Origin of the sequence: Thermohalobacter berrensis, assembly GCF_003609645.1 — a bacterium.
GTDB classification, from domain to species: domain Bacteria; phylum Bacillota; class Clostridia; order Tissierellales; family Thermohalobacteraceae; genus Thermohalobacter; species Thermohalobacter berrensis.
The window spans coordinates 1-57,671 of sequence record NZ_MCIB01000002.1 but is presented as its reverse complement, the minus strand read 5'-3'; the positions used below and the strand labels follow the sequence as shown (position 1 = coordinate 57,671).

Genomic DNA, 57,671 nt, shown 5'->3' with positions numbered 1-57,671 from the left:
TTTTCCTTTAAAATATTTTTTCCTAAATCTACTACTTTATATCCATATGTTTTAAGAATTACACCTACCATATCCTTACCTATATCATGGATATCTCCCTTTACTGTTCCTAATACAATTGTACCCTTTTTACTCTGTTTTTTTGTTTTTCGCAACTCATCTTCTAAAATATTAAATATATCCTGTGCAATTTCTGATGAAAGCATAAGCTGAGGTAAATAGTACTCCCCTTTTTCAAATTTATCACCTACTATATTTAGTCCAGGTATTAATCCTTCATTTATTATACTTAAAGGCTCAGTCCCTTCTTGTAATAATGTTTTAGCATGCTCTATTGCATCATAAGACCCTTTTATGAGTAAATTTTTTACACTTTTAAACGAAGGTTTAAAATTTCTTTCTATTTCTACATATTCTTCATTTTCTTTGTTATTTAATTTTAAATATTTATAGTTATTATCTCTACCTGATAGTAATGATGCTGCCTTAAAAGTATCTATGATATTCTTTTCTAAAGGATTTATAAAAGCTAAATCTAAACCATTAGATATTGCCATTGCTAAAAAGGCTGAATTTAACTTATATCTTTTAGGCATTCCATGTGATACATTACTTATTCCTAAAATAGTCTTAACTTCTAATTTTTCTTTTATCATTCTCAAAGCTTTTAAAGTTTCCATAGGTGATGTATTATCAGTTCCCACAGTTAAAACAAGACAATCAATATATATGTCATCCTTTGAAATTCCATATTCTAAACATTTATTAACAATTTTTTGTGCAATAAGTAATCGTTCCTCAGCTTTTTTAGGGATTCCATTTTCATCTAAAGTTAAACCTATTACACCCGCACCATAACGCTTAACTAAAGGTAGTATTCGTTTTATTGATTTTTCTTCACCATTTACGGAGTTTACTAGTGCTTTTCCATGATAAGTTTTTAATGCTTTTTCAATTACTTCTGGGTTAATAGAATCTATTACAAGTGGAATATCAAAATTTTTCTGAAGTAAATTTATTACATTAACCATAGCAGATGATTCATCTATACTATGTATTCCTACATTTACATCTAATAGATGTGCTCCCGATTTTATCTGGAGTTCTGCTTCCCTCTGAATGATACCATAATTACCTGTTTTGAGACTTTCAGCTAATTTCTTTTTTCCACTTGGATTTATCCTTTCACCAATAATTTTCGGTGGTAAATCTTTTTTTATCCTTACGACCTTTCCTCTACTTGAAAGTAGTCCTTCTTCTTTTACCACTCTCTTTTTAGGACTATAATCCTTTAATCTATCCTTAAGTTTTTTAATAAAATCAGGAGTGCTACCACAACATGCTCCAAAAACATTTACCCCTAAATTTAAATATGGTTCTATATAAGTAATAAATTCATCTGAATTAAGTGAGTAGATTACCTTTTTATTTTTTAGAGAAGGCAATCCAGCATTTGGTTGAAAAATTATAGGTAACTCAGTAGTTTTAGCCAATTCTTTAACAGCTGGAAAAAGCTCTTTTGGCCCACCTGAACAATTAGCTCCAATGGCTTCTACACCTAGACTTTCTAAAACTACTGCTGCACTAGCAGGAGTTACTCCAGTTAATGTCCTTTCTCCTTCAAAAGTGAGACTGCATATAATAGGTATATCACATACATCTTTAGCTGCAATAACACCAGCTCTAAGCTCCCCTAGATCACTAAAGGTTTCAAAAATTATAAAATCAGGTCCTTCCTTTGCCAAGACTTTAATTTGTTCCTTAAATATTTCATAGGCATGATCAAAAGAAAGCTCTCCCATGGGTTCAACAAACTTTCCTGTTGGTCCAATTGATGCTGCAATCAAACAATTTTTCTCTTTAGCAGCTTCTTTTGCAATTTTAACTGCGTTTTTATTAATTTCTTTTAGTACTTTTTCTAATCCGTATTCAGCTAATTTTATTCTATTACCTCCAAATGTGTTAGTTGTAATAACATCTGCCCCAGCTTCTATGTATAACCTATGGATATCTTTAATAATTTCTGGCTTTTCTATATTTAGTTTTTCTGGACAATCTTCTGCTTTTAAACCTTCCTCTATTAACATAGTTCCCATAGCACCATCAAACACTAATCCATTATATAAAGCATCTTTAGTACTCACCCTTATCCCCCTTAATCTGTTGTTTTTAATGTATTGATATTCTAATTATAAAGTAAATTTGTTAACAAATAAACATGATATATTAATCCATTAATATAATTCCTAGCTTTTTATATACAGTATATCCTATTCTATCAGTAATAGGCATATTATTATCCCTTAATTTAGCATTTTTATATACTTGTTTAATGTTATTTAATAGTTTAATTTTAAACTGTTCGTCATTCAATTTCAATTTAATTCCTGCTTAACTTTGCTAATAGCCTTTAGATATAATTTTGATGCATCTTAATAAAAAAGCATTTCTAAGTTCAAGTTTTTTTACTTAAAAAACTAAAAATTTAACTTGAAATTTAAATAAAAAGTTCTATATAACGGATAAAAAATAAGGAGGAATTAATTATATGATAGGTAATTATTTTAGAATTATCTTTTTTTGTCTCTTTGTTTACACTGTTGCATACAATCTTTTAATGTTTTTTGTGGAAACACATATGACTAAAAGAATAAAGAAAATGATTAAAAGAATTTATTTTTCTTTTTGGTTAGTACCTACATGTATTTACATCTATATAATAAGTAATAGTATTTATGCACAACATTACTTTTTGAGAAATGTCTTAGCAAGTATATTGTTCCATGTTCTTTTATCGTATATGGGCTATAAGACTACTTTAGAATAATTATTAGTTAAATCAAGTATTAAAAAAATAATAAATAAACATTACCTCCATATTCTATATAATATGCAAAATGGGCAGTTTTTTACTGCCCATTTTTAAGATTAAATATTTGTATTTTTATATTATATGCTATTAAGTTTATTTTTTCTTTTATTATAACCTTGCCACAACAGTATTTTCATTAATACTACTTTTAGTTAAATCTTAAGAACTTTTAATATTAAATTAAGATAGTGAACTAAATATCTATAATAATCCACTAACTTCTGTTGTTTCATTTAGCCGTCTATTTGAATCATACTTCTTAGTAGCAACTCACATACTTCTTTTCCATTTAATAATGAAATATTTTTTTTCATTTGCCTCTTTAATTGCATTATCAGAAAATTTATCTGCTAGTGTCATAACACATCCATCAGCCTCTGGATTTTTATCCATAAATTTAGAAACTTGTTTTACCGCATATTCATCAGTTTCACCTTTATGTTTCTTAATCTGAACAAACAATTTGACTTCTCCACTCTCAAAAGGTGAAATATCATTTCTATTTCTTATACACTCTAGGTCTATGTCTCCACCTGTTTTGTCATATACGTTTCTTCTTTTAATCTCATACCCATTATCTTTTATTATTTTTTCACAAATTTTTTCAAAAGATAAAGCACTATTACTTGCATTTATCTTTCGTAAGTCCTCTTTTAATTTATTAACTAACTCATCTTTTTTGTTTAATAGATATTCATCTAACTCTGTCATTTTAAATTTTAAACTTGGATTTTTTCTTAAATTATCTATAATCTCATTAATATCTTTACTAAACTTATCTATTGGCAGTATAGGTAGTCTCATCCACTGTAATTTACCATACCAATTTACTAATTTCTCATTATATATCTCAACATTTCCCTCTAATCCATATACTTCTTTTATTTTAATTCTGTGATTTTGATGGGTTTTATCATTTTTAACATATTCATAGCAGTTAGGATAATCTTCATCAACTATTAAGAAAGTTACTTTTCTATCTTCTGGCAAATGAGGTACTACAATAATATCATTATCTTTAAATTCTCTAATTCTAGTTAAGTTAGTAGGTATTCTAGTACTATTCAACTTATAGTGTTCATAACACCTATTGACAAAATCTTCATCTTCCAAACTTAGATTATAATCTCCACCTCCCCAGCCTTGGGATAATGTTTTTTCAGTTTTAATTCTGTTAATAATATCTTCTCTACAACTTCTGTCAATCCTAAAGTTATAAATCATAAAAACTCCCCCTTGTAATATATGTATTTAATTATATTTCTGCTTAAGTTTATTATGAATTTAAGTATTTATAAGACAATATATATAATCTCTTACTTATATTTAAATATTATTATTTAATAAAACTTTTATTTTCTTAATCACTTCTAAATACTCTTGTACGTCCATAACATCTTCTAATTTAATATCCCCTCTACTTATCATTTCTGCTAACTTCATTATTCTCAACTCTTTTTGATCTGAAAATCCAAATTCTTTTATTACTTGCCAGCCATAAGACGTTATATAATCCTCTAATTCTCCTTTTTTCATAATATAAATATTATCTTCTTTTAATTTGTCAATAAAATTATATATTTTTTTTGTAAGTTTTTACGTTGCTTTAAAGTTTCATAATCTATTTTCTTCTTAAATCTAGGTTTAATATCTGACCATATCTCACATAATTGTTCATCATACTCTTTAGTATCACATATCTTTTCTACTAGATTGCAAAATTCTTTTGCATTATACTTTTTTAATTGTTTCTTTATTTTTTTGCTTTCTTTCCATTGATTATCAGGTGTAACAATTTTAAATAATTCACTTTTTATTTCATTAATGTCTAAATAAGTAACACAATTAATAAATTCTCTTAAATGTTCTAATCCTTCATAAAGCATATCAAAATCAGCAATAACATAATATTCAATTCCTAAGGCAGATATTAATTGCAAATAAGGTTTAAAAAAATATTTACCTCCAACTTTTGCTACTGTAATATTATTATTATCTAAATAACCAGACTTTCCAAAATATTCATCTACAATTAATGGTACAATATATTCTTCTCCACCTTCTACTAAAATAACTTTTTCAGCAAAAAATATTTCTGCATTTTTTGTAGATATTATATTTTGAATTTTATTAAATCCTTATTTTTTCAGAATGCAATGTAATACTCTTAGTTGTAGTTCTTCCGTTAACTTTTTTTACAAGAATAATATTTTCTAAGTTAGTATTTCTAATGAATTCACTTGAATGAGTCGTTATTATAACTTGGTTGCCGTTAATATGATTAAGGTTAACAAACTCATCAAACTTATACGATAATACTCTTCTTGCTTGAGGATGTAGATAAATTTCTGGTTCTTCTACTACAAGTAGTGACGAATTTTTATGAAACTTACTACAATAATATGAAAATAATGATATTATAAAAGCACTTTGTATACCAGTTCCTTTATCCTTTAATAATCCTAAAATTCCATCGTCAATAAAAACTTCTATCCCTTTATATATATCATCTTTAGTATTTTCTAATAATTGGAATGAAATATTACTAAAGTATATTGCTTCTCTAATCTTTTGTTGAATATCCATAATAGCATCATCAAAAATGTCATCAGTTATTTGTTTAATTTCATCAAGTTTTTTCTCTATAACTGCTTTCTTGTTAAAATCCGAATTTTCCCATATATGTTTAATTAGTTTCCCATACAACCTCCAATCACTAATTCTCAATTGATTATTTGCATCTCTAAAAGCCGGTAGAATTGCACTTGTTATTAAAGAATTCCTTAAGTCATTTGGAAATTTTGAACATCTATAATAGTTGTTATCATGTTTTAATAATATACTGTAAGTTATTGAATATTTTTTTGATAATAATCCATATTACGCTTTTGCTCATCATCTTTAACTGCACAAAAATAAATGTATAGTTCATCTGCATTATTAAACATATTAAACAACTGATTCTTATCCTTATAATACTCTCTGTTCTTAATATTCTGAAAATTTCCCATGAGAATTTCGTAACTCTTTGAGTTATTACCTTCAAAAAAAGATTCTAACGGATTTGAATTTTTAAAAGTTGCCAACCATAATCCATTAACATTTTGAAATATTGTTTTATTTATATCTTTTCCTTGTAATTTTGCTGCAACAAAAAATGCCTTCTCACTTACTACTTGTCCATCTTTTGAACATGAAAAAAAATCTTTTTCATTTATTTGCCTTGAATATACAGGATTTTTTTCACCTAAAACCAAATTTAATGCTTTAACTATATTACTTTTTCCTGCATTATTCTTTACAACCAATACGTTTTTACCTGATCTAAATGAAATTTTTAATTTCTTAATACTTCTAAAGTTTTTTATGTATAATTTCGAAACGAACATTCGATACCCTCTGTTATTGAAATATATAATACAAACTTTTACACTTTTATTATAAAATACTTTTCCTTGATTTTCCATATAACTTTTAAACATAACTAGAATTCTTTTTTCAATTTTATGTTTCAACCAAAAATTACTCTTTTTCAAAAGCAGTAATATTCTAATTGTAAAATTTATGCATTAACAAATAAGGCTAAAAAATTGGAAACAAAACTTTTTAGGCCATAATTTTATTAATTTTTATATACAAAAAACTAAATTTTTCTTGAAACTGAATATCAAAAATTTATATACTTCTAAAAAAATATTTTGGAGGTATGTTAAAGATGAAAAAAGGGATTTATATATCAATAAGGATTGTTATTATTTAAATGAGTTTAAAGGATATCTAGAAAATCTAGATAAAACAGAATTAACTATAAATACTTATATAGACAATATTGTTAATTTTATAAAGTGGTTTAATAAATCTAATACAGATTCCTTTCAACCCCAAATAATTACAACAATAGACCTCCGCGATTTTAGGTCCTATCTAATCAATATTAAAAATGCAAAAGCAAATACAGTAAATTTAAAGATTATGAGCCTAAAAAACTACTTTTCTTTTCTTTATTCTTATAATTATATAAAAAAAGATGTATCAAAGAATCTTTAAAAAATTAAAATTGAAAATCCTTCACAACCTAAATGGATAGATGAAAAGACATTTCGGAAACTAAAAAGGGAAATTTACAGGAGTGGTTATAAGCATCATATTTTGATAATTAAACTATTAAGACATGATCTTAGAGTTAGTGAAGTAATTTCTTTGAAAATTGATAATATAGTACTTCGTGAAAGAGGTTCTTATTTATTAATTTACGGTAAGCATGGCAAGTATAGAAAAGTTCCAATAAACCCAGATTGCAGAAATGCTATACAAGAATATTTGAAAAATAGAAAAATACCGAAGGGAATATCCGTGCTAAAGATATTCCCTTTCTAATTTGTTTATATTGTTTTATTATATTTATGATTAATCTAAAGTTGCTAATTTTTCTATATCAACTACTTTATTTATAGAAATAATACGATAAAATGATTTATAATAGTCTTTATCTATACCTAAATCCGTAGTTTTTAATATCATATTTTTAAATTCTTCAGGTGTATTAACTTTAAATAGTATTTTAACTTTTTCAAAGTGTCTAGCAGAAATCATCTTCTCAAATATTAAAGGTTTTCTATGATAACTATTATAAACACTACATCTAGGAACCCATATATCTTGCCTTATACTATCTTTACTATTATTTATCGTTATAAAAAATAATAAATAGTCTGTTTCAACAATATCTCTGAATTTTATATTGTGAATATTAGCCCTTTCTTTTATTAAATCTGCTGTTATAGATATTCTATTTAACTTTAATCTATTTTGCCTTATTTGTTCAAGTGATTCTACATAATTATTGAATTCTGATATATTGCCGTTAACTAATTCTCCATAATTGTTAATTTTATAAAAATATGTAGCATTAATGAAAAAAGATGCTTCTTCATACTTTTCTAATTTTAATAATATAGTTATAAAATACAGAAATAATTCATATATAAAAAACTTAAAATTATCAAATTGGAATTGATAATACGAACTCATATCTGGTGTTTTATATTGATATTTTATTATTTCTTCCCAAAACCTATGAAACTTATTGAGATCAATATGTTCTTTATATTTAAAAATTATATCTACTACTTTGATAAAATCGTTTCTTAACGGTATTAATTTATTTATATTATCTATTACTAGTTCATCAAATTCATTAATATTTGATGTATTATCAATATAGATTCTATATTCATCGAGAGATTCAATGATTTTATCTAAAAAATCAACAATTAACCCCTTTGTGAATTTCTTATTATTCAATATTGCATTTTCAATCTGTTTTACATAGTATTTAGTTTTAGAGTTATCAACTTCATCTTCTAAAATATATGGTGGAGGAGAACCCAGTTTGGGTTTTTTATACATGGGCTTCCCATATAAACTTCTTACTAATTTTTCATAACTCTCCTCATATTTATAGTGATCTGAAAAATCTAAGTAAATTCTTGTACTGAAAAAAGTAGGCAGAAAGGGTTGTCCATTTTCATCAAATTCTTTTATAATAGGTATAAATTTTTCTTGACCAGTATCTTCATACACTTCTTTTGATATTATTTGAGATTCCGTCCCTACTCCACCTTTTCTTTCATCTGCTTTTTCTTGATATACTTTGTCACAAATTACTAAGATTTTATCTACATCTTCTCTTTTTATAGATTTCTCCATAAATACATATTTATCTTGTCCTTCTTTTAAATTCCATTTATCAAGTATAACATCTATCCCATCGTTTACTAGTCTTTCAGCCAATTCCAACACCCAGTTTTCATGGTCTTGCGATGACCAACTATAAGATATAAACACTCTTGGAACTCTTGAGTTATCTTCCATATTATCCCCCTTTAGTTTTTACAAATCCATCCTTACCCCATAATCTCTAAGCCATTCTTTTCTAGTTTGATAATCAGGCATTATTGATGCTACTAAATCCCAAAATTCCTTTGAATGGTTTTTATAAACCATATGACACATTTCATGAACTACTATATAGTCGAGTACATGAGATGGAGCCATTACACATCTCCAATTAAATAATAATTCATTCTTTGATGTACAACTTGCCCATCTTTTCTGCTGCTCTTTTACCTTTATATCTAAAGGTTTTTCTTTAAAATAGTGCTGATAATACTTTACCCTTTCAGTTATCTTTTCTAACGCCTTTTTCCTATACCAATTTTCCATTGCAGCCTGTAGTATATCTTCTTGTCTAGTATTTGATTTTATATAAAATTTGCCTTGATATAGTTTAACTTCAGGTCTTTTTATATTTAAATCATCTATTATCTGAAGAGAATAATTTCGTCCCAAGTACATAAATGATTCTCCATTAACAAATTCTCTTTTGATTTTTCTATATTCCATATTCTTAAATTCAAATAGTTTTTGAACTATCCAAGAGCCTCTGCTTTTTACTTTTTTAATTATTACATCCTCTGGAGTATTAATAGGAGCCACTACGTTTATTGTATCCGGTGGCTCCATGCTTATTTCTATAGTCTTTCTGTTTCTATATTCTACATCAAATTCTATATTTCTTGTTCCAAAGTTAAATGATAGTTTCATCTCGTATCATCCTTAATCTAATACTGCATAATGTTTTTTGGCCAAATTAAGAAGTGGCTGTACTAACTGTTTTCTTATCTCTAACTTTAACTTTTTAAAATATTTTTTTGTAAGGGTTAAATAAATTTCCCTTTCTATATCAGAGGTCTTTGATGGATTTGTTGTCCAATCTATAACATAATTTTCTTTTACTATTTCGCTTACATCCTTAGCAATACTTTTCGATAATTCTATTATCTCATTTGATATATAATCTTCTCCTTCTTCTTTTACTATATTTGTATTATCACTATCATCTTTAAGATGTTTTTTAACTGTTTGAAAGAAAGCATATTCTTCCTTTGTAAGTCCTAATGCCTCTGCTTCCTCTATTTCTCCTTTTTGGATGTCATTTTCTATAAATTCTTTTAACTTATTTTTTCTCTCTATCCAGTTATTCTTGGTTTCATCTAATATCTTTTTGAGTTTTTCTAGCAACGAAGTATAATGAACAGGGTTTTCATCCATTCTAACATTTATTACATGTTTTATAGCATGTTCCATGCTTGATGCTACTGCTTCATCTGATTCTAATTTGTTTATTTTTATATTAAAATTTGAATCAAACAATGTAATAGGCTCAATCCATTGCTCTACACCTTTAGATTTTAGATGTTCTGATATTATTTTTTTAACCTTTCCTCCACACCCTGCTATATCTAATTTGTTTTGTGGTTCAAATCTGGCCTTTGCAGCTGCTCTTATATATGTAAGCCATCTCAGATCATTTATCATATTAGTTGGAACCCGTGAAGGTAATAATTGTTCCATTGTACTTGCAAATCTTTTGTACGCAAGTTCAAATTCTGCCCTTTTATCTTCAGGCTCTATTTTTCTAACTAGGCTGTCTAAATCATCTTTGTCTACACCTCTAAACATATTCATGACTGCTTCTCTATAAGAAAGCATCTGATTATATATTGAATCTAAGGATTCCATTGGCTGTCCTAGTTCTTCTTTATCAAATATTGCTAATGCTTCTTCTAGATGATTAGATATACCATAATAATCTACTACATAACCACACTTCTTACTATCTCCATATGTTCTATTTACCCTTGCAATTGCTTGTAGTAAATTATGTTCTTTCAGTGGTCTATCTAAATACATTACTTGCTCAATTGGTGCATCAAATCCCGTAAGAAGCATATCCTTTACAATAATAAAACAGAGTTTATCCTTATCTATTGGTTGCTTAAATCTTTTTATTATTTCATCCTGTTCTGCTTTTGTAGTGTGGTGTTCTTTTAAATATGGCTCATCATTAGGACTACCTGAAAATATAATTTTTACTTCTAATTTTTCTCCTATAATTTTTCCCATATATTTATTTAATGCGTTATAGTATTTTACACACGCATCCCTTGATACGCACACTACCTGTGCCTTAAATCCGTTAGGATAAATCTGCTCTTTATAATGGGTAAGAATATCCTTGGCTATATCTTCTATTCTTTCGTCTGCCTCAACTATTGTCCTTTTGTTAGCATACTTTTGCTTTATTGCTTCCTTCTCTTCATCACTTCTATCTCCGAAGGCTTCGTCAAATAATTCCTCTAATGTGTCTCCTTTAATTTGAAGTTCTGGTTTTCTACCTTCATATACTATTTTTACTGTTGCTCCATCTTCTACTGCTTGTTTTATGCCATATTTATCTATATATTTACCAAATGTTCTGACTGTGGATTTATCCTTTTTATCTATAGGTGTTCCTGTAAATCCTATAAAAGCAGCATTTGGCAGTGCATTCCTCATATTTTTTGCCATTGTCTTGTATTGACTTCTATGGGCTTCATCAGCAAGTACTATAACATTTGACTTTGTAGTTAAAACCGGAAACTCTTTTTCAAAATACAATCCTTTCTTTTGTTTTGAATCCTTTAATACTTCCTTATCTTCCTTTTCTCCTTGGAACTTATGAATTGTAGTCATTATAATTTGTGGTTGTGCAAGGGATAGTAATTCCTTTAATGAAGCCACACTATCTGCCCTAACTGGTGTAGTAATATTAGATAATGTTCTTACAAAAGTGTTGTAAATTTGTTTATCTAAGTCTATTCTATCAGTTACCACAACTATAGTAGCATCCATAAGTTCCTTAATTTTTCTTATTTTTCTTGCTAAAAATACCATTGTTAACGATTTGCCCGAACCTTGGGTATGCCATATAACTCCCCCACGACTTATTGAATCCTTACCTTTAATAAGTCTTTTTAAAGCCTTATTTACTGCTCTAAATTGCTGATATCTACAAACCTTTTTAACTCCACTTTCAAATAATATAAAATTTTGCATTATATCTACAAGATTCTCTTTTTCAAGTACGCCATGTAAAAATATATTTTGTCCATTATCCTCTACTCCATCTATATCCTTTATTTTAAAAGGATAAGGGTCTTTCCATTCCTGATAAAATTGATATGTAGAACTTATAGTACCTATGTAACCATGATATTTATTTAATATACCTGTAATAAAGTTTGTATAAAAGAGTCTTTCTGCACCTTCTACTATATTTCCACCTCTTGCATTCATGTATCTTTGGAGTTGATTAAAGGCTTCATATTTTCCCATATTTTCGTTTTTACTCTTTTCAAGAAATGGTGATTTACACTCTAAAACTACTACAGGTATCCCGTTAATAAATATAACTATATCAGGTATTATATTTTCATTTGGTCCATGTACTTTAAATTGTCTAGTAACTAAAAATTCATTATTATCTATATTATGCCAGTCAATAAACTTAATTGTGTAATATTTCTTTTTACCACTACCATCTAAGTCTTGTTCTAATGAGTAAGATAAATTTACAATAGCGTCATATATTTTCTCATTTATGTCATACAAATTAACCCCTAAATTTTCTGGTCTAGTAAGATATCTTATAGCCTTGTTTATATTAGTATCATTCATCCATGGATTAAGTCTTTTGAGTGCCTTTTCTAGCCTTTTCTTTAATATAACCTCTGTCATTGAATCTCTTTCACCATATTCAGGGGTTAAAAACTGTCCATGGACAAATTGATAATCTAATTTATCCCGTAGGTATTCAATTGCTGGTATTTCAACAAGGGTTTCCTCATTCCCTAGATAAGACATGTTACCCCCCCCTACTTTTGATATCACTAGTTTAAACTATTTAACTATCTTTAATACCAGTAATCATTATAATAACTCTCAATTTCAGACTTTAGTTCTATCTCATATTGGAGAATTTCATCTACATCAGGTAATCGTGATAAAAGTTCTAACATAATCTGGGTAAAAAACTTTAAAGAATCAAGTAATTCTTCCCAAGTTCCTACATATCTCTCCTTAAATGAATGTACACAGTTTCTATTTTCTCTAATAAAATCCATTTTTGCTTTTATCCTATCTGCATCATCATCTGGCCACAAGTTATTTGAATAATAAAAATTAATCAAACTTCCTAAAATTAACTCTGCTAAATGTTTAGTCTGTTGTTTATCTTTTAAATAGTTCTTAATATCTTTCTTAAATGTGTTCTTTTGTTTCTGACTTATAATTTCTTTCTCTCTTAACTCATTTAATGTTCTTAATAGATTCTCTTTAGTTTCTTGGAGTTTAAAATTCTCCCATTTTCCCCATCCTGAATTTTCATAATCCCTTAAATAGATTCCCAGAAATATTTGTAATAATGATTCAAGAGCAGACCCCAACGAAATCCACATTTGCATAAGTCTTGCTTTATTTTCTAATGTATCATTAAATCCAAACAATTCACCAAGGTCTTCAAAATTAGGATCCTTTAACTTAGCCTCATTTATCGGGATATTTAATGAATAAGTAATGGCTAAAAATTGATTTAAACTTTGTTCAGATAATAATTCCTGAATTTCTTCATCTCCTGAAACGTAACTAACCTTCTTTATTTCATTTACAAATCTATTGGAAATTTCATCAATATACTTTAGAGTTTCTGTGAAATTAGCATCTCGAAAAGCCAAAGCATATCTCACTATACTTTCACCCTTTTTTTACCTGTTAATAATTGTTGCATAAGTCCTTTTTTAAGGTTTTGAAGTTTTTCTTTTTTTATTTCATACTCCTCTATTTGGTTATCTACTTCTGAAAGAATAGTGGCTATTTTTTGTTGTTCTTTAGGTGAGGGTAATGGTATTTTTACCAATTTTAAATTTTTTCTTGTTATATGTTTCATTGTTGATCCATGTGATAATTCAAGCAAAATTTCAATTTGTCTAGATAATTGATAATATAAATATTTTTTATCTACATTTTCGCTTGGAATAACTTTATAAATATGTTGATTTAGATATGCTTTCTCTTCTTTCCATATATGCAATCCTATAGAACCTGACCATGCGAATAATAAATCACCTTTATTTACATGATATTTTTTATCTACTTCTAGATTATAGTAGTTATATGTTGCATTTTTATCATTTAAATTTTGAATTCTTATTATAGGAATACCTTCATCTCTCCATTCAGAAGGTTTAAATGCTTTTCCGTTTATATATTCTCCTGTATCAAATAGGGGTATTACCTCCCACTCCTTCGGTATCTCTCCTATTTCCGTCTTCTTAAATTCTGTATGCCCAATACCTTTAGTCAGAAGTTTTTGCATAAGTCCTTTTTTAAGTTCCTTAGTTTTTTCGATTAATACATCTGTTTGTTCAATTTGTTCATCCACTGTTGAAAGAATAGATGCTATTTTTTGTTGTTCTTTAAGTGGGGGAATAGGGATACTTATCTTCATAAACTGAGTTTTTGATAAATTGAATCTTGTAGAGCCTTGTGCCAATCTTGAGACTATTTTTCTTATTTTGCCTCCTCTAAATAAGTATCTTGCAAATTCAGGTAACAATATACTAAAATCATTTAATCTAAATCCAAAACAAAAACTATTCAAATATAATTCATCTATTTCATCTAAAATAACAGAACTCATACCTACTTCCTCTGGTGTTTCAGATGACGTTGTAAAAAATATATCACCGTACTTAACTTTATTCTGATTTTCATCGTCTTTAATAACAACATAATCTAAATAATTAATATCTATTTTTGAATTATCAAATATATTTTTATATGGTATAAATGGCTTTCCTCTACCAAAATCATCTTTGTTTTTTCCAGATAACCCATTATAAGTTGAACCTATTTCACCTATTTCCTTAACCTCCCACTCCTTCGGTATCTCTCCTATTTCTGTCTTTTTATATTTATTTTGATTATTATTTATTAATTGTTCATTGTTAATTGTTCCCAACTGCTTCACCTCTCTTTATACCACTTTCATAATTAACCATATTAGAATCGAGTTTATACAATAATATATTAATTTTCCTCCTACTCTTCCAAACCAAATGCCATTATATCTACCCCATGAAAAAACGAAACCAACAATTCTATATGTAACTATAGACACAGGAATACCTATAATTGCTGACTTAAAAACATCCAATTGCCATGCCATTTTAAATATCTCAACAAAAACTTTTAACAGAGATTTATAAAATAATTCATTTGTAAGAACATTATCCATGTTACCTTGTATTCCCCTTATTATTTTTGTTTTTTAATACCAATCATTTAACCTAATACAAATTTCTAATTCATCATCTGTTTCTTAAAACTTATTTACATACTTATTTTAAATTTCATCAAATCCTAATTCCTTTAAATACTCATTTAATCTATCTTCTGTTTTCTTAGACTTTTCTTTTAATTCTTTTATTTCCTTAATAACTTCTGGTATATCTATTTCTGGTTCTGGTTCAGTTGTATCTACATATCTACTTATATTTAAGTTATAATCATTTTCTTTTATTTCATCTAAACTTACTACTCTAGCATATTTATCCACATCTTTGAACTCATCAAAAGTCTTAGTTATCTTTTCTATATCTTCTTCTCTAAGTTTATTTTTGTTTCCGTCCTTTATGAAGCCTTTACTTGCATCTATAAATAGTATTTTTTCTTTTCTCTCTGCTGGTTTATTTTTATTTACTATAAGTAATGCTGCTGGAATTCCTGTACCATAGAATATATTTGCAGGAAGTCCTATTACTGCTTCAATTAAATCATCCTTTAATATTCCTTTTCTTATCTTTCCTTCTGCTCCACCTCTAAATAATACTCCATGTGGAACTACTGTACCCATTTTTCCTTTATCGTTTAAACTTGCTATCATGTGGCATACAAATGCCATATCACCATAACTTTTTGGTGGTACTCCATATGGGAATCTATTATATGGATCTGCCTGTGCTTCTTCTTTACCCCAGTTTTTCAACGAAAATGGTGGATTTGCAAGAACTATATCAAAGGTTTTTAATACTCCACCTTCTACATGCATAGGATATCTTATAGTATCGCCCTTTTGTATATCTGCTCCCCTTGCATCATGGAAAAGCATATTCATTTTACAAATAGCCCACGTAGAAAGATTTATTTCTTGACCGAACAGTGAAACATTTTTAGGGTTACCACCATGTTTTTCTATGTAATGAGTTGAGTGTATTAGCATACCCCCACTTCCTACAGTTGGGTCATATATTCTGTCTCCTTCTTGTGGTTTTAGGATATTTACAAGAACTTTAACTACTTCCTCTGGAGTGTAGAATTCTCCACCTTTTTTACCACCTTCATCAGCAAATTTTTTTATTAGATATTCATATGCATTACCAAGTACATCTTTATTTTCAAGATTATCATTTGAAAGATTTATACTATCAAACAACAATAAAAGTTGAGATAACTTTTTATCTGGCACCCTTTCCTTATCGTTGTAATTTGCAGTCGTAAGTACACCTATAAGTTCAGAATTTTTAGGTTCATCTTCTATTGCTTTAAACGCCTTGTCCAATTCAGGCCCAATATTTAGATTTAAATTTCTTAAATTTTCCCATCTTGCCCTTTTTGGAACAAAGAAACTCTCATATATAGAAGATTCTTCAAGAATTATATTTACTTCTTCTTCAGCCATACCCTGTGATAAAAATTCTTCTTTTTTCTTTTGTCTTTCAACTTCAAATTGATCATTCATCCTCTTTAAAAATAATAAACCAAATATATAATCTTTATATTCGGCAGCACTTAATTCTCCTCTAAGTATGTCTGCTGCCTTCCATAAAGTTGATTCTAGTTTTTGTAGTGTTAATTTAGACATATAATTCACCCTCCGATATTAAAATAACTTGCTTTAATAGTTTTGTTGACTATAAAAATTATATCATACCTTTGTAATTATATTCCAGTATACAAGCCATTTTGTTACTGTCAAGTAATAATTAGCAGTTTTCCTATTTAATTTTACCTAACTAATATTTACTATTTTTTAGTTTTGTTTATATTTTTAACGTGCATTAGGGCAAAATTATTTAAACATTGTATTCTTTTTATTTTGTCTATTCCTTATCCCCCTTAATCTGTTGTTTTTAATGTATTGATATTCTAATTATAAAGTAAATTTGTTAACAAATAAACATGATATATTAATCCATTAATATAATTCCTAGCTTTTTATATACAGTATATCCTATTCTATCAGTAATAGGCATATTATTCTCCTTTAAAAATCTTATTAAAGCAGCCTTCATACCATTACCATATATCCCATCTAAAGCCCCATAATAATATTCTTTTTCTTTAAGGACCCTTTGTACCTCTCTAACATCTGCTCCTCTATCACCTGGTCTTAAAGTTCTAAATCCATGGCCAAAGGGACCATAGGATCCTTTTATTAGAACTACGGGAGTATTATATTTTACTAAGCTATATAACTCTTCAACGTCTTTATTTCTCATTCTAATACATCCATGGGAAGCATTATATCCTATAGAACCTGGTTTATTAGTACCATGTATGCCATATTTACCCCATGGTACGTTAATCCTCATCCACCTTGAACCAAATCCTCCACCCCATTTAGCCTTCTCAATTATCTTGTAACTTCCTATAGGTGAAGGACTACTGGGCCTTCCTGTAGCAACTACATATCTTTTTATTAGTTTGTTTTTTTTCATATCAATAAGGTAAAGATATTTTCTATCAATATCAATTAATATACCCAAGTTATAATCTTTATTTTCCTTTAGTTTTTCCTCTTCCCATTTTTCATACTGAGAAGTAACAAACTTTATTCCCTTTCTTTCAACTTTTTGATTTTTTAAATATAGTGTTATCTTGTTTCCAACTATAATAACTATAAGTATACAGATAAAACTAAAAAGTATTAAGGTAAATCTTCTCAATTTTACCACTCCTCATCTAATAAATTATATGGAACTAATAATTTAAATAAAACTTGTACTAAGCAAAAAAATTAATTTCAAAAATTTGTAATTAACTGTTTAAATAAAATAAAAGCTGAAAAGCTTATAATATAAGGGATAATTTTTTAATATTTGAACATTTTTGTATAAAAAATGATATAATTAATATGTCAAGTTTATTGTATTTTTGTTGAATCATCGTAAAGGGGGCTGAATAAAATCGATAACAAAAACTATTTTCACCTAATTCCGATAATCTTTATTTCCTTTATATTATTTAAAATAATTAACCATCCAAATATAGTAGACGTACTCATCAGTGTATTAAGTCCCTTTTTTTGGGCTGTTTTAGTTTCATATCTTTTAAATCCCGTAATGGTTTATTTAGAAAAACAGTTTAATTTTAAAAGATTTTGGAGTATTCTTACTGTATATACCTTTTTACTTGGATTATTAGTTTTAATTATTGCAATAATAACTCCAAGAATAGTAGAAAGTGCTGGTAATATCTTAAGTGATATACCAAATTATGTGGTTACAACCCAAAAATGGTTAGCTTATCAAATAGAAAGATTAGAGTTTTTAGGTAAATATAATATAGCAATATATTTAGAGGAAACAATAAATAGCATTAAAATTGAAGAAATTACTAATACTTTAAACCCATTACTTAATCAAACTATAATACAAGCAATTAACATTACATCAGGTATTGTAAGCTTAATTTTAGGTATAGTCATTTCAGTTTATGTACTTAAAGATAAAGAAAAATTTATTTATCAAATAAAAAAACTTGCTTATGCTCTTTTTAGCAATAAAAGGGCAACTAGAATAATAAGATTTGGAAAAGAATTTAATATTGTCTTTTCTGAATATTTAATTGGAAAAATGATAGATTCTCTAATAATTGGAATAATATGTCTTATTGGTACCCTTATTATAAGAGTTCCTTATCCACTGCTTATAAGTACAATTGTTGGTGTAACAAATATGATCCCATATTTCGGTCCGTTTATAGGAATGATTCCAGCAGTCCTAATTACACTTTTTTATAATCCCATAAAGGCTCTATGGATGTTTATATTTATCCTTGGTCTACAACAATTTGATGGCTTATATCTAGGACCTAAAATCCTTGGAACCAAATTAGGATTAAGCCCATTTTGGGTAATTACTGCAATAATTGTAGGTGGTAAATTATTTGGAATTTTAGGTATGCTTTTAGCTGCACCTATAGGAGCAATAATAAAACTAACCCTTGAAAGATATATAGATAATAAATTAAAAAATAAAAACATTAAAATATAAAGAAAACCGGTCATATGACCGGTTTTCTTTATTAAAATTTATTCTTTTTGGTATACATCCCCTAATATTTTAATAGTAATAAAATAAGTAATATATAGGATAAGCCTAGATAGTAAAGGGGGAAGCTTTTTGAACAATGGAAAAAATGTTATAGATACTAACATTTTTTTAATAGTATTTATTTTCATAACAGTAATTTTTTATAGTTTTCAAGCTTCATATCTAATTGAACAAAACAAAAAACTAATGGAAATAACCAGTGAAGCTATTAAACTTCATAATGAAAAAATTAATACAAATGAAATCAATAATGATATTAAAGAGTTAAAGACTTTAACTGAAAATCTGGCTAAATTTAATAAAGATATAGTATTAGAAATTCAGTCTATTAAAGACGAAAATAAAAGAATATTAGAAAAAACAGAAAGGTTGAATAAGGTTTTTTTCGAAAAAAAGAACGAATGAATAATTTCCCTGATAAAAAAACTATATATTTAACCTTTGATGATGGCCCTAGCAAAAACACTATTAAAATCTTAGATATACTTAAGAAATATAAAGTAAAGGCAACTTTTTTTGTATGTGGTAATACAACAGAATTTGGCAAAAAAGTTTATAAAAGAATTGTAAATGAAGGACATGCAATAGGAAATCATACCTTTAGTCATAACTATAAAGTAATATATTCTTCAGAGGAAGCTTTCCTAAAGGACTTAAAAAAACTAGAAAATTTTCTTTTTTCCGTTGCAGGTGTAAAACCAAAAATTATTAGATTTCCAGGTGGTTCTAATACTAGTATAGGAAAAAAGTATGGTGGTATCAAATTAACAGAAAGGTTAACTACAAAGGTCTTATTAGATGGTTACCAATATTTTGACTGGAATGTATCATCAAGGGATGCAACTAAAGTTACTCAAGATAAAGAGATTATAATTAATTCAGTATTACAAGATGTAAAAGATGGTGGCAATATAGTTTTATTTCATGATAGTTGGCCCAAAACTACTACAGTTGAAGCATTACCTACTATTATTGAAGAATTATTAAAAAGAGGATATAGGTTTGATATACTTACAAAAGACTCATTTTATGTACATTTTTTATAAATAAAAGTTGAGGCATTACGAATCCAAAAACAACGGTTAAAAAAGCAGTTATTAGTTGCTAGCTCTTGGTTCTTAGCGAAACCAAAAGCAACAACTGTATTTTGCTAACTCATTTTTAATTTTACATTTTGAATTTTAAATTTATTACGTTCTTTACTCCCGTTAAACACGGGGACAGGTCTTAGTTTCACTTCGTTCAATGATAGGTCTGTCCCCCCGTTTCACTAACTACTAACAAATTCAACTTTCCATTCTCAATTGTACTTCTAATTGTCAACTGTAAATTGTTAATTGTCTTTTCCAGTTAAGATGTCTAATATTGTTTCATAATCTGTTCCCTTTTTTATCTTATAGGTACCATATATAAAGTTTCTCCCATCTCCTCTTTTTCTTACTAATGCAATAAATTCTTCTTTATTTGTTATAAGACCTCTTTCATACAGTTTATTTATTATTATCTCACTTTTTTCACCTTTTTTAATTTTTATTTCTATTAATTCATTTTCCTTATCTTTTATATCTTTATTTTGTTCCGTTTGATTTTTGATTTCCTTATTTTCAATTTCATTTTCCTCTTTATTTTCTTCTTCATCTTTATTTTCATTTTCTACTTCTTTATCATTGGATTTTTCATTATGATCATTATTATCTTCTTCATCAATAGTTATAAATTCATTTGGATCAATCATACCCAATTCACGTGCTTTTTCTCTTATTTCCTCTTCTGTATATTCCCTTTTAGCTACCATTGAATTTGCAACTTTTATTATTCCTGTTGTAAAAAGTGTAATTCCTACAGCTAATAAAAATACAATAAATAGAAATCTCTTACCTCTTTTCATTTTATCACTCATCCTTATCTTGTGATTTTAATGTATTTTCAAAATATATACTTCTACTTGGAAAAGCTACAGATACTTTTTCATCTTCTAAAATATCCATTATTTTAAAGTTTATATCTTGCTTTATACTTAAATATTCCTCCCAGTCTGCTGTTTTGGTAAAATAATATACCAAAATATCTAAACTACTATCATTAAATTCATCAAATTTAACTAATATTTTTTCTTTATCCACATCTGGATGTTCAATTAGCATTTTTTCTATTTTTTCTACACATTTTTGCAGTTTTTCCCTAGTAGTACTATAGGTTACTCCAAGTTTAAAATCAACTCTTCTTATTCCTCTTCTTGAATGATTAGTTATAGGCTCATTGGCCAAATGTGAATTAGGTACTGTTATTAATGCTTTAGAAAATGTCCTTATCCTTGTACTTCTAAAGTTTATATCTTCTACTACACCTTCAATTTTGGAACATGAAATCCAATCGCCTATATCAAATGGCTTATCCATAATAATAACAATTCCTCCAAAAATATTAGCTACACTATCCTTTGCTGCCATTGCAATAGCTAATCCACCAATACCTAATCCAGCTATAAAACCACTTACATCATAATCAAATTCCTGAGCAACTATTCCTATAGCTAATGCTATAGTAAGAAACCTTAAAATTTTTGATAAAAAGGGTTTAATAATCTTATTCGTTTTTAAATTAAACTTTTCTCCCATTCTTTCAAAAATAATTGAGTATGTACCCTCTAAATTATATAATCCCCATGCAACTAAAACAATTATTGATGACCTAAAAAACTTACTTAGAAAATTATTAAATATAATACCTAAATTTAAATATCTAAGGGATAAATACAAGCCAAATATTGCAATAAAGGTTCTAGTAGGATTCTCAAAGGCCTTTAAAACATTATCATCTACTTCAGATTTGGTTTTTGAAGTAAACTTAGCTGCTAATTTAAAAATATATCTAACTACAACTTTTCTTAAAAGTAAAAAAACAAAAAATATACCAATTGCTATTCCTATTCGTCTTATAGAAATACCTAAATAGGCTAAACTTAATTCAGGAAGTCTATTTATTATTTCTTCCATTTATTTTCACCTCTTTAAAATATATAAATATAGGGTTCTTTATAAAATTCTACAATATTCTTATAAAACCTTCAAAGTTCTTAATAAAAAAGTCTCCTATTAAAAATAGAAGATTCTCAAGGTTGACTTTTTTTGAAATACATAACGAAAATTATATTTTATCTACAATTTTTATTTGATTATAATTTTCTATATGTTATAAAAAAATAAGTGGATTATCCTATAATTAGGATATCCCACTTATTTATTTTCATTAAGAGCATTTTCTTTTAATTTAGTAATATGCTTTTCCAAAACCTCTTTAGCTTTTTTTGGATTTCTTTCTTCAAAGGCTTTTAAGATTTCTTTATGTTCATTTAAAGCCTCTTCTAGTCTTCCTTCAGTATTTAATGATTTTTTCCTTACACCTTTCATATACCTTTGAAATCCTTTTAAAATATATTCTAGGTATCTACTTTTTGAAGCTTTATAAATTAACTCATGAAACTCAGTATTTAATTCTAAAATCTTTTCAACATCTTTTTTATAGTAAGTATAAAATTCCATAAGCTCATATATTTCTTTAAGTTCCTTAAAATCTTCGTTTGTCATTCTTTCAACTGCCCATTGGGCTGCTATTCCTTCAATAGCAAGTCTAATAGTCAATATATCACTTATATCCTGTTCTGAAATTCCCTTTACTATAACTCCCTTATTGGGAATATTTTCCACAAGGCCTTCAAGTTCTAATTGTTTTAAACCTTCTCTTACAGGAGTCCTACTAACTCCTAGTTCCTTTGCAAGTTTTATTTCTACTAATTTATCCCCTTGTTTATACTTTCCATCTAAGATACTATCCCTTAAAAAATTGAATATCTTTGTAGATAATGAAATTGTATCCTTATTTCCAGTAAATAAACTGCCCATAAAGTCTCCTCTCCAAATTAAAATATATTAATTATCATCATAGTAATTTTAATACATACAATCACCAAAGTCAATCTATTTTATTCCCCAAGAGCTTTACATATAGCCTCTGTCATTTCTTCTGTAGTGGCATTTCCTCCTAAATCTTTAGTTATAGCCTCGCCTTTCTTTATGACCTTCCAAACAGCTTTTCTTACTTTAGTAGCCCATTCTTTTTCACCTATATAGTCAAGCATCATTGAGGCTGATAATATACAAGCTGTAGGATTTGAAATATTTTTTCCTGCTATATCTGGAGCACTTCCATGAACTGCTTCAAATATACCTATATCATCTCCTATATTTGCTCCTGGGACTAATCCTAATCCTCCTACTAATCCTGCCGATAAATCCGATAAAATATCTCCATAAAGATTTGGCATTACTAAAACATCATATTTTTCTGGATACATAACTAGTTGCATTGACATATTATCAACAATTTTTTCTTCATAGTCAATATCAGGATACTTTTGAGCAATTTTTCTAGCACATTCTAAAAATAATCCATCAGATATCTTCATTATATTTGCTTTATGGACAGCAGTTACTTTTTTCCTTCCATTTTTCTGGGCATATTTAAAGGCAAATTCTACTATTTTAGTTGAAGCCTTTTCAGTTATTACTTTTATTGCTTCAGTTACTCCATCTGTTAATTTATGCTCAATTCCAGCATACAATCCTTCTGTATTTTCCCTTATTACAACTAAGTCTACATTCTTAAAAGGAGTCTTAAGACCTGGGATAGATTTTACTGGTCTTACATTGGCATAAGTTTTATATTTCTGTCTAAGTCTAACATTTATACTTCTAAATCCCTTTCCAACAGGAGTAGTAATAGGACCTTTTAAGACTATTTTATTTCTTGAAATACTATCTAATAGTTTTTCTGGAATAAATTCTCCAGTTCCTTTATAGATATCAGAACCTGCATTAATTATTTCCCAATCTATATTAACATCTGTACTATCAATTACCTTTTTTGCAGCATAGGATACTTCTGGACCTATTCCATCCCCTGGTATAAGAGTTACTTTTACCATTTTTTAACCCCCTAATCTACTCTTAACATAGTTTAAATATCCACCTTTTATTAGTATGTCTATATCTCTCTTAGAACCTACAAATCTAACCTTAAAAGTCTTACCCTTAGTTTTATTTAAAACTGTTATATTTTTCCCTTCTACTAATAATTGACATAAATTATCTATTTGTAATTCATCTTCAAAATCTACTAATTCATAGTCATTATTATCTATAAACTCTAAAGGAAGTATCCCTGCATTTATAAGATTTGCCTTGTGTATTCTAGCAAAGGATTTGGCTATTACAGCTTTAATACCAAGATATAATGGAACTAATGCTGCATGTTCTCTACTAGAACCCTGTCCGTAATTCTCTCCTCCTATGATAAAACCACCATTGTTTTTTTCACATCTTTTCCAGAAATCACTATCTACTGTAGAAAAACAGAATTTAGAAAGATATGGTATATTAGATCTGTAGGGTAAAAGCTTTGCATTAGAAGGCATTATATGGTCTGTAGTAATATTATCATCTACTTTTAGAAGTATTTTTCCCTCTATAGTATCCTTCAACTTACTATTTAATGGGAAAGGTTTTATATTTGGTCCCATTTTTACCTCTACTTTATCCCTATCTTTCGGTGGATAAATAAATAAGTTATCATTTAGGTCAAACTTTTCTGGAACATTTATCTTTACATCATCTCCTAAATTCCTTGGGTTTGTTAAGTATCCTTTAATTGCTGAAGCTGCTGCAGTTTCTGGACTTACCAAGTATACCTTTGCACTTTTTGTACCACTTCTACCATAGAAATTCCTGTTAAAGGTTCTTACAGAAATACCATCAGTTTTTGGTGCTTGCCCCATACCTATACAAGGGCCACAACTACATTCTAGTATCCTTGCACCTGCTTCAATCATATGAGCTAAAGCTCCATTATCAGCTAACATTTTAAGTATTCTGCTAGAACCAGGTGAAATACATAAGCTTACATCAGGATGAACTTTTTTTCCTTTTAGTATAGATGCAACCTTCATTAAATCTGTATAAGAAGAATTAGTACAGCTTCCAATGGCTACTTGGTCTATTTTAAGATCCTTAATATTTTCAACTGACTCAACATTATCAGGGCTATGGGGTTTTGCTACTTGAGGTGTTATCTCTGATAAATCTATATCTATAACCTCATCATATTTAGCATCATCATCAGCCTTTAATTCCATCCAGTCTTCTTCTCTTCCCTGAGATTTCAAGTATCTATAAGTTTCTTCGTCACTAGGAAATACCGATGTAGTAGCTCCTAACTCTGCCCCCATATTTGTTATTGTAGCTCTATCTGTAACAGATAAATATTTTAGCCCATCTCCTGAGTATTCAATTATTTTTCCGACTCCACCTTTTACACTCAACTTTTTAAGAATATATAAAATTATATCTTTTGCCGATACCCAAGGATTTAACTTTCCTTTTAGATTAATATTCACAACCTTTGGAACCTTTAGCCAATATTTCCCTGAAGCCATAGCAACAGCCACATCAAGCCCACCTGCTCCTATAGCTAGCATTCCAAGTCCACCATTAGTTGGAGTATGACTATCTGAGCCTAAAAGTGTCCCTCCAGGTTTACCGAAATTTTCTAAATGTAATTGATGGCATATTCCATTTCCTGATTTAGAAAATATTATTCCATATTTTGCTGCAACACTTTTAATAAATTCATGGTCATCTGCATTTTCAAATCCAGCCTGTAATGTATTATGATCAATATATGCAACTGACAAATCAGTCTTAATTGAATCAATTCCCATAGCTTCAAGCTGCAAGTATACCATTGTTCCCGTTGAATCTTGTGTTAAAGTCTGATCTACTTTTATACCAATTTCTTCTCCTTCTTTAAGCTCACCTTCAACTAAATGTTCTTCAAGAATTTTATAAGTAATACTCTTACCCATTGTACTCCCCCTTTTATGCTTCCTTCATATCTAGGCCGTTTTCTATTAAGTAATCCTCATAAATGCTTATAAGTTCTCTATCTGATAATGCCCTTTTTAGTGAAACAGAAGTGGCTCTAACCTTACTCAATATTTTAGAAGCAGTATAATTATCAACTGTAATTCCTATTTGAGATAATCTATTTTTTATTGCTGCAGTTCCTGAATGTTTACCAATAACAATTCTTCTTTGTAAGCCAACTTCTTCTGGACTGAAAATTTCATATGTCTTAGGATTTTTTAAAGCACCATCAGCGTGTATTCCTGATTCATGTGAGAATATACTATCACCAACAACAGTCTTCCAAGGATATAATGGTCTATCTGATGCTCTAGCAACATATTCACATAGATTTTTTATTTCTGAAAGATTGTATTTATTTTGAAACTTTAAAGAACATTTAAGAGCCATTATAATTTCCTCTAATGAAGCATTCCCTGCCCTTTCTCCAAGGCCATTTACAGTAACTCCTACAAAATTTGCCCCAGCCATAACACCAGCTATAGCATTGGCTGTAGCCATTCCCAAATCATTATGGGTATGCATTTCAACATCTATATCTATATTATCTTTAATCATTTTTATAGCATTAAAGGTATCTATTGGATTTAAAGTTCCTACTGTATCACAAAATCTAATTCTATCAGCACCCGCATCTTTAGCCTTTTCTACAAATTTAAGTAAAAATTCTCTATCACTTCTAGAAGCATCCTCTGCATTTACTGATACATAAAGTCCATTTTCCTTAGCAAACTGCACAGATTCTATCATCTTTCTTAGAACATCTGCTCTAGATGATTTTAGTTTATATTTAATGTGTATGTCAGATGTGGATATAGAAATTGCAACAGCATCTACTCCACAATCAACTGACTCTTTTATATCCTTTATAACAGCCCTATTCCATGCCATGATACTAGCATTAAGATTACTATCTACAATCTTTTTTATAACTTCTTTTTCATCTCCACCCATAACTGGAATTCCTACTTCTATTTGGTCTACTCCCACTTTATCTAGTAACTTAGCTATATAAACTTTTTCTTCATTTGCAAAAACAACACCTGCTGTTTGCTCTCCATCCCTTAGTGTTGTATCAACTAGTCTGATCTTTCTTTTCACATGAACTCCCCCTTTTATATAATTGTATCGCTGTATACAATTATACATTATTGCAAGATAGGTGTCAATATATTTCATATGTTTTAATTTTTATTTTTGCAAATTCAATAGACTTATCCTAGTTATTTTCTTAGTTATAGTGTTTTTGTTTAAGTTTTAAAATTTTAGGTTTTTGAAGTTTTTTATTGTTTGTTTTTCATTTTTATAAATAGTATTCATAGTACATAATTATACATGAAAATTTACTATAGTCCCTTTAATATTTTTATAAAAAAGTCTTTTATTAAAAATACAAGAATCTCAAGGTTTATTTTTTGAAACACATAACGGAAATTATATTTTATCCACAATTTTTATTTGATTAAAATTTCCTCTGTGTTATAAAAAAACCTGATGGATTTATAAATCCATCAGGTTTCATTAAATAATCTATTTCTAAACTTACTTTAAATCAATAAGTAAGTCCTTTTTAACTAATAATATTTTTACTAACCACATAAAAACTACACAAAATAAAATAGTCATAATAGTTATATAGCTCCACTTACTTAATACAAGTCCTAAAGACATGCCTACTGCTGGGGGATGTTCTGTATTAGTTATAGTCATAAGTAATATAGTAATTCCAACAGCTATTGACCCTAAAAAAATATATATTACTCTAATAGACATATCTTTTAGCAAAGAAGCCATCTCCAATGATAATAAATGAAATATTATTCCTATTATTATACCAACAATATATCCTCCAATTACATTCCTAGATTGGGATGTGTAACTACTGGGTATAGTAAAGACAATAAATGTAGTAGCCCCTAAACTAGCAATTATAGTCCCCTGTGTAAAAAGATTAAATATTAATAATGTTAAAAGTATTGTAAAGGTAGCTAAACTACATTGTAATATATATCTTTTTAAATTTGGTTTAGCCTTTTTATCAAATAGCTGGATAATTACACAACCCTTCTACATTATTTTGGAAAACCTTTACTTTTAAAATATATCATATATTTTTATGTTTTTAAAGATAAAAATTTAACATAATTTAATACTTGATAACAATTGAATTTAAGTAGTTTTATATTATTTATTCTTCAATTTAGCTAACTCTACTGCTAATTTAGCCCCTAATTTAGCATTATTATATACAAGTTGTATATTAGATTTTAGACTTTGTCCAGATGTAATATCTTTAATTTTAGAAAGTAAAAATGGGGTAATCTCTTTTCCCTTTATACCTATTTTCTCAGCTTCATTAATAGAATCATTTATAGCCCTATTTATCAAGCCATAGTCCATTTCAAATTCTTCCGGTATTGGATTGCCTATTACTAAACCACCTTTTAAATTTAAGTCCCATTTTGCTTTTATTGCTTTAGCTAATTCTTTTGGTGAATCTACCATGTAATCTACTTTATATCCACTTTTCCTTGTGTAAAATGCAGGAAACTCTTCTGTTTTATAGCCAACTACCGGTACTCCATGAGTTTCTAAATATTCTAAGGTAAGGCCAATATCAAGAATTGACTTTGCCCCTGCACATACAACTGCAACATTTGTCTTAGCAAGTTCCTGAAGATCTGCTGAAATATCAAAGGTCTCCTGTGCCCTTCTATGTACTCCACCAATTCCACCTGTTACAAAAATCTTAATACCCGCTAATGCAGAAATTATCATGGTTGATGCTACTGTAGTAGCTCCATCAAGACCTTTAGCCAGTATAAATGGTATATCTCTCCTACTAGTTTTTACTACACCTTCTGTTTGCCCTAAATACTCTATTTCAGCCTTTGTTAAGCCTACCTTTAGTTTACCCTTTATTATACCAATAGTTGCAGGAATAGCACCATTTTCCCTTACTATATTTTCAACATTTAATGCTGTTTTAACATTCTCAGGATAAGGCATTCCATGTGATATAATTGTTGACTCTAAAGCAACAATAGGCTTCCCCATAGATATAGCCTCTTGTACTTCTGGTTTAATATCTAAATATTTTTCTAACATAACTTCAACTCCTTTAGTTTTCTTTTAACACTTTCAACAGACATATTAGGATTTATAGTGTTTTCATGCTTTAGTGCTACTATTGCAGATGACATAGCAAATTTAACTGTGTATTCTAGAGGATAGTTATTTAAGTAGCTAAAAATCAGTCCTGCCACAAAGGCATCCCCTGCACCTGTAGAATTTACTACTCTAATATTAGGTGGTTTTAACATTCCACTATTTTTACCATCACTATAATATACACCTTCTCTTCCAAGGGTTATGAAAACCCTTTTAACTCCTTTATTTAAAAAGTATTCTGCTGCATTTTCTAAATCTCTTTTATTATTTATTTCTATACCTGTTAGAACCTCTGCCTCCATTTTATTTGGTTTTATTGTATGAAAATATCCAATAATATCTCTTACCTTTTCACACTTTGATGTTGAAACAGTATCGATAAAAAAGATCTTATCTTTGAAATTAGTTACTATAAACTCTATAACTTCCTTAGGTAAATTTGTATCCAGAATTATAATTTTTGAATTTTTTATTGCATATGATTTCTCTTTAATAAAATCAGTAGTTATATTGTCAAATATATCCATATCTGATATGGCAACCTTCATATTTCTATTTTCATCTAAAATTGATAAATAGGTAGAGGTTGAAAATCCCCTTAATATAAGGGAATGTTCTACATTTATACCTGATAGCTTACACTCATCTATAATCTTATTACCATATATATCATCACCTACTGCTGTTATAAGCTTTGTATGTACTCCTAATTTAGTAGTATTTTCAGCAATATTCCTTCCTACCCCACCTAGTGAAAGTTTAACCTCTCCTGGGTTTGAGTCCTCAATAATTAGTTTATTTTTAGGAAATCCTTGTATATCTATATTTGCTCCACCGATTACTGTTACATAATCCTTTTCTTTTACAATATATCCTTTTCCAGCTATATATCCCTTTTTTATTAGGTTTGTAATATGGACTGCTACTGAAGACCTAGCAATTCCTAAAGCATCTGCTATTTCTTTTTGAGAAATCATAGGATCTTTTTTTATTAGCTCAAATATTTCCTTTTCTCTATTAGTCATAGTATCACCAAACTTTTGCTTATTTTTTCAACTTATGTTTATGATAACACATTTCAGTTTATTCGTAAAGATGTAAATGTTATTTTTTTACAATATTTGGTTTCTACTAGTCCTTTTTTAGTATTTCTATACTATGACAAATATACTTATCTTAAAAAAGAAAGCCGACAGATATAAAATCTATCAGCTTTATATTAATTAATTACTTTCTGTCTTAAATTTATTTACAATATTACGAAGGTCTTTAGAAAGCTCTCTTAAATCTCCTGCATAATTTGATACTTCCTCTATTGATGCTGCCTGTTCTTCTGTTGAAGCCGATACTTCCTGGGTAGATGCAGAAGTTTCTTCAGCTATAGCAGAAAGATTCTCAATCATTGCTATTATTTTATTTTTCTTGTCTGACATTTTGATATTAGAGTCTGTTACCTGTTGAACTTTATCAATCAATTCATTTATTGAATTTGAAATCTCTGAAAAAATATTTTCTGTATCTTCCACTGCTTTATTCTGTTCTTCTACAGCTTTTTTTGTTTCTTCCATTGAATTTACAGCGATTTCATGATAATCAATACAGTTATTTCTCATATATTCTTAAATATTATATCATTTACTATTATTTTCAATTATGATATTTCTCACATTATAATTTCTATATCATTGTACAGATTTTTCCCGTTTTTTTTCATAGTTTATAGATACTATTCCTAAGGAGACTAAAATTAGTGATATTAATATAAAATTAGTCAACTTTTCATCTGGTAAAAAAATAGATGACAGTAATGAGCCAGATACAGGTATCATAAATTTATATATAGTAATCTCACCTGCTTTATTATACTTAAGTAATGAATACCATAATGCAAAGGCTGTAGCAGATAAAAATGAAGCATATATAAGTAATAGCCAAGCCTTAGGTGTAAAAGCTAAAAGTTTGCCTTCTGTTCCTATTAAACCTATAAGTAGTAAAATAACTGACCCTATAAACATTTGTAATCCTGTAACAGTAAATGGATGTACCTTTCTTGATAAGTTTTTAGCCAAAATAGTACCAAAGCTACTCACTAATGCGCTAAATAACAAAAACCCTTCACCAAATAACGAAAAACTAAAATCTAAACCTTGTCTTTCCCAATTAATTAATATAACCCCTCCAAAACCAGAAATAAGTCCTATTATCTTTTTTAGATCCATTTTATCATCATGATAGACTATGTGTGCTAATACTACCACAAAAAAAGAACCACTGGCTGTTAAAACAGCTCCTTTTATACCTGTTGTATTAGATAAACCATTATAAAAAAAGAAATACTGTAAAGTCGTTTGAAGTATTCCTAATAAGAAAAGCTGTAATAAAATATTTTTATTAATTTTTTTCGATTCTTGTATGTAGAAGGAAGTCATAAAAATAAGTAAAACTGATGCAATAAAAAATCTCATTCCCGCAAATAAAACTTTAGCATATATATTTTCCGGTGAAATATTTAGTTCAGTATAGCTTATTTTTAGTACTGGAAAGGCACTGCCCCATAAAATTGAACAGAATAAAGCTGTCAATATACTGTACTTTTTTACTGTAAATACTTTTCTTAGTTCCATAATAATCTCCTTCTATTCTTTATTAATTCATTCTAGATTTTAGCATGATTCTTAGTTTCATACAACACAAAAATAAAAATATAATATATATTGTCGATTGAAAGATTATTTCCAGGGAAATTGAAAAAAATTATTTTAATTTCAAAATTGTAAATGTTGAATTTTAATGAAGTTTGATAGTTAATGTATTATGTACAATAAAAAAGCTAATGGATTAAAACCATCAGCTTTTTAAATCAATTTACTATATTTATTTTATAACCACATTCTTTACACTTTTCTCCTTCTAAGTCTACTACTTTACCTTCAGTCGTTCTGTCAACTATTAATGCTTTACAATTTGGGCAATAAGTATTTCTATCTACCCCCCAAACGTTCCCTATATATACATAGTCTAGATATTTCTTAGCTATATCTTTTGCCTTAACTATTGTTTCAATTTTTGTGGCTTCATTTTTAAGTTTATATGAAGGATAATATCTTGTAAGATGAAGTGGTATTTCTTTATCAATACTAGAAATCCATTTAAACAGCTTTTCTAGGTTTTCTAAATCATCATTTTCATCCTGAACAATTAAAGTGGTAATCTCAACTAAAACTGATTTGTTTGCAATCTCTACTGTTCTTAATACAGGTTCTAATTCTCCTCCACATAATTCTTTATAATATTTATTGCTAAATGACTTAACATCAATATTCATAGCATCAATATAAGGAAGAAGTTTTTTTAAAGGTTCTTCCTGAATATACCCATTAGTAACAAGTACATTTTTTAAGTTGTTTTTCTTGGCTTCATTTGCTGTCTCTAATACAAATTCATACCAAATAGATGGTTCATTATATGTATAAGCTATCCCTATTGAATTATTTCTATTTGCAAGTGTTATTAAATCCTTTGGTTTAGCCCATTGGGCAGGTGGAGTTTCATGGGCTATCTGCCAATTTTGGCAGAAACTACACTTTAAATTACAGCCAAAACTTCCTATAGAAAAAATATTTTTCCCCGGATAAAAATGATAAAGAGGTTTCTTTTCTATAGGATCATAGGCATATGATGTAATTTGTCCATAGTTTAATGTATATAACTTTCCATTATCGTTTTTTCTTACTCTACATATACCAATATTACCTTCTCTTATATTACATCCATGTGGACAAAGATAACACTTGACCCTATTATTTTCTAACTTTTCATAAAAAAATGCTTCTTTTTTTAATTTCATGATAACTCCCCTTTTTATCCACGTTATCCACATTATCCACAACCCATAGTGGATAACTTTTTGTTAATTTTTTAGTGTCTATAATTGTCTAATTTAAGGGGTTTGTTCTTCTTTTTCCACACTTTGTTGATTTATAAATTAAAATTGTCCACCCTTATTCAACAACTTATCCACATCTTAAGATATACTTTGCTTATTAATATATCAGTAATGTCTTTCTACTTCAAATCTTTCCATAATGTATCCCTCAGAAGGACTTATTCCTGCTTTTTGCAATGCTATTGCAACCTGTTGCTCTGGAGTATCTACTCCCTCAATATTTGGTAATAATAAACCTGATCTATGACCACTTCTTACTATAACTCCATATTTGGATACATCAAGCTGATCTATAGAATTTATTGGTTCTGGTTCCTTTAAGATATCTACTGAATAAATTAAATCATCTAATTCATCTTCATCAACAGGATAAAACCTTGGATCTTCAATACCTGCTTTAATAGCATTTTTTACAATTTCCTTTGCAATATTATCTTCTGTAGGAGCTATTGTACCAATACATCCTCTCAGTTTTCCATTCTTTTTAATTGATACAAATACCCCAGCTTTATTATTTATAAGTTTTTCACTTATATTTTTTGGTATATCTATTATTTTTTTATTTTTAACATAATATTCTAGGCTTTCCCTAGCTAGTTGTACAAATTCATCTTCCATTTTTCTAACTGAAGCTATCATTTCATCTTTATTTTTAATTATTTTATCTAGCCTTTTATGTTTATCAGATTTATCTAGTATATCAAATACACATACACAATATCCTACTCCAAAGGGACCTTCGTAAGAAAGTACCTCTGATAATGTCTTATAACCATCTAAAACTCCACACATCATCATAATAGAACGAAGTCCACATTCTCCTGCAGCTTCAGCTAGTTTTAAATCTAATTTCATTATTTCTTCAATATCGCCCTTTTCTAAAAGTTTAACAAGTTCTTCATCAAATTCCTTTCCTCTTATATTATATCCTGCCGGTGCACCTTTAGTAAGTTTATGAGATAAATCTCCACTTGCTATAAAAACTACATTCTCATCACTATTTTCCACAGCCTCTTTTATTGACATTCCAAATTTATATATTTCAACTGGAGAAAGTAATCCATAGGTTATATGAATTAATTTAAAATTCTTGTACTCGTTATTTATGAAATAGAGAGGAACTAAAGCTCCATGATCTAAATTTAAATCTAGATTATAATCATTAGCAAACTCCTCATCAACAGCTGCAGTAACAATATCCTTCTTAGAAGCCCTAGAAATTATATCTTTTACTAATGTTAAGTTATTCTTGAAGCTTAATTTAATATTGCCTGCACCAAATTTTTCAAAGCTCCCCTCTAAATTCTCTATATTAGATATACTTATAGCATCCCTAAAAAGTGGTCCATGAGGAGTTACCAAAACTATTGTAGTTGGTTTTTTCTTGCTAATATCCTCTGCTACTTGCTTAATAGTTCTTATAGTATTTGCTGTTTTAGCCTCTTCACCCTTACCTATATCAGGTACTATTATGGGAGGATGAGGTAGTAAATATGTGCCTAATATTTTTCCCATGGTATCCCTCCTGTTATTATTCTTCTATAGTAATGATACCCTTAATTTAGTTTAAATTATTCATTTTGTATAGATTCTTCTTATGTAGATTTTTTTACTTTAGTTATAGTTATTAATTTCAGCTAATGTTTCATCTTCTTCTATTTCTTTGAAATATCTAACTAAACCTATATAAATTGCCCATGCAACCTTTTCTTGATACTTAGGTTCATTTAATAGCTTTTCTTCCCTTGGATTGGATAAAAAACCACATTCTATTAAAACTGTTGGTGCTTTAACTTCTCTTAATAGATATATACTATCCCTAGCTTGTGGAACCCTTTTATTATTTTTATCTAGTATATTTCTTAATTCTTCTTGAATTATAGTAGCTAATTTTTTACTCTTTTCACAACCCTTTTTATAAAAGGTCTGTGCCCCATAATATTTAGATTGTCTAAAACTATTTAGATGTATAGTCAAAAAGATGTCAGGATTACTAGAGTTAACTAGTATTTTTCTATTCCTTAAATCCTCATTTTTCTTCTGTCTATATGTCTTTGATTTATCAGTATATAATCCTTCATCTTCTTCCCTTGTTAATATAACCTTACCTCCACTTTGTTCAATTAGTCTCCTTAACCTTAAAGCAATCTCTAAATTAATATCATCCTCATTTTTTCCTATGTTACCTACTGCTCCTGGGTCTACGCCACCATGTCCTGGATCAATAGCTATAACCTTATCAGTTATAGGTAAAAAAGCAGCTGGTACTACTTCTTGATTATTATTGTAAAAAAATATTACACTTATTAATATAAAGGGTATCAAAATAAGCACTTTTTTCCTAATAATTATAATTTTCATATAATCCCCCCAAAATACCTTACATACTATAATATTTTTAATAAGTATATTTTTATTACAATAATGAGAATTTAACGGTATATTAAGGTTAATTTGTATATAAAAAATCGAGGGAAGCTCCCTTCCCTCGATTTTTTAGTAATTACCTATCCATTTTCTATATTTATTATTTAATTCATCAATATTTATACCTAACACCTTAGGAATTACTTTGTGGAATCGTTTTATAGATATACCGTCAACTTCTGCTGCTGTCCCTTCTGCATACTCAAACTTTCCTAGTTCTCTAATAATCTCTAGTAAACTATCCTTACCATACTCATTACAAATGAAACCTACAATAATTCCAGAAGATAGATAATATTTCCTTATGTTTTCTTGATTAGTCATATTTTCTAAATTTAATTTCTCTAGTTCTTTTATATCCCAAAAATTTTCTTTTTTAATATTTCTAAAAGTGTTTATATCATTGTTTTGAAATTCAGTGAAATAAACTGCTAAACCTTCCCCAAACCAATAGGGCATGTTATTTTTTGATTCAGCTATGGTTATTTTGTGAACCAATTCATGGGCAACAATATTTCTATATACATCACTGGAGTCATATATCATAGTTTTAATCGATTCAGGGTATTCATACCATCCAGCAAATTGCCAGGCAAAGGATAGTTTTACTGACTGTCTAAGTAATTCTTTATCCTCATAAAGCTTTATAACAGTCCTATCATCTGGCTTAACACCTAATCTATCTGTTATTATCTTATAAGCCCTTTCTGCCCCTTCAGCAGCTAATTTTGCGTATTTAATATTACCCTGTGGATAATTAATTACAAAATTCTTTGTTTGTATAGTTTCAAAATTTAAGTCAGAATCTACCCACTTATCTCCTTTTTTAATATATTTTACTGTATACATCAAGCTATATATTTTATCCTTAAATCTATATGTTTGCTTTAATTTAGCCAGTTTTTTATTATCACTTATTTTATTAATATTTATTATTTTAATTTTAAAATTTTTAATATTATTATTCTGAAGGTCTCTAAACCAGCTTTTCTTTTCTGCTATGTATTCTGGTTTACTTTTATCAAGTGTACTAATGTAGAGGGCTAAGTCTCCTGTTTTTATGGCTTTAATTTGAGTATTAATAAGTGTTTTAATACTATCAGCTTTCTCTTTTTGACCGCATGCAGAAAGTAGTAGTAAAACAACAATAATAAGTAAAAATCTTTTCTTTACTCTCATTTATATTTATCCTCCATATTTTTTCATATTATAATTTTATTTTTACTACTACTTTATTATACTATTTAAATTTAAGATAATTACAAAGCTATAAATTTTTCTTAATTTTAGTTATTTCTATATATTTCCATTTGTGAAAAAGAGAACCGTCCCTGTTTTCATTCGCCAAGAATTTGTTAACAATCTTTGGTATAAAATAAAAAAACACTGGACAAATGTCCAGTGTTTTTTTTATCTCTTTGAGAATTGTGGTGCACGTCTTGCTTTCTTTAAACCGTACTTCTTTCTTTCTTTCATTCTTGGGTCTCTTGTTAACATTCCTGCTTTCTTTAGTACTGGTCTTAGTTCTTTATCAGCTTTTAATAGTGCTCTTGCTATACCATGTCTTATTGCTCCTGCTTGGCCAGTAAATCCTCCACCATTAACATTAACTAGAACATCATACTTTCCTAAAGTATCTGTAATTACTAGTGGTTCTTTAGCTATATTTTTTAAAGTTTCATAGTTGAAATAATCATCTATATTTCTTTTATTTATAGTAATGTTCCCTTCACCTGGAACTAATCTAACTCTTGCAACAGATTTTTTTCTTCTACCTGTTCCATAATATTGTACTTTAGCCACTTACAGTCCTCCTCTCCTGAACTCTATATTTCATATACTTCAGGCTTTTGAGCTTGATGATTATGTTCTGTACCTCTATATACTCTTAATTTCTTAAGCATTTTTCTTCCTAAACTATTTTTAGGAAGCATGCCTCTTACTGCTGCAAATACAGCTTTTTCAGGATCTTCCTTCATTAACTTCTTATATGGTATTTCTCTTAATCCTCCTGGATGTCCAGTATGATATCTGTACATTTTTTGGTCTAATTTTCTTCCTGTTAAAACTACTTTTTCAGCATTTAACACTATTACAAAATCTCCTGTATCTACATGTGGCGTATAAGTAGGCTTGTGTTTACCTCTTAATATTTTAGCAACTTCACTAGCAAGTCTACCTAATGTTTTTCCTTCTGCATCTATTATATACCATTTTCTCTCAATTTCATTTGGTTTTGCTATAAAGCTCTTCACCCTTTTTCCCTCCCTACTTCTAGGTGTTTGCTATTGACGATTTATATATTAAAATCCGGGGCTAGTGGATTTTAATTGTCTTAACACTCCTTTTATTGTAATACAAGGCGCCTAGTGTGTCAAGATGTTTCCCTATAAAATACTCTTTCTAAATAAAGACCTTGTGGTGGTGCTGTATGTCCTGCTTTACTTCTATTTTGGGAATTAATTATTTCAGATATATCATCCACAGGTATTTTATCTGTTCCAACTTCTATTAATGTTCCTGTTATTATTCTAACCATATTATATAAGAAACCATTACCCTTTATTCTTATTTCTATAATATTTTCAGGTCTTTCTTCAATAGAAAGACTATGTATTGTCCTTACTGTATCCTTAACTGAGCTACCAGAGGACATAAACGCTTTAAAATCATGTGTTCCAATAATATGTGTTGCTGCTTTTTTCATTTTTTCTACATTGAGACTATAAGGTACATGATAAGTATAATTTCTAAGCAAAGGACTTCTAATCTTGTTATTATATATAAGATATTTATATTCTTTACCCTTTGCCGAAAATCTAGCATGAAAATCTTTTTCTACTTCTTCAGATTCTAATACTGCGATGTCCTTTGGAAGTAAGCTGTTTATGGCTAACTTAAATTTTTGTGCTGGAACACGTGACTTTGTATAAAAGTTTGCAACTTGTCCCCTAGCATGAACACCACTATCTGTTCTACCAGAACCAATAAGCTTTATTTTTTCTTTAGTTATTTTTGTTATTGCTTTTTCTAGTTCTTCTTGAATTGTTATATTATCAGGTTGAATTTGCCATCCACAGTATCTTGTACCATCATATTCAATAGTTAACTTTATATTTCGCATTAAAAACCCCTCTTATAGAAGCCTATCTACTATTATTAACCCTAGAAGAAGAATACTTATACCTAAAGCTATATAATCCCTTCTGCTTAAGATAAGCTGCTTCATTCTAGTTCTATTTTCTCCACCTCTATAGCACCTAGCTTCCATAGCTAGTGCTAATTCATCAGCCCTTCTAAAGGCACTTATAAACAACGGAACTAATAGGGGTACTAAACTTTTAGCCCTTTTTAATACATTTCCACTTTCAAAATCTGCCCCTCTTGCCATCTGAGCTTTCATTATCTTATCTGTTTCCTCTAAAAGGGTTGGTATAAACCTTAATGCTATAGTCATCATCATTGCCAACTCGTGGGCTGGCACACCAATCCTTTTAAAAGGATTTAGTAATCTTTCTATACCATCTGTTAATGAAATGGGCGATGTGGTTAGAGTAAGCAATGAAGTTCCAATTATCAAGAAAATAAGTCTTAATGCCATAAATGTTGCCAGTTTTAATCCTTCTTTTGTTACATCCAAAGGTCCAATTTCAAAAAGAATCTCACCCTTTGTCATGAAAACATTTATGATAAAAGTAATTAATATTATAAAAAAGAGAGGCTTTAATCCTTTTAAAATGAATTTAAACGGTACTTTTGAAATAAATATAGAAGTAAAAATAAAAATAGAAACAAATAGATATGGTAAAAAATTGTCTATAATAAATAAAGAAATTATGAATAACAAGGTAATGATTATCTTTATCCTAGGATCTAATTTATGGATAACTGTATTCCCAGGAAAATACTGACCTATAGTAATATTTTTAAGCATTACCATTTCCCCTTAAAAGACGCAAAATCTCCTCTTTTGCATCTTCTACTGTTATAATATCGTCCCTTACTTTTTTTCCTCTTTTCTTTAGCTCCCTCATAAAATAAGTAACTTGAGGTACTCCTAGCCCTAATTCTTCTAGTTCATCTGCTTTTTTGAATACATCTTTCGGTTTTCCTACAATTGATACTCTACCTTTGTGCATTACAATTATCTTATCTACTAGACGGGCTATATCTTCCATACTATGTGATACCAAGATTATTGTCATATTAAAATCTTGATGTAATTTTTTTATCTGTTTTAATATTTCATCCCTTCCCTTTGGATCTAACCCTGCTGTAGGTTCATCTAATATAAGAACCTCAGGCTCCATTGCCAGTACACCAGCTATTGCTACTCTTCTTTTTTGCCCTCCACTTAATTCAAAGGGAGATCTATTTTTAATTTTATCATAATTAAGCCCAACAAGCTCAATGGCTTCCTTTACTCTTTTATCTACCTCTTCCTCTGATAAACCTAAGTTTATAGGACCAAAAGCAACATCTTTATATATGGTTTCTTCAAAGAGCTGATGTTCAGGATATTGGAATACTAGCCCTACCTTTTGTCTTATATCCTTAAGGTTTGCACCCTCAGCAGATATGTCTACACCATCAATAATAACTTTGCCTGATGTTGGTTTAATTAATCCATTTAAATGTTGTATTAGTGTAGATTTACCCGAGCCTGTATGTCCTATTAAACCGACAAATTCCCCTTTTGCTATTTCAAGGTTTACATTATCTAGTGCCTTAGTTTCAAAGGGGCTATTTGGATTATAAATATGTGTAAGGCCTTCAACTTTTATTATCATAAAGCACTCACCAGTTCCTCTATAGTTAAAATATTCTGTGGTATATCTATCCCTTCTTTTCTTAACATATATGCTAATTCTGTTACTTGAGGTACATCTAATCCAATTTGCTTTACCTTTTCTACTTGGCTAAAAACTGTTTTAGGAGTACCCTCAAGTATTATGTTTCCTTTCTCCATTACAATTACTCTGTCTGCTTCAACTGCTTCATCCATATAATGTGTTATATGAACTATAGTCTTATTTTCTTCTCTATTTAATTTTTTAATAGTATTTATAACTTCTTTCCTGCCAGAAGGGTCAAGCATAGCTGTTGGCTCATCCAATATTATACATTCTGGTTTCATTGCCAATACACCAGCTATAGCAATTCTCTGTTTTTGTCCTCCTGACAAAAGATGTGGGGCATAATCTTTGTATTCTTCCATTTCTACTGCAGTTAAAGCTTCGTTTACACGTTTTCGTATTTCTTTAGGGTGTATACCTAGGTTTTCTGGCCCAAAGGCCACATCTTCTTCTACGATTGTGGCTACTAACTGGTTGTCTGGATTTTGAAACACCATGCCTGCTGTTCTTCTAATATGCCATATATTTTCTTCATCTTGTGTATCCATTCCATTTACGTAAACTTTTCCACTAGTTGGGACAATTAAAGCATTTATAAGCTTTGCTAAAGTAGATTTTCCTGAACCGTTATGTCCTAGTATAACTACAAATTCTCCCTTGTTTATGGACAGGTTTATACCATTTAGGGCTACTACCCCTTCATTTTCATTACTTTCATATTTATAGGTAACATTCTCCAGCTTGATCATTACATCTGACATAATATCCCTTCTTTTACATGAATAAAAAATCTTTAAGAAAATAGGGACTAAGTGCAGCCGCGACAACTTAATCCCCTTTACAAATCTACACTAATTCAATTATAGCCATTTCGGCACCGTCGCCTCTACGTGGTCCTAGCTTTAAAATTCTAGTATACCCACCATTTCTATCCTCATATTTTGGAGCTATCTCATCAAATAATGTCTTCACAACAGTTTCATCATATATAAAAGCAAGTACTTGACGTCTTGCGTGTAAATCTCCTCTTTTGGCAAGAGTTATCATCTTTTCAGCTAAACGTCTAGTTTCTTTAGCTTTAGCAACTGTTGTTTCTATTCTTCCATTTTTTAATAAGCTGGTAACTAGGTTTCTTAACATAGCTTTTCTGTGATCAGTAGTACGTCCTAATTTTCTCAGCTTAGCCATCTTCTATCCCTCCTTTTGCCATTAATCTTCGCTTTTCTTTAGGGTTAATCCTAGCTCTGATAATTTACTCTTTACTTCTTCAAGGGATTTCTTACCAAGATTTCTAACCTTCATCATGTCTTCTTCTGTCTTTTGAGTTAATTCTTCTACAGTGTTAATACCTGCTCTATTTAGACAGTTGTATGATCTAACTGACAAATCTAGCTCTTCTATAGTCATTTCTAATACTTTCTCTTTTTTGTCTTCTTCTTTTTCTACCATTATTTCTACATCATTTACATGTTCAGTTAAATCTATAAATAGATTAAGGTGTTCATGCATAATCTTAGCACCTAATGATACTGCCTCATCAGGTTTAATTGTGCCATCTGTCCATAATTCTATTACTAACCTTTCATAATCTGTTACTTGCCCTACCCTTGTATTCTCTGTTTTAAAGTTAACTTTTTTAACTGGTGTAAAAATTGAATCTATTGGTATAACACCAATTGCTTGGTCTTCTTTTTTATTTAATTCAGCAGGAACATATCCCCTGCCTTTTTCCATTACCATTTCCATATACAGTTTTCCATCACTTTCAAGAGTTGCAATGTGTAAATCTTTGCTTAAGATTTCCACATCAGGTGGAGCAATTATATCCCCTGCAGTTACTTTACCTTCACCTTCTGCCTCAATTTTTAATGTTACTGGCTCATCATTGTGCATAATTGCAGCTAAATCTTTTATATTTAATACTATTTCAGTTACATCCTCTAAAACACCAGGAATTGCAGAAAATTCGTGTAATACCCCATCAATTTTAATTGATGTAACAGCAGCTCCAGGTAATGAAGAAAGTAAGACTCTCCTCATTGAATTTCCTAATGTAGTTGCATAGCCTCTTTCTAATGGCTCTAAAACAAACTTTCCATAGGTATTATCATCACTCATCTCAATAATTTCAACTTTTGGCTTTTCAATTTCAATCATTCTGATTTAAACCCTCCTTATAAACTTATTAATGGCTTCGAGGGCAACTGATTCTAATTTGTCTATTACTTAGAATATAACTCAACTATTAAGTGGTCCTCAATTGGTATCTCTATATCTTCTCTTGCTGGTTCCGCAATTACTTTACCCTGCATTTTTTCAGTGTCTAACTCTAACCACTGTGGAGTTTTTCCCTGATGTTTTTCAACTAACTCTTTAAACTTTGGCGAATTCTTACTTTTCTCTTTAACTTCAATAACATCTCCAACTGTAGCTCTGTATGATGCAACATCTACTTTTCTTCCATTTACTAAGAAATGTCCGTGATTTACTAATTGCCTTGCTTCAGGTCTTGATGATGCTAACCCTAATCTATAAACTACATTATCTAGTCTTAATTCTAATAGTTTTAATAGGTTTTCACCTGTAATTCCGTCCATCTTATCTGCTTCTTTAAAGTATCTTCTCATCTTCTTCTCTGAAACACCATAGAATCTACGCACTTTTTGCTTCTCTCTTAACTGCATTCCGAAGTTTGATAATTTTTTTCTAGCCTTGCCATGTTGACCTGGCGCATAGTTTCTTCTTGATACTGGGCATTTATCTGTATAACATTTTTCACCTTTTAGATATAGTTTTAATCCCTCTCTACGACATAATCTACAAACTGGACCTGTATGTCTTGCCATTCTTTACACCTCCTGTACATTATTCTAGATTCTTCTGCGTTTTGGTGGTCTACAACCATTGTGTGGTATAGGAGTTACATCCTTTATTAGGCTAACTTCTAAACCAGCAGCTTGTAATGATCTTATAGCAGCTTCTCTACCAGAACCTGGTCCTTTAACATAAACTTCTACAGTTTTTAATCCATGCTCCATAGCTTTTTTAGCTGCTTCCTCAGCTGCCATTTGTGCTGCAAATGGTGTAGATTTTTTTGAACCTTTAAAACCTAATTGTCCAGCACTTGACCATGCAATAGTATTACCTTGAGTATCAGTTAATGTTACGATTGTATTATTAAAAGTTGATTTTATATGTGCTTGACCTTTCTCAATATTTTTACGCTGTTTTCTTCTTACACGAGCTTTCTTGTTTCTTTTTGCTGCCACTTAGTATCCCTCCTTTACCTATTTCTTCTTCTTTTTGCTAGCAAGTTTTTTAGGTCCCTTTCTTGTTCTAGCATTTGTTCTAGTTCTTTGACCCCTTACAGGTAAACCTCTTCTATGTCTCATACCTCTGTAGCTATTTATATCAATTAGTCTCTTTATATTCATTGATACTTCTCTTCTAAGGTCACCTTCAACTACATAGTCTCTATCAATTATTTGTCTTAGCTTATTTACTTCTTCTTCTGTTAAATCTTTTACTCTAGTATCTGGATTAACTCCAGCTTTTTCTAATATTTCATTAGATCTAGACCTACCTATTCCATAAATATAAGTCAATCCAATTTCTACTCTCTTGTCTCTTGGTAAGTCGACACCTGCAATTCTGGCCATTTACTTTACACCTCCTGTACTGTACTAATCATAACATATTTATTTTAAAAAATTTATACTTAGCAGCCGCGTATAAATTATAATCCCAAAACTATATTATACTAGAAAACAATCTGAAAAACTAGATAAAATTTAATTATTAACCTTGTTTTTGTTTATGTTTAGGATTTTCACAAATAACCATAACTTTTCCTTTTCTTTTAATTATTTTGCATTTTTCGCAAATAGGTTTTACTGATGGTCTTACTTTCATCTGATTCACCCCTTCTATTTTTTACGCCAGATTATTCTACCTCTGGATAAATCATATGGTGACAATTCAACTGTTACTTTGTCACCCGGAAGTATTCTTATGAAATTCATTCTTAATTTCCCAGAAATATGAGCTAAAATTTCATGTCCATTCTCAAGTTCAACCTTAAACATAGCATTAGGTAGAGCTTCTTTAACAGTTCCTTCTACCTCAATAACATTTTTTTGGGACATTAAAACACCTTACCTCCTATTCATATTAATTACTCTTTATTTTTATAAGGTTCAAGTTGTTTTCTGACATAGGCATTATCAAACTTTTCACCTTTTTCTATTTTTTCCTTTAGTGGCTCTATTATATCATTATATATCATCACATGCTTTACTTTTTTCTTCTTTGGCTTTTTAAGTTTTCTCATATCTCCATCTATTAGTAGTAAATATTTTTCATCTAATATTTTATAGATTACAAACACCTTTCCTTTGTCTCTACCTGCCTTCGATTTAACGACTTGCCCCACCTCAAGATCACTTGTTGTTTCCATTTAATTCACCTCTTTAGGTTATAAACTGGTTAAAATCTCTGGCTCACCCTCAGTGATTGCAATGGTATGTTCATAGTGGGCTGAAAGTTTTTTGTCATAGGTTACTACTGTCCAGTTATCTTGAAGAACCCTAACATGATAACTTCCTTGATTAACCATAGGTTCTATCGCTAAAGTCATCCCTTTTCTTAATCTAGGTCCCCTTCCCGGTGGGCCAAAATTAGGAATTTGAAGATCTTCATGCATTTTTTGTCCTATCCCGTGTCCTACAAAATCTCTTACTACTGAAAAGCCATGTTTTTCTACGTGTTTTTGAATTGCATGGGATATATCTGTTAATCTATATCCTTCCTTAGCAAACTTTATTCCTTCATAAAAGGATTCTTCTGTAACTTTTATTAATTTTTTTGCCCCGTCAGAAATTTCACCTACTGGATATGTCTTAGCTGCATCTCCATAGTATCCTTCAATTACAACACCTATGTCTATACTTATAATATCACCGTCATTGAGCTTTCTTAATCCTGGTATTCCGTGCACAACCTCTTCATTTATTGAAGTACATATACTTGCAGGATATCCTCTATATCCTTTAAAGGCTGGTTTGCCATTATGCTTTAATATAAACTCTTCTGCAGCTTCATTTAATTTCTGGGTTGTTATTCCAGGTTTAATAATTTTTTCGAGAAAGGCATGGGTTTCGGCAACAAGCCTTCCAGCCCTTCTCATTTTTTCTATTTCCCTGTCAGTTTTTATTATAATCATTATTTTTCGCTCCCCAGAGCATTAACTATATCAGAAAATACTTTTCCGATATCTTGTTCTCCATCTACATTTACTAATAGACCTTTTTCTTCATAATAATCAATAAGGGGCTTTGTTTGTTCTAAATATACCTCAATTCTCTTTGATACTGTTTCTTCAGTATCATCTTTTCTTTGATAAAGTTCACCGCCACATTCATCACATTTTCCCTCAACTTTTGGAGGGTTAAATTTAACATGATAAGTCGCTCCACATTTTTTACATATTCTTCTTCCAATAGCCCTTTCAATTAAAACATCTTTGTTCACATCAATATTAATAACCTTATCCAGTTCTAATCCTAAGTTTTGTAGTTCTTCGTCTAGTGCATCGGCTTGAGCAACCGTTCTTGGAAAACCATCTAATAGAAATCCGTTTTTACAATCATCTTCAATTATTCTATCTTTTACTATAGCAACTACTATTTCGTCAGGAACTAAAAGTCCTTTATCCATATATTCCTTTGCCTTTTTCCCTAATTCAGTTCCTTCTTTTATATTTTTCCTAAATATATCTCCAGTTGATATATGTGGTATATCATATTTCTTTACAATACCTGAAGCTTGAGTTCCTTTACCAGCTCCAGGAGGGCCTAGTAAGATTAGTCTCAAATCTATCATCTCCTTAAGGAGTTTTTGAGTTTCAAATTACTTTAAGAATCCTTTATAGTGTCTCATTAACATTTGTGATTCTATTTGTTTTACAGTTTCTAGGGCTACACCTACAACGATTAGTAATGCAGTACCACCAAATCTTATATTAAGGTTTGTTGCTGAAAGTATAATTATTGGTAGTGATGCAATTATCGCTAAGGCTAAAGCTCCTGCTAATGTTATTCTAGAAATTACTCTATTTAAATACTCTGCAGTTGGTCTTCCTGGTCTTATACCAGGTATAAACCCTCCATACTGCTTTAAGTTGTTCGCATATTCAATAGGATTAAATTGTATTGCTGTATAAAAATATGTGAAGAATATAATCAGCAATGTGTTTAATATAGAGTATATCCATACTCCAGGATTTCCATTAGGAGAAAGATACTTTCCAACCCAATTTGCAAATCCTCCACTAAATAATAAACCTAATGTTTGAGGAAATGCAAGTAATGATGTTGAGAAAATTACTGGAATAACTCCAGCCATTAACACTTTAAGTGGTATATGTGTACTTTGACCACCATACATTTTTCTCCCAACAACTCTTTTTGCATATTGAACAGGTATCTTTCTTTGTCCCTCTTGAATAGCAACTACTCCAGCAATAATAAGTATTGCTAGAATTAAAAATACAAGAATTTCTATAATATTTGTTTCTCCAGCTCTAAATAAAGCTACTACTTTTACTATTCCAGAAGGAAGTCTTGAAATTATACCTGTAAAAATTATAAGTGATATACCATTACCAATACCTTTATCTGTGATTTGCTCACCTAGCCACATTAAGAAAGCAGTTCCTGCTGTTAGAGTTATAACAACTACAGAAACTGACAAAAAGTCTTTATTAATTAAAGCTCTATTAAAGAAACCATAGCTTATACCTGTTGCTTGGATTAAAGCTAAAATAACAGTTCCATATCTTGTATATTGAGCTATTTTCTTTCTACCTTCTTCACCTTCTCTTGCTAAAGCCTCAAGGCTTGGGATGGCAATTGTTAAAAGATTCATGATAATTGAAGCAGTTATATATGGGTATATATTTAAAGCAAAGATTGTAAAGTCTTTAAAGGCTCCCCCAGCCATAAAGTTAAAGAAATCTAAAAGCCCGCTAGCTCTTCCTTCAAACATTTGGTTTATTATTGTTCTATCAATTCCTGGTACAGGAATATTTGCTCCTAATCTAAATACTAGGAGCATTGCAAGAGTAAAAAGCATCTTCTTTCTTAAATCAGGTATTTTCCAAGCATTTCTTAGAGTAGAAAACATATTAAATCACCTCTACCTTTCCCCCTGCACTTTCAATTTTCTCTACAGCAGATTTACTAAATTTATGAGCTTTAACAGTAAGTTTCTTCTCTAATTCTCCGTCACCTAATATTTTAACTCCATCTTTCATATTCTTAATTAAACCATTTTCTTTTAATAATTCTGGTGTTACTTCAGTATCATTTTCAAATACATTTAAATCTTTTATATTAACTATAACATATTCTGTAGCAAATCTAGAATTGTTAAATCCTCTCTTTGGTAGTCTTCTGTGTAATGGCATTTGTCCACCTTCAAATCCTGGTCTTACTCCACCACCAGAACGAGCATTTTGACCTTTATGCCCTTTACCAGAAGTTTTTCCTAATCCAGAACCATGGCCTCTACCAACTCTTTTACGATTTTTAGTGCTTCCATCATTTGGTCTTAACTCATGTAATTTCACTGTTTGCACCTCCTTTTAGTGAATTACTCTACTATCTCAATCATATGTTTTATTTTTTCTATCATACCTCTTACTTGAGGTGTATCTTCTTTTTCAATAACTTGCCCAATTTTTTTGAATCCTAAAGCATCTACAGTTCTCTTTTGTCTTTCAGTTTTACCTATTTTGCTTTTTACAAGCTTTATTTTTATTTTAGCCAAGGTAATTACCCCCTTACCCTAATATCTCTTCAACTGATATTCCTCTTAATTTTGCCACTTCCTCTACAGTTTTCAAGTTTCTTAATCCTTCTATAGTTGCATTTACCATGTTTCTAGGGTTATTTGAACCTAAGGACTTAGCTCTTAAGTCTCTGATACCTGCTAACTCTAATACTGCACGTACTGGACCTCCTGCTATAACTCCTGTACCTTCTTCTGCTGGTTTCATTAATACCCTTGCTGCACCAAATTCTCCAACTATTTCATGTGGTATTGTTGTTCCTATTATCGGAACCTTAACTAAATGCTTTTTAGCATCTTGAATAGCCTTTCTAATTGCATCAGGTATTTCCAATGCTTTAGCCATTCCAACTCCTACGTGTCCATTTTCATCTCCTACAACAACAAGAGCGCTAAATCTGAAGTTTCTACCACCTTTAACAACTTTAGTTACTCTGTTAATGTTGACAACTCTTTCTTTTAAGTCTAGCTGACTAGCATCTATACGTCCACGTTGCATTAATTTCCCTCCTTTTGTTAAAGTTTAAGTCCAGCTTCCCTTGCTCCTTCAGCAAGTTCTTTTATTCTACCATGATAAATGTATCCGCCTCTATCAAATACAACTGTTTCTATACCTTTTTCTAAAGCTCTTTTTGCTATTAATTTCCCTACTTCCCTTGCAGCTTCTTTGTTACCAGTTGATGATACATTATCTTTTACTTCTTTATCTAAACTAGAAGCAGCAACTAAAGTTTTCCCAGCAACATCATCTATTACTTGGGCATAGATATTATTTAGACTTCTATAAACATTAAGTCTTGGTCTTTGCGGAGTTCCAAATATTTTATTACGTACTCTTACATGTCTTTTCTTTCTTCTTTTATTTTTACTAGCTTTTTTAATCATACTAGTTCACTCCTTTCTTGCTATTATTTAGCTGCTTTACCTTCTTTACGTCTTACTACTTCTCCCTCGTATCTTATACCTTTACCTTTATATGGTTCAGGCTTTCTTAATTCTCTAATCTTAGCTGCAAAGTTTCCAACTTTTTGTTTATCAATACCTTTAACAACAATTTTAGTATTAGATGGAACTTCTACTTCAATTCCTTCAGGTGGTTCCATTTCTACTGGATGTGAAAAACCTAAACTAAGTACTAATTTTTTACCTTGTTTTTGAGCTCTATATCCAACACCTACTATTTCTAAAGCTTTTGAATATCCTTTAGTTACACCTTCTATCATATTAGCTATTAAAGTTCTAGTTAAACCGTGTAAAGACTTATGCTTTTTATTATCAGTTGGTCTATTAACTGTAATTACATTTTCTTCAATAACAATCTCCATATCTCTATGCAACTGTTGCTCAAGTTGACCTTTAGGTCCCTTTACTGTGACATAATTCTTATCATCTATTTTAACATCTACTCCGTCAGGAATAGTAATTGGTTTAATACCTATTCTTGACATAACTACACCTCCTATTCCCTAGATCATAAATTATATTACCATACGTAACAAATAACTTCTCCACCTACATTCTCATTTCTAGCTTGTTTATCAGTTATAACTCCTTTTGATGTTGAAAGAATTGCAACACCAAGTCCTCCAAGAACCTTTGGTATTTCATCTTTCTTAGCGTAAACTCTTAATCCTGGCTTTGAAATTTTCTTTAATCCACTTATAACTTTCTCTTTATTTTTACCGTACTTAAGCTGAATTCTGATTAACCCTTGTTTACCATCATCTATTACATCATAGCCTTTAATAAAACCTTCATTTAATAAGATTTCAGCTATAGCTTTTTTCATATTTGAAGCTGGAATATCAACAGTTTCATGTCTAGCGTTATTACTATTTCTTATTCTAGTAAGCATATCTGCAATTGGATCTGTCATAACCATAACAGTTTCCTCCTTTCATTTTCAAAACTTTACCAGCTTGCCTTCTTAACTCCTGGAATCTGTCCTTTATATGCTAATTCTCTAAAACATATACGGCAAATACCGAACTTTCTTAAATAACCGTGTGGTCTCCCACATATTTTACATCTATTATATTTCCTTGTACTAAATTTAGGCTTTCTTTTCTGTTTCGCGATTAGCGCCTTTCTTGCCACTTTTTCCCCTCCTTTTCTATTCTTTAAATGGCATACCCATTAATCTTAAAAACTCTCTAGCTTCTTCATCAGTTTTTGCTGTTGTTACGATTGCTATATCTAAACCTCTTACTCTATCAACTTTATCATATTCTATTTCAGGGAATATTAATTGTTCCTTAATTCCTAAAGAATAGTTTCCTCTACCATCAAATGACTTTGGTGAAACTCCTCTAAAGTCTCTTACCCTTGGTAATGATATGTTAACTAATTTATCAAAGAAATCATACATTCTTTCTCCTCTTAATGTAACTCTAGCTCCTACCGGCATTCCTTCACGAATTTTAAAGTTTGAAACTGACTTTTTAGCTTTAGTTACAACTGCTTTTTGTCCGGATATTTGAGTTAACTCTTCTAATGCTGCTTCTAATGACTTAGGATTTTGCTTAGCATCTCCAATTCCCATATTTAAAACTATTTTTTCCAATTTTGGTACTTCCATTACATTTTTATAGTTGAATTTTTCCATAAGCGCAGGAATTACTTCTTTTTTATATTTTTCTCTTAAACGTGATGCCATGTATTGTACCTCCTTTCAACAATAGCAGATTAGTCTAATACTTCACCACATTTTCTGCAGATTCTAACCTTTTTACCATTTTCTAAAACTTTATATCCAACTCTTACACCTTTTTTATCTTTTTCACAATAAGGCATTACATTAGAAACATGAATTGGTCCCTCTTGATGGATTATTCCACCTTGAGGGTTAGTTGGACTAGGTTTTTGATGCTTTGTTTGCATATTTACACCTTCAACTATTACTCTATCCTTCTTTGGAATAGCTCTTAAAACTTTTCCTACTTTTCCTTTATCTTTACCTGAAATTACAACTACTTTATCTCCTTTTTTAACGTGCACTTGTCTACACCTCCTCTTATAATACTTCAGGTGCTAATGATATTATCTTCATGAATTTACCTTCTCTTAATTCTCTAGTAACAGGACCAAAAATACGAGTTCCCACTGGAGTTTTATCGTCCTTTATAATAACAGCCGCGTTTTCATCAAATTTAATATAGCTTCCGTCTTCTCTTTTTATTCCCTTCTTTGTTCTTACGATTACAGCTTTAACAACTTCACCTTTTTTTACAACACCGCCAGGTGTTGCATTTTTAACACTAGCTACTATTACATCTCCTATATTAGCATATCTTCTATTAGTTCCACCTAATACTTTTATACAAAGTATTTCTTTAGCTCCTGAGTTATCAGCAACTTTTAAGCGTGATTCTTGTTGAATCATCTGATACCCTCCCTTCAGTACCTTAAGGATTACTTAGCTTTTTCTATAATTTCAACAAATCTCCATCTTTTTTCTTTACTTAATGGTCTAGTCTCCATGATTTTAACAATATCGCCTACTCGACATTCATTATTTTCATCATGTGCTTTAAATTTAGTAGTCTTTTTAACACGCTTTCCGTAAAGTGGATGTTGAACAAAAGTCTCAACTGCTACAACAATTGTCTTATCCATTTTATCACTAACTACACGACCAATTCTTGTTTTTCTATTTCCTCTCACTTTAGTAGCCACGGTTAATACCCCTCCTTCCTACAACTTAAGCTTGCATTTCTTTTAATTCTCTTTCTCTTAGAACAGTTTTAATTCTTGCTATATCTTTTCTTACCATTTTAATTCTCATAGGATTATCTAATTGACCAGTTGCTAACTGGAATCTTAAGTTAAATAACTCAGATTTTAATTCACTTAATTTTTCATTTAATTCTTTACTAGTTAGTTCACGTAATTCTTTAGCCTTCATTAGACTCACCACCTTCTTCAGCAGCTTGTTGTTGGCGAGTTACAAATCTACATTTTATAGGTAACTTATGTGATGCCAATCTCATAGCTTCTCTCGCAACATCTTCAGGTACACCTGTCATTTCGAATAATATTCTTCCTGGTTTAACAACAGCAACCCAATACTCTGGTGAACCTTTACCAGAACCCATACGAGTTTCTGCTGGCTTTTTAGTTACTGGCTTATCTGGGAAAATCTTAATCCAGATCTTTCCACCTCTTTTTACGTGTCTTGTCATCGCCCTTCTGGCTGCCTCTATTTGATTTGAAGTTATCCATGCTGGTTCTAATGCTTGTAATGCATAGTCACCGTAAGCTATTTTTGTACCACGAGTAGCTTTACCCTTCATTCTTCCTCTATGAACTCTACGACGCTTTACTCTTTTAGGCATTAACATTGATTATTCCTCCTTCCTTTCAAGGGATAGCCTATCTTCTATTCCCTCTGTTTGTATCTTTCTTTCCTCTTTTATTATCTCCAGCTCTTTTTTCTTCGACATTATTTCCTTTTGTTGGTAAAACATCTCCTTTATAAATCCAAACCTTAACTCCAATTTTTCCGTAAGTTGTATCTGCTTCCGTGAAACCATAATCAATATCTGCTCTTAATGTTTGCAGAGGTATATTTCCTTCACTATATCCTTCAGTTCTCGCCATATCAGCTCCACCTAATCTTCCTGATACAGCTGTTTTAATACCTTTGGCACCTGCACGCATTGCTCTTTGAATAGCTTGCTTCATTGCTCTTCTAAAAGAAATTCTTCTCTCTATTTGGTTTGCTATATTCTCAGCAACTAATTGAGCATCTACCTCTGGTTTCTTAACTTCCTCAACATTAACAATAACCTTCTTCTTAGTTAGCTTCTCTAATTCATTCTTTAACTGTTCTACTCCGCTTCCGCCTTTTCCAATTACCATTCCTGGCTTAGCAGTATAAAGATTTACTTTAATTCTATTTGCTGCTCTTTCTATTTCAATTGTAGAAATTCCTGCAATGTATAACTTATTTTTTATATATTTACGGATCTCATAGTCTTCAATTAGATAGTCTGAAAATTCTTTTTTCCCAGCATACCATTTTGAATCCCAATCCTTAATAACTCCAACTCTTAGACCATGTGGATTTACTTTTTGACCCATAATTTCCCTCCTTTACTATTCTCTTTCCTTAACCACTACTCCTATATGGCTAGTTCTTTTTCTTATCATATCCGCTCTACCTTGAGCTCTCGCTCTCCATCTTTTTAAAGTTGGACCTTGATTTGCATAAACTTGTGAAATGTATAATTTATCTCTATCCATTCCATGGTTATTCTCAGCATTAGCTACTGCTGAGTTAACTACTTTTTCAAGCATTCTCGCTGACTTTTTAGGAGTAAATCTCAAAATTGCTAGTGCTTCATCAACATTTTTCCCTCTAATTAAGTCAGCTACTACTTTCACCTTTCTAGGTGAAATACGCATATATTTTGCAATTGCTCTAGCTTCCACTTCTGTTCCCTCCTTCTTTCACCTATTTAAGAGCAGTTGATCTTTCTGTATGATCACCGTGTCCTCTAAAAGTTCTTGTAGGAACAAACTCTCCTAGTTTGTGACCAACCATATCCTCAGTTATATAAACAGGTACATGTTTTCTACCATCATGTACAGCTATTGTGTGTCCAACCATTTCTGGAAAAATTGTTGAACGACGTGACCATGTTTTTATTACTTTTTTGTCACCTTTTTCATTTAACTCTCTTACTTTCTTTAATAAATGCTCATCACAAAATGGTCCTTTCTTTAATGATCTTCCCATTTATATCCTCCTTTCGACCGAATTAAGCCGCTAACCATTTATATAAATTATCTTCTCTTTTTACCTCTTTTTCTAACGATAAATTTATCAGATTGTTTCTTTTTCTTACGAGTTTTATATCCAAGTGTTGGCTTACCCCATGGTGTTACTGGAGATGGTCTACCGATTGGTGCTCTACCTTCACCACCACCGTGTGGGTGATCGTTCGGATTCATTACACTACCTCTTACAGTTGGTCTTATACCCATATGTCTCTTTCTACCAGCTTTACCTATTGTAATATTTTCATGATCTATGTTCCCAACTTGACCAATTGTAGCTCTACATTCAAGTCTAACCATTCTAACTTCTCCTGAAGGAAGTTTAATTTGTGCATAATTTCCTTCTTTAGCTACAAGCTGGGCATAACTTCCAGCAGCTCTTGCTAATTGTGCGCCCTTTCCTGGTTTTAGCTCAATGTTGTGGATTACAGTACCAACTGGAATATTCTTAAGAGGTAAAGCATTACCAACTTTAATATCAACATTTTCACCTGATTCAATAGTATCTCCTACAGTTAATTTGTAAGGAGCAATAATATATCTTTTTTCACCATCTGCATAATTGATTAGTGCAATATTTGCACTTCTATTAGGATCATATTCTATTGCTGCTACCTTTCCAGGTACTCCATCCTTATCTCTTTTAAAATCAATAATTCTATACTTTCTTTTAGCCCCTCCACCTCTGTGACGAACTGTAATTTTACCATGTGAGTTTCTACCAGCATTTTTCTTTAGTGGTACTGTTAATGACTTTTCAGGTTCTTTTTTAGTTATCTCTTCAAAGGTAGAAACAGTCATCTGTCTTCTAGCTGGTGAAGTTGGCTTAAACTTTTTGATACCCATTTCTTTTCCCTCCTTCTACTAATTCTACTCCTACATCATTCCTTCAAAGAACTCTATAGTTTTACTGTCTTCAGTTAACTTAATAACTGCTTTTTTCCAATCGGCTCTTTTTCCTTCATTTAATCCCATTCTTTTAATTTTACCTTTCATGTTCATAGTATTTACTTTTTCAACCTTAACACCAAAAATGTGTTCTACTGCGTTTTTAATTTCAGTTTTATTAGCTTTTTTATCAACAACAAATGTATACTTTCTGTCAGCCATATCATTCATACTCTTTTCAGTAATTAGTGGCTTTATTATTATATCGTGTGGATCACGCATTATGCATACACCTCCTCCACTTTGCTCACAGCGTCCTTAGTTATAATGAAAGTATCATAGTTTAATATGTCATATACATTTAATGAATTAACTAGTGTAGTCATTACACCAGGAATATTTCTAGCTGATTTTATAACATTTTCATCCTTTTGGCTCATAACAATAAGAGCTTTCTTTTTAGAATTTAAATTCTTTAATATATTAACCATGTCTTTAGTTTTTGGTCTTTCCATCTTTAACTCATCTAAAACTACCATTTCATTATTAGCAACTTTTGAGCTAAGTGCTGATTTCATTGCAAGTCTTCTAACTTTCTTTGGTAGTTTATAGCCATAATCTCTTGGTTTCGGTGCAAAAACAACTCCTCCACCTTTCCAGATAGGAGATCTTATACTTCCGTGACGTGCTCTACCTGTACCTTTTTGTCTCCAAGGCTTTCTTCCGCCACCTCTCACTTCTGCTCTAGTTTTAGCTGACTGAGTTCCTTGACGTCTGTTTGCTAAATGATTTTTTACAGCCTCATGTAATACATGTTCGTTAATTTCAGCACCGAAAACTTCTTCACTTAGTTCTATTTCACCCATTTGCTCTCCTGATACGTTGTATAAAGCTACCTTTGGCATTTTATATCCTCCCTTCTAAACCAACTTATCTTATTTGCTTGCTTTATAGCTTTCTTTTATCGTTAATAGTCCACCTTTAGGACCTGGTACTGCACCTTTTACTAATAAAAGATTTCTTTCTGTATCTACTTTTACAACTTCTAAATTAGCAACAGTTACTTTCTCATGTCCCATATGTCCTGGTAACTTCTTACCTTTAAATACTCTTGATGGGTCTGCAGAAGCACCCATTGAACCCGGTCTTCTATGATATTTTGAACCATGAGTTTCTGGTCCTCTTGATTGTCCATGTCTCTTTATAGCACCTTGGAATCCCTTACCTTTTGAGATCCCTGTAACATCAACTTTGTCTCCCTCTTCAAATACGTCGGCTTTAATCTCTTGACCTACTTCATAATCATCTGGATTATCTACTCTAAATTCAGTCAAATGTTTTTTGTAATTAACACCTGATTTGTCAAAGTGACCTTTTAATGGCTTGTTTACCTTTTTCTCCTTTGCATCTTCAAATCCTACTTGTACTGAGTTGTAACCTTCTTTTTCCTCAGTTTTCTTTTGAACTACAGTAACTGGTCCTGCTTCAATTACAGTTACAGGAACTACCTCTCCATTTTCTCTAAAAATTTGTGTCATTCCTATTTTTTTACCTAATATACCTTTCATTATTACACCTCCCTAATCTTACAGCGGATTACACTTTTAAGTGTAATCATTCTAAGACTCAAAATTACAGCTTAATTTCAATATCTACACCTGCTGGTAAGTTAAGTCTCATTAATGCATCAACAGTTTTGTTTGATGGATTTAAAATATCTATTAGCCTTTTATGTGTTCTTTGTTCAAATTGCTCTCTTGAATCTTTATACTTATGAACTGCTCTTAGTATTGTAACTACCTGTCTTTCTGTCGGTAGTGGTATTGGTCCTGATACCTTTGCACCTGTTCTCTTTGCTGTTTCTACTATCTTCTGTGCTGATGAATCTAGTATTTGGTGGTCATAAGCCTTAAGTCTGATTCTTATCTTTTGCTTTCCTTTCTTCGCATTACTATTCTGCTTAGCCATCTACTATTCCCTCCTTCTATCCCATGTTACTATCAAAACACGACATGGAATTGCCTATACACTTAACCGGGTGTTTTGTAGTTTTTTTAATTAGAAATTAATGGCAAAACCTGTCGTCTTTTATAAACCGTACTTCCAAGAACACTTAAATATAAGTAGAATGATACTTTACAAGTATCAGACACACACTATTACATTTTATATTAAATTCAAGTAAAACTCAAGTGTAAATTTAAATTTTTTTATATAATTATATAGATATTAAAAGAAGGGGAGTCCCCTTCTTTTAATATCTACTTTTAAAGTTGATTTTATTATTCAATAATTTCAGAAACAACACCAGCGCCTACAGTTCTTCCACCTTCACGAATAGCGAATCTTAATCCTTCTTCCATCGCTATTGGTGTGATTAGCTCTATTTCAAATGTTGCGTTGTCTCCTGGCATTACCATTTCTACGCCTTCTTCTAATGTGATTGATCCTGTTACGTCTGTTGTTCTAAAGTAGAACTGTGGTCTATATCCACTGAAGAATGGAGTATGTCTTCCTCCCTCTTCCTTAGTTAATACGTATACCTCTGCTTTAAACTTAGTATGTGGTGTTATTGATCCTGGTGCTGCTAATACTTGACCTCTTTCTATTTCATCTTTTTGTACA

74 protein-coding genes (1 of these 74 running past the window's edge) are annotated in these 57,671 nt (G+C 30.1%); 5 read left to right on the top strand and 69 right to left on the bottom strand.

Annotated features, from left to right (window positions below):
• The 7 genes from BET03_RS03115 to BET03_RS13875 form a co-directional block, all read right to left on the bottom strand.
• On the bottom strand, positions 1-2,144 hold the 5' portion of the coding sequence (locus tag BET03_RS03115) for a homocysteine S-methyltransferase family protein (RefSeq protein WP_120167181.1). It extends 235 nt beyond the left edge of the window; 2,144 of the gene's 2,379 nt are visible here — the first part of the coding sequence; it begins with the start codon at positions 2,142-2,144; the stop codon falls past the left edge of the window.
• Between the two features lie 82 nt (positions 2,145-2,226).
• A complete protein-coding gene (locus tag BET03_RS13575) occupies positions 2,227-2,379 on the bottom strand; it encodes a hypothetical protein (RefSeq protein WP_183108702.1) in 153 nt (50 codons plus the stop codon).
• Positions 2,380-3,142: 763 nt separating this feature from the next.
• Positions 3,143-4,096 carry a restriction endonuclease gene (locus BET03_RS03105; protein WP_120167177.1) on the bottom strand — a complete coding sequence of 318 codons (954 nt, stop codon included), beginning with the start codon at positions 4,094-4,096 and terminating at the stop codon, positions 3,143-3,145.
• A gap of 102 nt (positions 4,097-4,198) precedes the next feature.
• Positions 4,199-4,408 (bottom strand): hypothetical protein, encoded by a 210-nt coding sequence (locus BET03_RS03100; RefSeq protein WP_120167175.1) that lies wholly within the window; start codon positions 4,406-4,408, stop codon positions 4,199-4,201.
• A 20-nt stretch (positions 4,409-4,428) separates the two neighbouring features.
• Positions 4,429-4,965 carry a TOPRIM nucleotidyl transferase/hydrolase domain-containing protein gene (locus BET03_RS03095; RefSeq protein ID WP_341466502.1) on the bottom strand — a complete coding sequence of 179 codons (537 nt, stop codon included), beginning with the start codon at positions 4,963-4,965 and terminating at the stop codon, positions 4,429-4,431.
• A gap of 37 nt (positions 4,966-5,002) precedes the next feature.
• Positions 5,003-5,713, bottom strand: a complete 711-nt coding sequence (locus BET03_RS13880) for an ATP-dependent nuclease (protein WP_279230331.1) — start codon at positions 5,711-5,713, stop codon at positions 5,003-5,005.
• Positions 5,714-5,721: 8 nt separating this feature from the next.
• A complete protein-coding gene (locus BET03_RS13875) occupies positions 5,722-6,261 on the bottom strand; it encodes an AAA family ATPase (protein ID WP_183108701.1) in 540 nt (179 codons plus the stop codon).
• Between the two features lie 265 nt (positions 6,262-6,526).
• Here BET03_RS13875 and BET03_RS14040 point away from each other — a divergent pair, with 265 nt between their 5' ends.
• A complete protein-coding gene (locus BET03_RS14040; RefSeq protein ID WP_183108700.1) occupies positions 6,527-6,919 on the top strand; it encodes a phage integrase N-terminal SAM-like domain-containing protein in 393 nt (130 codons plus the stop codon).
• A gap of 3 nt (positions 6,920-6,922) precedes the next feature.
• Complete coding sequence (locus BET03_RS14035) at positions 6,923-7,249, top strand: tyrosine-type recombinase/integrase (protein WP_120167165.1); 327 nt, start codon at positions 6,923-6,925, stop codon at positions 7,247-7,249.
• Positions 7,250-7,279: 30 nt separating this feature from the next.
• On the opposite strand, the gene BET03_RS03070 is transcribed toward BET03_RS14035, so the two are convergent.
• The 8 genes from BET03_RS03070 to BET03_RS03035 form a co-directional block, all read right to left on the bottom strand.
• Complete coding sequence (locus BET03_RS03070; RefSeq protein ID WP_120167162.1) at positions 7,280-8,746, bottom strand: SEFIR domain-containing protein; 1,467 nt, start codon at positions 8,744-8,746, stop codon at positions 7,280-7,282.
• 18 nt (positions 8,747-8,764) lie between these two features.
• The gene (locus BET03_RS03065) at positions 8,765-9,478 is read right to left on the bottom strand and encodes a M48 family metallopeptidase (RefSeq protein ID WP_120167160.1); all 714 of its coding nucleotides are present in this window, start codon (positions 9,476-9,478) and stop codon (positions 8,765-8,767) included.
• 12 nt (positions 9,479-9,490) lie between these two features.
• Positions 9,491-12,619: a type I restriction endonuclease subunit R gene (locus tag BET03_RS03060; protein WP_120167158.1), complete on the bottom strand. Its 3,129-nt coding sequence runs from the start codon at positions 12,617-12,619 to the stop codon at positions 9,491-9,493.
• A 50-nt stretch (positions 12,620-12,669) separates the two neighbouring features.
• Positions 12,670-13,488 (bottom strand): hypothetical protein, encoded by an 819-nt coding sequence (locus tag BET03_RS03055; protein WP_183108699.1) that lies wholly within the window; start codon positions 13,486-13,488, stop codon positions 12,670-12,672.
• A gap of 11 nt (positions 13,489-13,499) precedes the next feature.
• Positions 13,500-14,774: a restriction endonuclease subunit S gene (locus tag BET03_RS03050; protein ID WP_183108698.1), complete on the bottom strand. Its 1,275-nt coding sequence runs from the start codon at positions 14,772-14,774 to the stop codon at positions 13,500-13,502.
• Between the two features lie 15 nt (positions 14,775-14,789).
• A complete protein-coding gene (locus BET03_RS03045; protein ID WP_120167152.1) occupies positions 14,790-15,050 on the bottom strand; it encodes a hypothetical protein in 261 nt (86 codons plus the stop codon).
• Between the two features lie 108 nt (positions 15,051-15,158).
• Positions 15,159-16,676, bottom strand: a complete 1,518-nt coding sequence (locus tag BET03_RS03040; protein ID WP_120167150.1) for a type I restriction-modification system subunit M — start codon at positions 16,674-16,676, stop codon at positions 15,159-15,161.
• A gap of 325 nt (positions 16,677-17,001) precedes the next feature.
• On the bottom strand, positions 17,002-17,760 hold the full coding sequence (locus BET03_RS03035; protein ID WP_423246972.1) for a L,D-transpeptidase family protein: 759 nt from the start codon (positions 17,758-17,760) through the stop codon (positions 17,002-17,004).
• A gap of 231 nt (positions 17,761-17,991) precedes the next feature.
• Here BET03_RS03035 and BET03_RS03030 point away from each other — a divergent pair, with 231 nt between their 5' ends.
• The 3 genes from BET03_RS03030 (at position 17,992) to BET03_RS03020 (ending at position 20,195) form a co-directional block, all read left to right on the top strand.
• Positions 17,992-19,089, top strand: coding sequence for an AI-2E family transporter (locus BET03_RS03030; RefSeq protein WP_183108706.1), 1,098 nt, complete (start codon positions 17,992-17,994; stop codon positions 19,087-19,089).
• Between the two features lie 129 nt (positions 19,090-19,218).
• Positions 19,219-19,554, top strand: a complete 336-nt coding sequence (locus BET03_RS03025; RefSeq protein WP_120167144.1) for a hypothetical protein — start codon at positions 19,219-19,221, stop codon at positions 19,552-19,554.
• Positions 19,551-20,195 carry a polysaccharide deacetylase family protein gene (locus BET03_RS03020; RefSeq protein WP_120167142.1) on the top strand — a complete coding sequence of 215 codons (645 nt, stop codon included), beginning with the start codon at positions 19,551-19,553 and terminating at the stop codon, positions 20,193-20,195. The genes BET03_RS03025 and BET03_RS03020 overlap by 4 nt, the downstream gene beginning before the upstream one ends.
• 287 nt (positions 20,196-20,482) lie before the next feature.
• Here the strand turns inward: BET03_RS03020 and BET03_RS03015 are convergent, their stop codons facing one another.
• The 54 genes from BET03_RS03015 to BET03_RS02750 all read right to left on the bottom strand — a co-directional run.
• Positions 20,483-21,037, bottom strand: a complete 555-nt coding sequence (locus tag BET03_RS03015) for an endolytic transglycosylase MltG (RefSeq protein ID WP_183108697.1) — start codon at positions 21,035-21,037, stop codon at positions 20,483-20,485.
• A gap of 4 nt (positions 21,038-21,041) precedes the next feature.
• Positions 21,042-22,145 (bottom strand): mechanosensitive ion channel family protein, encoded by a 1,104-nt coding sequence (locus BET03_RS03010; RefSeq protein ID WP_120167138.1) that lies wholly within the window; start codon positions 22,143-22,145, stop codon positions 21,042-21,044.
• Positions 22,146-22,385: 240 nt separating this feature from the next.
• Positions 22,386-23,051, bottom strand: a complete 666-nt coding sequence (locus BET03_RS03005) for a GntR family transcriptional regulator (RefSeq protein ID WP_120167136.1) — start codon at positions 23,049-23,051, stop codon at positions 22,386-22,388.
• Between the two features lie 80 nt (positions 23,052-23,131).
• On the bottom strand, positions 23,132-24,133 hold the full coding sequence (locus tag BET03_RS03000; protein WP_120167134.1) for an isocitrate dehydrogenase (NAD(+)): 1,002 nt from the start codon (positions 24,131-24,133) through the stop codon (positions 23,132-23,134).
• Positions 24,134-24,136: 3 nt separating this feature from the next.
• Positions 24,137-26,068 (bottom strand): aconitate hydratase, encoded by a 1,932-nt coding sequence (locus BET03_RS02995; protein WP_120167132.1) that lies wholly within the window; start codon positions 26,066-26,068, stop codon positions 24,137-24,139.
• Positions 26,069-26,081: 13 nt separating this feature from the next.
• On the bottom strand, positions 26,082-27,230 hold the full coding sequence (gene nifV / locus BET03_RS02990) for a homocitrate synthase (RefSeq protein ID WP_279230327.1): 1,149 nt from the start codon (positions 27,228-27,230) through the stop codon (positions 26,082-26,084).
• 441 nt (positions 27,231-27,671) lie between these two features.
• On the bottom strand, positions 27,672-28,181 hold the full coding sequence (locus tag BET03_RS02985) for an HPP family protein (protein ID WP_423246973.1): 510 nt from the start codon (positions 28,179-28,181) through the stop codon (positions 27,672-27,674).
• Between the two features lie 132 nt (positions 28,182-28,313).
• On the bottom strand, positions 28,314-29,237 hold the full coding sequence (locus BET03_RS02980) for a pseudouridine-5'-phosphate glycosidase (protein ID WP_120167128.1): 924 nt from the start codon (positions 29,235-29,237) through the stop codon (positions 28,314-28,316).
• Positions 29,231-30,325 carry a PfkB family carbohydrate kinase gene (locus BET03_RS02975; protein ID WP_120167126.1) on the bottom strand — a complete coding sequence of 365 codons (1,095 nt, stop codon included), beginning with the start codon at positions 30,323-30,325 and terminating at the stop codon, positions 29,231-29,233. Before BET03_RS02975 ends, BET03_RS02980 begins: the two co-directional genes overlap by 7 nt.
• Before the next feature lie 198 nt (positions 30,326-30,523).
• Positions 30,524-30,913: a hypothetical protein gene (locus BET03_RS02970; protein WP_120167124.1), complete on the bottom strand. Its 390-nt coding sequence runs from the start codon at positions 30,911-30,913 to the stop codon at positions 30,524-30,526.
• A 69-nt stretch (positions 30,914-30,982) separates the two neighbouring features.
• Positions 30,983-31,924, bottom strand: coding sequence for a DMT family transporter (locus BET03_RS02965; protein ID WP_120167122.1), 942 nt, complete (start codon positions 31,922-31,924; stop codon positions 30,983-30,985).
• Between the two features lie 236 nt (positions 31,925-32,160).
• Entirely contained in the window at positions 32,161-33,147 is a 987-nt protein-coding gene (gene amrS / locus BET03_RS02960; protein ID WP_183108696.1) for an AmmeMemoRadiSam system radical SAM enzyme, read from the bottom strand.
• 204 nt (positions 33,148-33,351) lie between these two features.
• The gene (gene amrA, locus BET03_RS02955) at positions 33,352-34,761 is read right to left on the bottom strand and encodes an AmmeMemoRadiSam system protein A (protein WP_120167118.1); all 1,410 of its coding nucleotides are present in this window, start codon (positions 34,759-34,761) and stop codon (positions 33,352-33,354) included.
• Between the two features lie 99 nt (positions 34,762-34,860).
• Positions 34,861-35,607 (bottom strand): N-acetylmuramoyl-L-alanine amidase CwlD, encoded by a 747-nt coding sequence (gene cwlD / locus BET03_RS02950; RefSeq protein ID WP_120167116.1) that lies wholly within the window; start codon positions 35,605-35,607, stop codon positions 34,861-34,863.
• 135 nt (positions 35,608-35,742) lie between these two features.
• Positions 35,743-36,852 carry a gluzincin family metallopeptidase gene (locus BET03_RS02945; protein ID WP_120167114.1) on the bottom strand — a complete coding sequence of 370 codons (1,110 nt, stop codon included), beginning with the start codon at positions 36,850-36,852 and terminating at the stop codon, positions 35,743-35,745.
• A 231-nt stretch (positions 36,853-37,083) separates the two neighbouring features.
• Complete coding sequence (gene rpsI, locus BET03_RS02940) at positions 37,084-37,476, bottom strand: 30S ribosomal protein S9 (protein WP_120167112.1); 393 nt, start codon at positions 37,474-37,476, stop codon at positions 37,084-37,086.
• A 23-nt stretch (positions 37,477-37,499) separates the two neighbouring features.
• On the bottom strand, positions 37,500-37,928 hold the full coding sequence (gene rplM / locus BET03_RS02935; protein ID WP_120167110.1) for a 50S ribosomal protein L13: 429 nt from the start codon (positions 37,926-37,928) through the stop codon (positions 37,500-37,502).
• A gap of 119 nt (positions 37,929-38,047) precedes the next feature.
• Positions 38,048-38,797 carry a tRNA pseudouridine(38-40) synthase TruA gene (truA, locus tag BET03_RS02930; RefSeq protein WP_120167108.1) on the bottom strand — a complete coding sequence of 250 codons (750 nt, stop codon included), beginning with the start codon at positions 38,795-38,797 and terminating at the stop codon, positions 38,048-38,050.
• A 12-nt stretch (positions 38,798-38,809) separates the two neighbouring features.
• Complete coding sequence (locus BET03_RS02925; protein ID WP_120167106.1) at positions 38,810-39,607, bottom strand: energy-coupling factor transporter transmembrane component T family protein; 798 nt, start codon at positions 39,605-39,607, stop codon at positions 38,810-38,812.
• Positions 39,600-40,463 carry an energy-coupling factor transporter ATPase gene (locus BET03_RS02920; RefSeq protein ID WP_120167104.1) on the bottom strand — a complete coding sequence of 288 codons (864 nt, stop codon included), beginning with the start codon at positions 40,461-40,463 and terminating at the stop codon, positions 39,600-39,602. Before BET03_RS02920 ends, BET03_RS02925 begins: the two co-directional genes overlap by 8 nt.
• Positions 40,460-41,278 (bottom strand): energy-coupling factor transporter ATPase, encoded by an 819-nt coding sequence (locus BET03_RS02915; protein WP_279230328.1) that lies wholly within the window; start codon positions 41,276-41,278, stop codon positions 40,460-40,462. The genes BET03_RS02920 and BET03_RS02915 overlap by 4 nt, the downstream gene beginning before the upstream one ends.
• Positions 41,279-41,375: 97 nt before the next feature.
• Positions 41,376-41,717, bottom strand: a complete 342-nt coding sequence (gene rplQ / locus BET03_RS02910; protein WP_120167100.1) for a 50S ribosomal protein L17 — start codon at positions 41,715-41,717, stop codon at positions 41,376-41,378.
• Positions 41,718-41,738: 21 nt separating this feature from the next.
• A complete protein-coding gene (locus tag BET03_RS02905; RefSeq protein ID WP_120167098.1) occupies positions 41,739-42,686 on the bottom strand; it encodes a DNA-directed RNA polymerase subunit alpha in 948 nt (315 codons plus the stop codon).
• A gap of 65 nt (positions 42,687-42,751) precedes the next feature.
• The gene (gene rpsD, locus BET03_RS02900) at positions 42,752-43,375 is read right to left on the bottom strand and encodes a 30S ribosomal protein S4 (protein WP_120167096.1); all 624 of its coding nucleotides are present in this window, start codon (positions 43,373-43,375) and stop codon (positions 42,752-42,754) included.
• Positions 43,376-43,399: 24 nt separating this feature from the next.
• Positions 43,400-43,798: a 30S ribosomal protein S11 gene (rpsK, locus tag BET03_RS02895; RefSeq protein WP_120167094.1), complete on the bottom strand. Its 399-nt coding sequence runs from the start codon at positions 43,796-43,798 to the stop codon at positions 43,400-43,402.
• An 18-nt stretch (positions 43,799-43,816) separates the two neighbouring features.
• Positions 43,817-44,188 (bottom strand): 30S ribosomal protein S13, encoded by a 372-nt coding sequence (gene rpsM, locus BET03_RS02890; protein WP_120167092.1) that lies wholly within the window; start codon positions 44,186-44,188, stop codon positions 43,817-43,819.
• A gap of 139 nt (positions 44,189-44,327) precedes the next feature.
• On the bottom strand, positions 44,328-44,441 hold the full coding sequence (gene rpmJ / locus BET03_RS02885) for a 50S ribosomal protein L36 (protein ID WP_008516283.1): 114 nt from the start codon (positions 44,439-44,441) through the stop codon (positions 44,328-44,330).
• Between the two features lie 14 nt (positions 44,442-44,455).
• Positions 44,456-44,674, bottom strand: a complete 219-nt coding sequence (gene infA, locus BET03_RS02880; RefSeq protein WP_120167090.1) for a translation initiation factor IF-1 — start codon at positions 44,672-44,674, stop codon at positions 44,456-44,458.
• 29 nt (positions 44,675-44,703) lie between these two features.
• Positions 44,704-44,985 carry a KOW domain-containing RNA-binding protein gene (locus BET03_RS02875; RefSeq protein WP_120167088.1) on the bottom strand — a complete coding sequence of 94 codons (282 nt, stop codon included), beginning with the start codon at positions 44,983-44,985 and terminating at the stop codon, positions 44,704-44,706.
• An 18-nt stretch (positions 44,986-45,003) separates the two neighbouring features.
• On the bottom strand, positions 45,004-45,750 hold the full coding sequence (gene map, locus BET03_RS02870) for a type I methionyl aminopeptidase (protein ID WP_120167086.1): 747 nt from the start codon (positions 45,748-45,750) through the stop codon (positions 45,004-45,006).
• The gene (locus tag BET03_RS02865) at positions 45,750-46,400 is read right to left on the bottom strand and encodes an adenylate kinase (RefSeq protein WP_120167084.1); all 651 of its coding nucleotides are present in this window, start codon (positions 46,398-46,400) and stop codon (positions 45,750-45,752) included. Before BET03_RS02865 ends, map begins: the two co-directional genes overlap by 1 nt.
• Positions 46,401-46,436: 36 nt before the next feature.
• Entirely contained in the window at positions 46,437-47,711 is a 1,275-nt protein-coding gene (gene secY, locus BET03_RS02860) for a preprotein translocase subunit SecY (protein WP_120167082.1), read from the bottom strand.
• A 1-nt stretch (position 47,712) separates the two neighbouring features.
• The gene (gene rplO / locus BET03_RS02855) at positions 47,713-48,156 is read right to left on the bottom strand and encodes a 50S ribosomal protein L15 (protein ID WP_120167080.1); all 444 of its coding nucleotides are present in this window, start codon (positions 48,154-48,156) and stop codon (positions 47,713-47,715) included.
• A gap of 23 nt (positions 48,157-48,179) precedes the next feature.
• The gene (gene rpmD, locus BET03_RS02850) at positions 48,180-48,356 is read right to left on the bottom strand and encodes a 50S ribosomal protein L30 (protein ID WP_120167078.1); all 177 of its coding nucleotides are present in this window, start codon (positions 48,354-48,356) and stop codon (positions 48,180-48,182) included.
• A gap of 13 nt (positions 48,357-48,369) precedes the next feature.
• Positions 48,370-48,876 (bottom strand): 30S ribosomal protein S5, encoded by a 507-nt coding sequence (gene rpsE / locus BET03_RS02845; protein ID WP_120167076.1) that lies wholly within the window; start codon positions 48,874-48,876, stop codon positions 48,370-48,372.
• 17 nt (positions 48,877-48,893) lie between these two features.
• Positions 48,894-49,262, bottom strand: a complete 369-nt coding sequence (gene rplR, locus BET03_RS02840; RefSeq protein ID WP_120167074.1) for a 50S ribosomal protein L18 — start codon at positions 49,260-49,262, stop codon at positions 48,894-48,896.
• Positions 49,263-49,285: 23 nt separating this feature from the next.
• Positions 49,286-49,825, bottom strand: a complete 540-nt coding sequence (gene rplF / locus BET03_RS02835; protein WP_120167072.1) for a 50S ribosomal protein L6 — start codon at positions 49,823-49,825, stop codon at positions 49,286-49,288.
• Between the two features lie 35 nt (positions 49,826-49,860).
• Positions 49,861-50,259, bottom strand: a complete 399-nt coding sequence (gene rpsH / locus BET03_RS02830; protein ID WP_120167070.1) for a 30S ribosomal protein S8 — start codon at positions 50,257-50,259, stop codon at positions 49,861-49,863.
• Between the two features lie 29 nt (positions 50,260-50,288).
• Entirely contained in the window at positions 50,289-50,474 is a 186-nt protein-coding gene (locus BET03_RS02825) for a type Z 30S ribosomal protein S14 (RefSeq protein ID WP_120167068.1), read from the bottom strand.
• Positions 50,475-50,490: 16 nt separating this feature from the next.
• On the bottom strand, positions 50,491-51,033 hold the full coding sequence (gene rplE, locus BET03_RS02820) for a 50S ribosomal protein L5 (RefSeq protein WP_120167066.1): 543 nt from the start codon (positions 51,031-51,033) through the stop codon (positions 50,491-50,493).
• A gap of 29 nt (positions 51,034-51,062) precedes the next feature.
• A complete protein-coding gene (gene rplX / locus BET03_RS02815) occupies positions 51,063-51,374 on the bottom strand; it encodes a 50S ribosomal protein L24 (protein WP_120167064.1) in 312 nt (103 codons plus the stop codon).
• Positions 51,375-51,390: 16 nt separating this feature from the next.
• The gene (gene rplN, locus BET03_RS02810) at positions 51,391-51,759 is read right to left on the bottom strand and encodes a 50S ribosomal protein L14 (protein ID WP_120167062.1); all 369 of its coding nucleotides are present in this window, start codon (positions 51,757-51,759) and stop codon (positions 51,391-51,393) included.
• A 29-nt stretch (positions 51,760-51,788) separates the two neighbouring features.
• The gene (gene rpsQ, locus BET03_RS02805) at positions 51,789-52,052 is read right to left on the bottom strand and encodes a 30S ribosomal protein S17 (RefSeq protein ID WP_279230326.1); all 264 of its coding nucleotides are present in this window, start codon (positions 52,050-52,052) and stop codon (positions 51,789-51,791) included.
• Positions 52,053-52,077: 25 nt separating this feature from the next.
• Entirely contained in the window at positions 52,078-52,281 is a 204-nt protein-coding gene (gene rpmC, locus BET03_RS02800; protein WP_120167060.1) for a 50S ribosomal protein L29, read from the bottom strand.
• Positions 52,271-52,717, bottom strand: coding sequence for a 50S ribosomal protein L16 (gene rplP, locus BET03_RS02795; RefSeq protein WP_120167058.1), 447 nt, complete (start codon positions 52,715-52,717; stop codon positions 52,271-52,273). Before rplP ends, rpmC begins: the two co-directional genes overlap by 11 nt.
• 31 nt (positions 52,718-52,748) lie before the next feature.
• Positions 52,749-53,459 (bottom strand): 30S ribosomal protein S3, encoded by a 711-nt coding sequence (gene rpsC / locus BET03_RS02790; RefSeq protein ID WP_120167056.1) that lies wholly within the window; start codon positions 53,457-53,459, stop codon positions 52,749-52,751.
• A gap of 15 nt (positions 53,460-53,474) precedes the next feature.
• Entirely contained in the window at positions 53,475-53,810 is a 336-nt protein-coding gene (gene rplV / locus BET03_RS02785) for a 50S ribosomal protein L22 (protein ID WP_120167054.1), read from the bottom strand.
• A 22-nt stretch (positions 53,811-53,832) separates the two neighbouring features.
• Positions 53,833-54,117: a 30S ribosomal protein S19 gene (rpsS, locus tag BET03_RS02780; protein WP_120167052.1), complete on the bottom strand. Its 285-nt coding sequence runs from the start codon at positions 54,115-54,117 to the stop codon at positions 53,833-53,835.
• Positions 54,118-54,164: 47 nt separating this feature from the next.
• Entirely contained in the window at positions 54,165-55,004 is an 840-nt protein-coding gene (gene rplB / locus BET03_RS02775) for a 50S ribosomal protein L2 (protein WP_120167050.1), read from the bottom strand.
• Between the two features lie 30 nt (positions 55,005-55,034).
• On the bottom strand, positions 55,035-55,328 hold the full coding sequence (gene rplW / locus BET03_RS02770; RefSeq protein WP_120167047.1) for a 50S ribosomal protein L23: 294 nt from the start codon (positions 55,326-55,328) through the stop codon (positions 55,035-55,037).
• Positions 55,328-55,951, bottom strand: a complete 624-nt coding sequence (gene rplD / locus BET03_RS02765; RefSeq protein WP_120167045.1) for a 50S ribosomal protein L4 — start codon at positions 55,949-55,951, stop codon at positions 55,328-55,330. Before rplD ends, rplW begins: the two co-directional genes overlap by 1 nt.
• A 30-nt stretch (positions 55,952-55,981) precedes the next feature.
• Complete coding sequence (gene rplC / locus BET03_RS02760) at positions 55,982-56,614, bottom strand: 50S ribosomal protein L3 (protein ID WP_120167043.1); 633 nt, start codon at positions 56,612-56,614, stop codon at positions 55,982-55,984.
• A 64-nt stretch (positions 56,615-56,678) separates the two neighbouring features.
• Entirely contained in the window at positions 56,679-57,014 is a 336-nt protein-coding gene (gene rpsJ / locus BET03_RS02755; protein ID WP_120167040.1) for a 30S ribosomal protein S10, read from the bottom strand.
• Positions 57,015-57,328: 314 nt separating this feature from the next.
• Positions 57,329-57,671: EF-Tu C-terminal domain-related protein (locus BET03_RS02750; protein WP_479725444.1), on the bottom strand; the 343-nt coding region annotated here is incomplete at its 5' end.

Excerpts from the sequence above, each read along its gene's own strand:
- BET03_RS03105 (WP_120167177.1), bottom strand. The coding sequence starts at position 4,096 with ATGATTTATAACTTTAGGATTGACAGAAGTTGTAGAGAAGATATTATT.
- BET03_RS03100 (WP_120167175.1), bottom strand. The coding sequence starts at position 4,408 with ATGAAAAAAGGAGAATTAGAGGATTATATAACGTCTTATGGCTGGCAA.
- BET03_RS13875 (WP_183108701.1), bottom strand. The coding sequence starts at position 6,261 with ATGTTCGTTTCGAAATTATACATAAAAAACTTTAGAAGTATTAAGAAA.
- BET03_RS03070 (WP_120167162.1), bottom strand. The coding sequence starts at position 8,746 with ATGGAAGATAACTCAAGAGTTCCAAGAGTGTTTATATCTTATAGTTGG.
- BET03_RS03065 (WP_120167160.1), bottom strand. The coding sequence starts at position 9,478 with ATGAAACTATCATTTAACTTTGGAACAAGAAATATAGAATTTGATGTA.
- BET03_RS03060 (WP_120167158.1), bottom strand. The coding sequence starts at position 12,619 with ATGTCTTATCTAGGGAATGAGGAAACCCTTGTTGAAATACCAGCAATT.
- BET03_RS03045 (WP_120167152.1), bottom strand. The coding sequence starts at position 15,050 with ATGGATAATGTTCTTACAAATGAATTATTTTATAAATCTCTGTTAAAA.
- BET03_RS03040 (WP_120167150.1), bottom strand. The coding sequence starts at position 16,676 with ATGTCTAAATTAACACTACAAAAACTAGAATCAACTTTATGGAAGGCA.
- BET03_RS03020 (WP_120167142.1), top strand. The coding sequence starts at position 19,551 with ATGAATAATTTCCCTGATAAAAAAACTATATATTTAACCTTTGATGAT.
- BET03_RS03015 (WP_183108697.1), bottom strand. The coding sequence starts at position 21,037 with ATGAAAAGAGGTAAGAGATTTCTATTTATTGTATTTTTATTAGCTGTA.
- BET03_RS03010 (WP_120167138.1), bottom strand. The coding sequence starts at position 22,145 with ATGGAAGAAATAATAAATAGACTTCCTGAATTAAGTTTAGCCTATTTA.
- BET03_RS03005 (WP_120167136.1), bottom strand. The coding sequence starts at position 23,051 with ATGGGCAGTTTATTTACTGGAAATAAGGATACAATTTCATTATCTACA.
- BET03_RS03000 (WP_120167134.1), bottom strand. The coding sequence starts at position 24,133 with ATGGTAAAAGTAACTCTTATACCAGGGGATGGAATAGGTCCAGAAGTA.
- BET03_RS02995 (WP_120167132.1), bottom strand. The coding sequence starts at position 26,068 with ATGGGTAAGAGTATTACTTATAAAATTCTTGAAGAACATTTAGTTGAA.
- BET03_RS02980 (WP_120167128.1), bottom strand. The coding sequence starts at position 29,237 with ATGTTAGAAAAATATTTAGATATTAAACCAGAAGTACAAGAGGCTATA.
- BET03_RS02975 (WP_120167126.1), bottom strand. The coding sequence starts at position 30,325 with ATGACTAATAGAGAAAAGGAAATATTTGAGCTAATAAAAAAAGATCCT.
- BET03_RS02970 (WP_120167124.1), bottom strand. The coding sequence starts at position 30,913 with ATGAGAAATAACTGTATTGATTATCATGAAATCGCTGTAAATTCAATG.
- BET03_RS02965 (WP_120167122.1), bottom strand. The coding sequence starts at position 31,924 with ATGGAACTAAGAAAAGTATTTACAGTAAAAAAGTACAGTATATTGACA.
- amrS (WP_183108696.1), bottom strand. The coding sequence starts at position 33,147 with ATGAAATTAAAAAAAGAAGCATTTTTTTATGAAAAGTTAGAAAATAAT.
- amrA (WP_120167118.1), bottom strand. The coding sequence starts at position 34,761 with ATGGGAAAAATATTAGGCACATATTTACTACCTCATCCTCCCATAATA.
- cwlD (WP_120167116.1), bottom strand. The coding sequence starts at position 35,607 with ATGAAAATTATAATTATTAGGAAAAAAGTGCTTATTTTGATACCCTTT.
- BET03_RS02945 (WP_120167114.1), bottom strand. The coding sequence starts at position 36,852 with ATGAGAGTAAAGAAAAGATTTTTACTTATTATTGTTGTTTTACTACTA.
- truA (WP_120167108.1), bottom strand. The coding sequence starts at position 38,797 with ATGCGAAATATAAAGTTAACTATTGAATATGATGGTACAAGATACTGT.
- BET03_RS02925 (WP_120167106.1), bottom strand. The coding sequence starts at position 39,607 with ATGCTTAAAAATATTACTATAGGTCAGTATTTTCCTGGGAATACAGTT.
- BET03_RS02920 (WP_120167104.1), bottom strand. The coding sequence starts at position 40,463 with ATGATAATAAAAGTTGAAGGCCTTACACATATTTATAATCCAAATAGC.
- BET03_RS02915 (WP_279230328.1), bottom strand. The coding sequence starts at position 41,278 with ATGATCAAGCTGGAGAATGTTACCTATAAATATGAAAGTAATGAAAAT.
- rplQ (WP_120167100.1), bottom strand. The coding sequence starts at position 41,717 with ATGGCTAAGCTGAGAAAATTAGGACGTACTACTGATCACAGAAAAGCT.
- BET03_RS02905 (WP_120167098.1), bottom strand. The coding sequence starts at position 42,686 with ATGATTGAAATTGAAAAGCCAAAAGTTGAAATTATTGAGATGAGTGAT.
- rpsD (WP_120167096.1), bottom strand. The coding sequence starts at position 43,375 with ATGGCAAGACATACAGGTCCAGTTTGTAGATTATGTCGTAGAGAGGGA.
- rpsM (WP_120167092.1), bottom strand. The coding sequence starts at position 44,188 with ATGGCCAGAATTGCAGGTGTCGACTTACCAAGAGACAAGAGAGTAGAA.
- rpmJ (WP_008516283.1), bottom strand. The coding sequence starts at position 44,441 with ATGAAAGTAAGACCATCAGTAAAACCTATTTGCGAAAAATGCAAAATA.
- infA (WP_120167090.1), bottom strand. The coding sequence starts at position 44,674 with ATGTCCCAAAAAAATGTTATTGAGGTAGAAGGAACTGTTAAAGAAGCT.
- BET03_RS02875 (WP_120167088.1), bottom strand. The coding sequence starts at position 44,985 with ATGGAAACAACAAGTGATCTTGAGGTGGGGCAAGTCGTTAAATCGAAG.
- map (WP_120167086.1), bottom strand. The coding sequence starts at position 45,750 with ATGATTATAATAAAAACTGACAGGGAAATAGAAAAAATGAGAAGGGCT.
- secY (WP_120167082.1), bottom strand. The coding sequence starts at position 47,711 with ATGTTTTCTACTCTAAGAAATGCTTGGAAAATACCTGATTTAAGAAAG.
- rpsE (WP_120167076.1), bottom strand. The coding sequence starts at position 48,876 with ATGCAACGTGGACGTATAGATGCTAGTCAGCTAGACTTAAAAGAAAGA.
- rplR (WP_120167074.1), bottom strand. The coding sequence starts at position 49,262 with ATGATTAAAAAAGCTAGTAAAAATAAAAGAAGAAAGAAAAGACATGTA.
- rplF (WP_120167072.1), bottom strand. The coding sequence starts at position 49,825 with ATGTCAAGAATAGGTATTAAACCAATTACTATTCCTGACGGAGTAGAT.
- rpsH (WP_120167070.1), bottom strand. The coding sequence starts at position 50,259 with ATGGTTATGACAGATCCAATTGCAGATATGCTTACTAGAATAAGAAAT.
- rplE (WP_120167066.1), bottom strand. The coding sequence starts at position 51,033 with ATGGCATCACGTTTAAGAGAAAAATATAAAAAAGAAGTAATTCCTGCG.
- rplN (WP_120167062.1), bottom strand. The coding sequence starts at position 51,759 with ATGATTCAACAAGAATCACGCTTAAAAGTTGCTGATAACTCAGGAGCT.
- rpmC (WP_120167060.1), bottom strand. The coding sequence starts at position 52,281 with ATGAAGGCTAAAGAATTACGTGAACTAACTAGTAAAGAATTAAATGAA.
- rplP (WP_120167058.1), bottom strand. The coding sequence starts at position 52,717 with ATGTTAATGCCTAAAAGAGTAAAGCGTCGTAGAGTTCATAGAGGAAGA.
- rpsC (WP_120167056.1), bottom strand. The coding sequence starts at position 53,459 with ATGGGTCAAAAAGTAAATCCACATGGTCTAAGAGTTGGAGTTATTAAG.
- rpsS (WP_120167052.1), bottom strand. The coding sequence starts at position 54,117 with ATGGGAAGATCATTAAAGAAAGGACCATTTTGTGATGAGCATTTATTA.
- rplB (WP_120167050.1), bottom strand. The coding sequence starts at position 55,004 with ATGGGTATCAAAAAGTTTAAGCCAACTTCACCAGCTAGAAGACAGATG.
- rplW (WP_120167047.1), bottom strand. The coding sequence starts at position 55,328 with ATGCGTGATCCACACGATATAATAATAAAGCCACTAATTACTGAAAAG.
- rplD (WP_120167045.1), bottom strand. The coding sequence starts at position 55,951 with ATGCCAAAGGTAGCTTTATACAACGTATCAGGAGAGCAAATGGGTGAA.
- rplC (WP_120167043.1), bottom strand. The coding sequence starts at position 56,614 with ATGAAAGGTATATTAGGTAAAAAAATAGGAATGACACAAATTTTTAGA.
- rpsJ (WP_120167040.1), bottom strand. The coding sequence starts at position 57,014 with ATGGCTAAGCAGAATAGTAATGCGAAGAAAGGAAAGCAAAAGATAAGA.